Below are 57671 nucleotides of genomic sequence, written 5' to 3' on the forward strand. Positions count from 1 at the left end.
CAGCAGTGGATCGCCGGTTTGCCCAGCTACATCAAGGCTTATTTGCCGATTTCAAGCTGCGAAAGTTGAGTTTCTAACACCTAAACTTGACAGCACTATATGAAATGATTCCCACTGTCGACGTTCCAAAGTTGAGTTACCGTGTCAATAAGAATGGAATGCTTTGATTATTCAAGTCTTTCTTCGGCTGTAGGATCATGTTCGGCAGAACTACATGGCTCACGGTGTTGCGCCTCGCGGAGCCGCCGTGCTTTCGCGGATCAGCAGCGTCGGGGAGAGCTGTGTGGCCTGGGGAATCGGACCTGCGCCGTCGATGAGGCCGATGATCATATCGACCAGCTGCTTGCCGGCCTGCTCGGTCGGCTTGCGGATCGTGGTCAATGATGGCTTATAAAAGCAGGCCGTGCTGATGTCGTCGTAGCCTACGACGGATATATCGTCAGGGACATGCAGGCCGTGCTCATGCAGCGCCCGCATCGCACCCAGCGCGAGCAAATCATTTTCGCAAAAAACAGCCGTCAAGCGATGCCCCGCCTGCAACAGCCGCTTCGCGCCGTCATACCCCGCTTCAATCAGAAAAGAATTGGCGCCGGTCGTCCGGATAAACAGCTGCTCGTGGATCGTGGCTCCGGCCGAAGCCAGCGCAGCCTGAAACTCGTGCGCCGACGCTTGGGAATACCCGATAAAGGCAATGTCCGCATGTCCGAGCGCCATCAGATGACGGACAGCGTCGCTCATCCCCTGCAGCCGGTTGACCGACACGGACGGCACAAGCGGCGAGCTGCTGTCAAAGGCGACAACCGGCTTGCCGGAGCGAAGCAGCTCATCGAGATGCTGCTCGATAAAAAACGCCGACGTATAACCCATAATGATGCCGTCCACTTCTTTTTGCCCGAAAATATCAAGCAGCGACCTTTGCTTGCGCTCGCTCATATTATCGAAGCCGATCAGCAGCGAATAGCCGTTTGCCCAGAGCTGCGCTTCAATCACCTCGGCAAAGGTCGCCCAAAACTCGCTTGTAATATGGGGCACAAGCAGCCCGATCGTCCGGGTTTGAATGCGATTCATCGTCCGGGCCGCCTGGTTCGGGCGAAAGCTCAGCTTGTCGATCGCAGCTTCGATCAGCTCGCGAGTTGCGGGCTTCACCTTGTCCTGTCCGTTGATGACTCTGGACACCGTTGCAATGGACACGCCGGCTTCGCGGGCGACATCGCGAATCGTTGCTTTTGTTCTCATGATCGTTCCTTCTCGCATCGTTGAAATAAGGAAAGCAGCGTCTGCTTGTTGCGGTTAGTATACTTGATTTGCCCGGTCAATTCCAGCTTTGTCCGGCTAATGATCTCAGGGGCTGTCCCCAGCTTCACAGATAAGGTATCATTGGGAAAAAGCCGGGCTTCCCCGCTCAGCTTAAGCCATCAAACAGGAGAGGCGAATAGCGCATGGGGTTCGCAGCTGCCGATGAGGTATTTGTTTACGAGAAGGTGGACGGTGAAAATTCACTTATCGTGCTGCTCAAGCAGCCTGGCAAGGAATTTGCAGCAATATGCTGCGACGCAGGTCGGTCTGGACGCCAGCGGGAAGTCCGAGGGAATTATCGTTCGGACTTCGGACCGCAAGCCTATTCGTAAAATCCGCTTTGAGGATTAGGAGCGCACGTTCAGGGTGTAGGAAAACGGGTCATATTGGCAGGAAGAGGTGAAGCGGCAATGACGCTGCAGCAGCTTAAATATGTACTTGAGGTCGCGGCGCGCGGCTCGATGAACGAGGCGGCCAAGCGGCTGTTTATTTCCCAGCCCAGCCTCTCGAATGCGATCAAGGAGCTGGAGCAGGAAATTCAGGTAACCATTTTCGAGCGCACGAATAAAGGCATTTCCTTGTCCAAGGAGGGCGCCGAGTTTCTCGGCTATGCCCGTCAAGTCATTGAGCAGGCGGAGCTGCTGGAGAGCCGGTATTTAAATGCCAAGCCCGCGCCGCAGCATTTCTCCGTCTCGACCCAGCATTACGCGTTTGCCGTCAATGCGTTCGTGGAGCTGGTCCGGGAGCATGGACAGGATGAATACGAGCTTGCGCTGCGCGAAACGAAAACCCATGAAATTATCCAGGATGTGCGCAGCCAGCGCAGTGAAATCGGGATTTTGTACATCAATGAATTTAATGCCAAGGTGATGAACCGGCTGTTGAAAAACGCCAATTTGGCGTTTACGAGCTTGTTTACGGCCAAGGCGCATGTGTTCGTCAGCATTCATAACCCGCTGGCCTGCCAGGCGATCGTGACACTTGATCAATTGCAGGATTATCCGTACTTGTACTTCGAGCAGGGGGAGTACAACTCGTTTCATTTTTCCGAGGAGATTTTGAGCACGCTGTCCCGCCGTAAAAGCATTTGCGTAAACGACCGGGCGACGCTGTTTAATTTGCTGATCGGCTTAAACGGATATACGATTTCGACCGGGGTGCTGAGCGCCGATCTGAACGGCAACGAGATCATTCCCGTGCCGCTGGCGAGTGAAGAGACCATCCATGTAGGGTGGATCGCCCATCGGCATGCGGCTTTGTCCAAGCTGGGAGCCGCCTATATTGAAGCGCTGCAGCGGAGCATCGCGCCATCGGCTGAGATATAGCTTTTCGTTATAACTAGTCATAGATTATCAGTGTTATGTTATAGCAAATCGGATATGTTATCTTCTTCTTATCAAATGACTGACACAGAGATGAAGGAGAGATCAACATATGCGCAGCGGTAATTTGGGGTATCCCCGCATTGGTCAAGACAGAGAATGGAAGAAGGCGCTGGAGGCTTTCTGGGCAGGCAAGCTGGCGGAGGACGATTTCCACGCGACGCTGAAAACGATTCGCCTGCACAACTTGAAGGTTCAGCAGGAGCGCGGTCTGGACACGATTCCAGTGGGCGATTTCACGTATTACGATCATATATTGGACACCGCAGCGATGTTCGGACTGGTGCCGGAGCGGTTCGCTTATGCAGGCGGCGAGCCTGATCTGGCGGTCTATTACGCGATGGCGCGCGGCAGCAAGGAGGCTACGGCCTGCGAGATGACGAAGTGGTTCAATACAAACTACCATTATATCGTCCCGGAGCTGGGCAGCAGAACGCCGAGCTTGACAAGAAACCGGCTGCTGGACGCTTACCGCGAGGCGAAGTCCGAGCTGGGGATCGAAGGCAGGCCGGTGCTGGTCGGGCCGTATACGTTCCTGAAGCTGTCGAAGGGCTACGCGCCGGAGCAATTGTCCTTCTGGATTGACCAGCTGCTGCCGCTGTACGCACAGGTGCTGCGTGAGCTGGCTGCCGAAGGCGTCGCATGGGTGCAGGTGGACGAGCCGATCCTGGCGACGACCGTGAAGCCAGAGGACGTGGCTCACATCGCCCGGATCTACGATTACTTGACGCAAGAAGCGCCGGGAGTGAAGCTGCAGCTGCAAACGTACTTCGAGGCTGTTGATGCCTACGAAGCGGTTGTCGCGCTGCCGGTACATGGCATCGGCCTTGATTTTGTTCATGACGGCGGGCGGAATCTGGCCTCCCTGCAGAAGCATGGGTTTCCCGCAGACAAGGTGCTGGGCGCAGGACTGATCGACGGCCGAGGCATCTGGAAAGCCGATCTGGCTGAGAAGCTGGACCTTCTCCAGGCCCTTGGAGCGGTTGTTGCGGCAGATCGCATTGTGATCCAGCCGTCCAGCAGTCTGCTGCACGTGCCGGTAAGCGCTGCAAAGGAAAGCAAGCTGGAGCCTGTCCTGCGTGATGCGCTTGCTTTTGCCGAGGAGAAGCTGGCTGAAATCGTGCTGCTGACTCAAGCCGGCCGGCTTGGAACTGAAGCGGTAGCCGGCGAGCTGGCAGCAGCGCAGCAAAGCCGCGAGGCGCTGCAAAGCTCGCCGTCCCGCGCCCGCAGCCAAGTGCGCGAGCGGATCGCCGAGCTGGCGTCTCAGCCGGTGAACCGCTCCAGCTACCTGAAGGTCCGGCGGGAAGCGCAGCAGAAGCGCTGGAACTTGCCGCTGCTGCCGACAACGACCATTGGCAGCTTTCCGCAAACGCCGGAGGTACGAGGCGCACGGTTGAAGTGGCGCAAGGGAGAATGGACAGACGCGCAATATGCGGCGTTTGTTCAGGCGGAAATTAAACGCTGGATTGACGTGCAGAGCGAGCTGGGACTGGATGTATTTGTACACGGTGAATTTGAGCGGACGGATATGGTCGAATTTTTCGGCGAGAAGCTGGACGGGTTCGCCTTTACCGCTAACGGCTGGGTGCAGTCGTACGGATCACGCTGCGTGAAGCCGCCGATCATTTATGGGGATGTGGAGTTTACAGCGCCGATGACGGTAGCCGAGACGGTGTATGCACAGTCGTTGACGGACGCTCCGGTCAAAGGCATGCTGACAGGACCGATCACGATTCTCAACTGGTCCTTCGTGCGGGATGACAAGCCGCGGGAGGAAGTCGCGTACCAGATCGCGCTGGCGCTCCGGGATGAAGTTGAGGCGCTGGAAGCGGCCGGAATCGGGATGATTCAGGTCGATGAGCCTGCGCTGCGCGAAGGGCTTCCGCTGAAGAAGGAGCAGGGGGCGCATTATTTGGACTGGGCTGTGCGGGCCTTCCGCTTGTCCACCTCGACCGTGCAGGACGAGACGCAAATTCATACCCATATGTGCTACTGCGAGTTCCATGATATGATCGGTTCGATTCACGACCTCGATGCGGACGTCATCTCCATTGAAACGTCGCGAAGCCACGGGGAGCTGATTGAAAGCTTCGAGAAGCATACTTATGATAAAGGCATCGGCCTGGGCGTCTATGATATTCACAGCCCGCGTGTGCCTTCGGTTGAGGAAATGAGCGGCATGATCGACCGCGCCTTGCGTGTGCTTGATCCGGAGCAGTTTTGGATCAATCCGGACTGCGGTCTGAAAACACGCAAATACGAGGAAACCGTGGAATCGCTGCGTCATATGGTGCTGGCCACCAAGCAGGCGCGGGAAAGCTACGCGGCGAAAACTGCGCTTTGATGTTAGGTGCGAAGCAGGAATCCGGGCGGGTTAAGTAAAATGTGATACATGTACGGAATTGCTGCAGCTGTGCAGGCAATACAACAGGACCTTGTCGAATGTGACGAGGTCCTGTTTTGAATGTTAGGTACCATGTAACCTGATTTTATATCCAAAATTTAATCTTATGACGATGAATGTGATAGACTTTCCATGAAGGGAAGCGTCCCTTTGCCATGAAGCCGATTAAAGGACGCGCAGCCCAACCCGTCAATTTCGTGCCTGAACTGTCGGACGCGGAGGCTCCGGGTCTGTTATTCTCAAGGTGCAGGAAGGAGTGAAGCCGATGAACCTGCTGGAGCATATGAACAATGCGCTTGCTTATATCGAAGACCATTTAGCTGACGAGGTAGATTTCAAGGAGGCGGCTAGACGGGCGTTATGTTCGGAATACCATTTCAAGCGGATGTTTTCCTCGTTGGCCGGGCTGACGATGTCCGAGTACGTCCGCCGCAGACGGCTGACGCTGGCCGCATTTGACCTGCAAGGCAGTGACAGAAAGGTCATCGACATTGCCGTCAAATACGGATACCGCTCGCCGGACGCCTTCGCAAAAGCTTTCCAGCTGTACCACGGCGTCACGCCTTCCGAAGCCAAAAGTTATGGACCATCGCTGAAGGTATGTCCAAAGATGACCTTCCAGCTGATTGTCAGAGGAGGAGCGGATATGAATTACCGGTTGGAGGAAAAGGGCGCGTTTCGCATCGTCGGCTTGCGCAAACGGGTGCCGATCCAGTTTCACGGCGTAAATCCCGAAATCGAAAAAATGTGGAAAAGCTTAAACGAGCCGATGATCGCAGAGCTGAAACAGCTGTCCAACACGGCCCCGTTTGGCATGATCAGCGGCTCCGTGCATTTTTCCGAAGGGCGGATGGAGGAGCAGGGGGAACTGGACCATATAATCGGCGTGGCGACGACAGAGGAATGTCCTGCGTCCTTCGCGCAGTTGGAGGTTGGCGCAGCATCGTGGGCGGTGTTCGAAGCTGTTGGACCGTTTCCCGGTACGCTGCAGGAAATTTGGGGGCGGATTTATGCGGAGTGGTTCCCGTCCTCGCAATACGAGCAAGCAGAGGGGCCGGAGCTGCTATGGAACGAGCATAAGGATGTGACATCGCCCGTTTTCCGCAGCGAAATCTGGATACCCGTGAAGAAGGCCTGACAAAAACAAGAACAGCTGCGGACCTCGAACGGGTTGGCAGCTTTTTGTACTGCAAGGCAGCGTCGCAGCGGGTCAGTGGAGCGCAACGTGAGATGAGGCGGATAGGGCAAGTGTTCAACCGATAAATCGCGATACACGTCTGTTGTGCGAATTGCTCGGAGATTTGAGTGCTATTTGATCGTTGCGCCGGTTGTTGTATGATGGATAGCAGAACGACTGCCACATTAGGTATTTATCATATGCAACATAGGAGGTTCCATGTCCTGGAGTAAATTGAAGCAACAACTGGATAGCTTTCTCTGTCCAGCGTTATATGGAAGGGTCGAATACCGTGCAACCAGCTACCGTTATTTACCCGATAAAGCAGGGCTTTGTTATATTGCCGTAGATAAAAAGAATATCCTCAATATGAGTGGTCCAGCTAATTTAATCAGATGGTATCAGACGGAGCTGGAAATTAAGAATGATTCGAGTATCCAAATTCCTATCAACTATGAAGAAATTGAAGCCGTCAGAACAGAGACCAAAGGAGCCGTTCCGGAGGATCGTCTACAAGTCATTGCAAGAAGTAGAAAAATTTCAGAACATGCCAAGGAGCTTTTGGCGGCACAGTCATCATTAAGCAAATCAAATTTTACCGTTGTAGCTAATCGGTTTTTATCCATTTCTATAGAGGAAAGCCTGGAGAGCCATGATATTTTATTGAATGTTCTAGCTTTGGTGGACAGGCGGGTTGGGAAAAAACGAATTTTAAACATGACCGAGAAGATGAAGCTAAAGCATCCAATTGTGCAGTATTTTTATGAGCTGCGAGTTAGTACGTTGTAGGGTTAGATGAGTTGTGTGTGTTGGTGTTATTTGGTCGGTGGATGTGGGGTGTGTATCGTCATTATTTTTAGATGTAAGGGGGGAGATCAGCGCGAGGGTGCTGGTCTTTTCTTGTTGGAGATAATTCGCCGAGAAAACGAGAGTGCGATGTGATAAATGCAGGAGGAGTTGCTCAATGGGAGTGTACGAAAAATTTAAGGCAAGAAAATCCTTAGGGGAGACGCTATTTTTAGCTGAACTTACATCAGAACATCTAAAAGCTATAAATGAGCAAAAACGAATACAAAAAATTACAGATATCCTTATGCCAGTTTGAACTGCTCACAAACGACATGAAAGGGAACACCGCACTGGCGGAAAAAGATCTCAATCGGCCATCGTTTGGCGTAGTATGCCGAAATGGTTTCCGTCTCCAAGGAAACATCGGTGCATAGGAACTCATGTAGCGCTTTGGGTTCCCCAAACGCCTGCTCCGGCCAGACAACAGGACGACAGCATTGTCCATTTCATTCAACGCACCTTCATACCGACACGTCCGCACATCCCACCACGGTAGTTTGAAGCTGATGGCCCCACACGACCTTGCCGAGCAGATGCGAATGATGAAAACCGGTGAGCTCCATCGGAGCCTCAGCCTGTGACGAAGGCTTGGTCTTCTGAGCAATGGTATCATCGTGAATGACGGTAAGCGTCAAACTAATCACACCTATTCGTAAGCGAACCCATCCAGCATAATAAATCCATCACGCCCACGAGAGGATGGATGTTACCTTGGAAAATCATTTACAAGCCTTATGGAGCGAACGAATCACGGCCTATCAGGCCAGCGGCCAAACGATGAAATCTTGGTGCGCTGAGCAGAACCTGACCGTTCACCAATTAAAATATTGGCTATACAAAACGCAAAGACAAACAAGGGCCGGCTCCATGCCAACCTTCCGTCCTGTTACCGTGGCTAGCCCATCGCGCGCATAACAGCCTCCCTTCACGTACAGGTTGGCATTGCCCGGATCGAGATTACGCCCGGTTTTGAACCCGAACTGCTCCGCGACGCTTACCTGTTTGAGCAGTTGCCGCAGCTCACCGATGTCAATGAACCAGAGGCCTTAGCCCCGTTCATGCCATGGTCGCGGCAGTTGCCGGATTCCTGCCGTATGAACTAATTTACATTCATCATACACAAACCCCATTCTGACTGCTAGGTGGGGTCTATTTGACGTTCACAGTATAAGCAGGTGTCATCTGGGGTTGGCACGGTTACTGGAAACGGAATAATATGATTTAAGTTGGCGATACAAAGGCGCTCTAAGCGGAGTGCCTTTGTACATGCCTTTTTCTACAGTTTAATGCCCTCTGAGCGTATTTCTTTATTCAATTTTCTTTTGTATAGTGGAGCATATGGTACGAATAAAGTTAATAAATTTGGAAATTTTGTGGAAGGCTCTACCAAGGATTTTTAAATGGGACTGTGTTTTTCTCAATGCTTACTGTTCATTACGGAAGAGGACTTCAATTTTGCTTGCAATATGGAGCTTAAGGAAATGCAGATCAAGGCCAGTGCAGCAAATAAATATCCTCCCCATACGATGTCTCCCGTTCCCGAATGGGTGATAAGTAGACCACCTACAGTTGTACCGATTGTAACCCCAAGATTGGAAAAGGAGACATACAGACTATTCGCAAACTCTGGCGCCTCAGGAATTTCCGTTGTTAACCAGAGCTGGCCGACGATAAGTCCACTTGTGTGTACGGCGCCCCATAATACCACAATTCCGATAATCCAAATGAGCGACGCGTTTGTATATTGAAGGACAAGATAACATACCGCCAATGCAACCGGGTATAACAGAGTGTTTCTGGTCAGGCGTCTGTCCAATAATTTGCCGGCATACCAGTTGCCCGCTACACCACTAAGACCGAATGCGACCAGAAGTAAGCTCACGATTTTTTCGTTTATGCTCAGATGCTGCCCCATATATTCGGCAAAATAGCTATACACGACAAACATCGTAGCGAAAATAAAGCAAGTTGTTGCAATGCTCAGCCATACAGTGGGCTTACGCAATACACTTAACTGCGACTGTTTCAATAATAATGGATTGCTTGCATCGTGAATTATAAATGGAGCAACCAAACCATGAAGACCTGGTGCGAAGCGAACCGTGTAACCAGAGATCAAATAAGGTATTTACCTCTGGTTCACCTTTAAAATACCCGATTTGAACTCCAAAATGAAATGGTTAGTAGAGGGCTGTTATTTTTACTGGCTATCTCGCTTGAACTGGATCCGAAGATGGTGCTGCGTTGGGCGAGGGAATTGGGCCGCATCGATGTGTTCGACCGAGCAATCGTCGCCTATCATCACGGCCTGTCCTGCGAGGCCAAGGACTTGGTTCAAATCACGCAGGAAGCGCTGATGAAGCGCCAGCTCTTTGACAAAACGAATCGGCCAGTCATTCGCTCTGACAATGGTCCACAGTTCATGAGTCACCGGTTTGCAGAGGCCTGTGAACAGTTTCAAATCGTTCACGAACGCATCCCGCCGAAGACGCCGAACAAGAACGCGCATATCGAGTCGTTCCATGCCATTCTGGAATCGGAGTGTTACCAGCGGCACGAGTTTGAGAGCTATCAACAAGCGTATGATCTAACCTGGATGCAAGGATGCGAAAACCGAAGCAAGATCACGCAAATCTATGCCAAGTTTCGAATAAGAGGTGTCTGGTCCGAAAGAAAGGGGTTAAACCGATAGCACTAGAAAAACAATCCTGCATCATTCCTTATGGTATTCTATAATGAGAATAATACTCATCATAGATATCGAGGAAGTGGCTTTATGCAGCACAAATTCAAATTAACCCGCATGCACGAATATATGGAACATTTATCGACGGGGCTGGAGAGGGAACTGTCTCGTTCAAGTTGGGGACAACAACTGATCCTTCCGAATGAACTTGGAAATGGCACGATTCACCGGATGGTTATTCGTCCCGGGATGGAAGTTTTACTGGAGCGTTTAAATCTGCATCAAAATCTGAGATTGAGGATCGACCAGGAGTGCCAGGTTTTGGGTTTGGTTTATCGCTTAAGCGGAGAAAGCTACTGTGAATGGAATAATGCCATTTGTACGAGCTTATCCGGTTCGGAGAGTACGGTGTTTTTTACCCATCAAACCAAAGTCTATTTGGAGACAAGCTCAGCTATCCAGAACAATGCCATTAAGATTCGAATGAGTCCGGGTATACTGGATGCGTATTTTGCCGACGGGGAGGAGAATCGCAAACTGCGGCAGATGCTGCACGCCTATAAAAATACCATTCGCGGCCAAGCCATTTCACCGGCTGTTCAAGCGATTTTGCAGGCGATGTGGACGTGTGAATATGACGGGGCGCTGAAGCGATTGTTTATGGAAAGCAAGGTTTTGGAGCTGATCACTCTCTTTATTCATGAGCTGCCGACCTATGAGCTGCCGAGCAAAGAATTAACGACACTCCATCGCAATGACCTTGAGAAGCTGCATCACGTTCGCAGAGCGATAATCGAGCATTTGGATCATCCTCTTTCCATTCAGGAGCTGGCGAAAATAGCGGGAATGGGCACAACAAAACTAAAAGCAGGCTTCCGGACTTTATTCGATAAAACGATCTTTGAATTTGTCCGCGAACAAAGAATGCAAAAAGCGGCATGGCTGCTGGAGACGAATCGGATGAGGGTATGCGATGCGGCTATGGCGGTTGGATACAGCAACCCGAGCCAATTCGCTGCCGCCTTCAGAAAGCAATATGGCTGCAATCCAAGTCAATATGGGCAGCATCTTGAACGATAAAAACAGAATCCTTTACAAACGAAACGGACATGCATCGTCATCTGGTGTATGTCCGTTTTGCCGTCCTTAATAGGTTGCCGAGCGTCTTTCTGGGGTAGAGGTGAGCTATGAATGTATGTGATAATCATTATCATTCATAGAGAGGAGCACATAAGGATGGGAGTTAGAAAAGGGTTTGTCTTCACAGTTATGGTTTTGGTTCTAGTGGTGTTGACCGGTTGTTCCGAGAATCGGCAGCCATCGCTCAACCAGGAAGAGGTTCGTATATTCAAGCATCCGTTAGGCGAAGTAAGGTTGACCGAAACGCCCAAAAGAATCGTGGCACTGGATTTCAGTTATACGGAAGATCTGCTGGCGCTGGGGATTACGCCGGTCGGCGTAGCGGATATTGGTTCACCGACAGGCTTTAACACCATGGTGAATATACAGCCTGCGTTGGGGTCCGAGGTTGTGGATGTCGGCGGCCGGCAGGAGCCTAATCTCGAAATCATTGCCGAGCTTCAGCCGGATCTCATTTTGACCAATGTGTATTTTGTTCAAAAGAACTATGAGAAGCTAAATGCCATTGCGCCGACCATGGTCTTTGATCCCTATCCGCCGGAAGGGAAGGAGCAGTACGAAGAAATGACGGAAACCTTCCGTGTGATTGCAGATATGGTAGGCAAAGGGGATGAAGCCGAGCAGCAGCTTGAGGACTTGCAAAAGGTGTATGACGAGGCGAAAGGGAAGCTGAAAGCGGCGAATAAAGCGGGAGCGAAGGTTGTATTTGCCCAAATGACACCTGGTCAATCGGGTCCTTCCGTATGGTTGTTCACCGGAAATTCCCAAGGCGCGCGAATCATGAAAGAAATCGGATTACATCACGTCTATCAGCCTGCGATGTTTGAACAACGGGGCGTGACGGTGACAACTGTAGAAGCGTTAATGGATTACCAGGATGCTTCCTTGATTTATTTAAACACGGACAGTACAGGCGGATTGCAGAATCAACTGAAAGCCAATGCGTTATGGAACGAATTGGCTTTCGTCAAACAGCAGCGCGTTTATGCGATGGATCGGCGGATGTGGGCGTATGGCGGACCAATCAGCGCCAAGGGGCTGGTCGGTGAGGTTGTCAAGGCGTTGACCGGGCAATGAAAGCGAATGGGAAGGCGGTCAGTGTGATCGGAGGAAGCGCCCTGCTTCTGGCGCTGCTCTTTTTGCTTCATGTAACGCAGGGGCAAGTAGACATCAGCGTATCTGATGTGATGCGTTCTCTTCTGCATGGGCAAGGGTCGGTCGTTGATCAGGCCATATGGGGGCTGCGTTTACCGCGGGCGGTTGCGGGCATGCTCTGTGGAGCTGCTCTGGCTGCCAGCGGTGTGCTGCTGCAGACGGTGCTGCGCAATCCGCTCGCTTCTGCGGGCACGCTCGGTATTAATGCGGGAGCTTACTTGGCAGTCGTAGCAGGAACGATATGGAGTCCCTTCCTGCTTCATCGGTTTCCATTTGTCTTTGCTCTTGCTGGCGGCGTTCTGGCGGCCGGCATGGCTTATGTGCTGGCCGGGGGTTATCGGGCACCGCCGCTTCGACTGGTGCTGTCCGGTTTAATTGTCACCTTGTTGCTGTCTTCACTGACGAGTATGGTGCAAATTTTGTATTTGGAAGATGCCAGCCACTTGTTCGTCTGGGGTTCGGGTTCCTTGATGCAGAACAACTGGCAAGGCGTTCAGCTCACATGGCACTGGATGGTCATCGGGTTGGCGATTGTTTTTCTTTTCGCCAAATCCCTTGATCTGCTGACGCTTGGAGAGGAGTCAGCGGCTTCGCTGGGACAGCGAATGATGTGGACGAAGGCGGCGATGTCCGGAATCGCCATTGCACTTGCGGCGCTCAGTGTGAGCCTCGCTGGTCCCATCGGGTATATCGGTCTGCTCGCGCCGCATATCATTCGACTGACCGGCATTCGGCAGCACCGTTTGTTGATTCCCGCAAGCGCGATGCTGGGGGCAGGGCTTTTGCTCGTTGCCGATTCGCTGACCTCCATGTTTCAGGCGACTTACGGCACGCTTCCTGTCGGAGCTGTGACGGCATTGCTTGGCGGCGGTTGGTTGGTCGTATTTGTGATGCGCGCGCAAAAGAAGCGTCAAGGAATTGGCGGATTCGCCGGGACGCCCCCGATGTCTGGGGCTTCCAGATTCAGAGCCAACAAAGCGCGAATGTTCACGGCCTATCTCCTGCTGGGCTTGGCTTTGCTCGGCGTCACCCTATATGGATGCTTGCGTTCAGGGCATTCCATGCTGGCCATCGAACAGTTTATCCAGACCTTATCGGGCCATGGGCAACCATCGCTTCATCATCTGGTGTGGCAATTGCGTTTGCCGCGCATGGCTGCCGCCTGGCTTGGCGGCGCGGCGCTGGCGGCAGCCGGCTTATTGATTCAGAGTGCCGTGCGCAATCCGATGGCCGATCCGTCAGTCGTCGGGGTTACATCCGGCGCAGGTGCGGGGGTGCTGGCCCTGTTGGTTATATGGCCTTATGCGCCGGGATGGCTGATGGGGTTATGCGCATTTGCTGGGGCGGTTATCGTCGCCATTGTTATTTTCGCGGCCGCTTGGCGCAGCGGTCTGGAGCCTGGAATGTTGCTTCTGGCGGGGATCAGCATCTCCGCGGTAGGTACGGCCGTCATTCAAATTCTGGTGCTGCGGACGACAAGCTTTACGGCTGCTCTCATCTGGCTTGCGGGCAGTACGTATGCGCGAGGATGGACAGATACGATTCCATTAGTCATCGTTTCGGCTCTTCTTATCCCGATCGCCTGGTGGTTGGGAAAGCGCGTGGAATTATTGTCCTTTACCGACGAGGTTTCGACAGGAGTCGGACAACGCGTCAAGCGGGATCGATTGCTGGCGGCAAGCCTGGGAGTCGCATTGGCGGCGGTAGTTGTCGCCACCGTAGGCACCGTCGGATTTATCGGATTGCTGGCTCCGCATGCGGCAAGACTGCTTACCGGAACGGCTCATCGCAAAATGATGGGGCTCTCCATGCTCATCGGCGCTTTGCTGCTGACAACGGCGGATGTGGCGGGACGTTTGGTTGCTTTGCCGAAAGAAGTCCCTTCAGGATTGATGGTGTCGCTGATTGGAGCGCCGTATTTGCTTTATTTGCTGTATCGAAACGGCCGTAGAGCCGGTTAATTGTGATGAAATGATAATGGAAAATTCAGTTCCAAGCTCCACCAAATCTAATCAATGAACGGCTGCGATGCCGTTTTTTATTTTGTAGAGCAGGATAAATTGAACAGCAGCTCCCCTGGAAAAAGAGCACAAGAAACTCAAGAAGCTTTATGCCGCCAGGCTCCCGCCCCTCCACACCTCCCTTCAAGCAATCCCTACAACGAATATGGTATAATCCGGATAATGCCATAAACCACTCGAAAAGTAGGGAGATCCGATGGAAGAAAACAAAACCAACCCAATCCATTCAACCCATACAGCATCCACAACCAGAACGAGCAGCGAAATTGGCTGGAACTTCGACAACAGCTATGCGCGGCTGCCTGAGCTGATGTATACACGCTTGAACCCGACGCCGGTGCGGGCGCCGGAGCTGGTGATTGTCAATGACGCGCTGGCGGCGGAGCTTGGCTTGAATGCTCAGGCGCTGCACAGCGCAGAGGGGGCGGAGACGCTGGCCGGGAACCGGATTCCCGAAGGTTCGCTGCCGCTGGCGCAGGCGTATGCGGGACATCAGTTCGGGAACTTCAACATGCTGGGAGACGGGCGGGCGCTGCTGCTCGGCGAGCAGCTGACGCCGCGCGGCGAGCGGATGGATATTCAGCTGAAGGGCTCAGGACCGACGCCGTACTCCCGTCGAGGCGACGGGCGTGCGGCGCTGGGGCCGATGCTGCGCGAATATATCATTAGCGAAGCGATGGCCAGCCTTGGCATTCCGACAACCCGCAGCCTGGCGGTGACGGCGACGGGCGAGTCGATTTACCGGGAGACGGAGCTGCCGGGCGCGGTGTTAACCCGCGTAGCGGCAAGCCATTTGCGCGTCGCCACCTTTCAATATGCAGCGGGCTGGGGCACAAAGGAGGATATTCAGGCGCTGGCGGACTACACGCTGGACAGGCATTTTCCGCAAGCGGCGGGGGCTGAAAACCAGGTTGTGTCCTTGCTGCGGGAGGTGATTGCCAGCCAAGCGAGGTTAATTGCCCAATGGCAGCTTGTCGGCTTCATCCATGGCGTGATGAATACAGACAATATGGCGCTGAGCGGCGAGACGATTGACTACGGCCCATGTGCGTTTATGGATGCATATAACCCGGAAACGGTGTTCAGCTCGATTGATACGCAGGGACGTTACGCCTACGGAAACCAGCCGCGCATTGCGGTGTGGAATTTGGCGAGATTGGCCGAGGCGCTGCTGCCGATTTTGCATGATGACGAGGAGCAGGCTGTTGCGCTTGCGGAGGAGGCGCTGGGCGGGTTTATGGAGCAGTACCGCCAGCATTGGCTGGCCGGGATGAGGGCCAAGCTTGGCCTGTTCGGCGAAGAGCCGGAGGACGAAACGCTGATCATGGACCTGCTGGCGCTGATGCAGCAGCATGAGGCGGATTATACGAATACGTTTCTTGCCTTGACGTTTGAACGCTGCGAAGGCTCGGGGTTGTTCGCAAGCGCTGAATATGCAGCGTGGCAAGGACTATGGCAAGCGCGGCTCGGCAGACAGCAGCAGGATGAGGCGGCCTCGCGCGAGCTGATGCGCAGCAGCAATCCCGCACTGATCCCGCGCAACCACCGGGTGGAGGAGGCGCTGGCCGCCGCTGTGGAGCGAGGCGATCTGAGTGTGATGGAACGGCTGCTTGCGGCGCTGGCGAATCCGTTCGCGCATACGCCGGAGCAAGCGGGTTATGCTGAGCCGCCCGGGCCTTCGAGCTGCGGCTACCGCACCTTTTGCGGAACGTGACAGGAATTTGCAAGCGATAGAGATTTATAGATAGCAGAGCGTGTAGGCGAGGAGAAATGATAACAGGGCGTGTAAGCGAGTAGAACGGAGAATCATCAATTTCCTGCGGGAGTCAAGGAGAGGGAGACATGTCTGAATCTGATGATCTGGCGGCGCAAAGGCGCAAGCATCTGAAGCTGATCCAGTTTAATAAAGAGGATCAATCGCTGGTGGAGTCGGACAAGCCGGCGGAAACGTTTGCGGATGTAGGCGGGCTGGACGATGTGAAGAAGAAAATCCGCATGAATTTTATTTTGCCGTTGAAGCAGCCGGAGCTGTTCGCCGCATATGGCAAATCGGCTGGCGGCAGTCTGCTGCTGTTCGGGCCTCCGGGCTGCGGCAAAACGTTTCTGGCGCGGGCCGTCGCGGGGGAAATTGAAGCGAATTTCATTCATATTGAGCTGCAGGCGATTTTGTCGATGTATGTGGGCCAAAGCGAGCATAACCTGCACGATTTCTTCGAGAAGGCGCGTCAGAGCAAGCCTTGCGTCATCTTTATCGACGAACTGGACGCGATGGGCGGCAGCCGGCACCAGATGCGCCAGCACCATGACCGGATGCTGGTCAACCAGCTGCTGCTGGAGCTTGACGGGCTGCAGGCGGAAAATGACGGCGTTTTTGTGATCGGCGCAACGAATACGCCCTGGTACCTGGACTCGGCGCTGCGGCGTCCGGGCCGGTTTAATCATCTCGTATTTGTGCCGCCGCCGGAGGAAGCGGAGCGCCAGACGATTCTGGAGCTCAAGCTGGCCGGCAAGCCTGTGCAGGGGCTGAATATGGCGAAGGTTGCCGCCGAGACGAAGTATTTCTCCGGGGCCGATCTGGAGCAGGTCGTCAGCGATGCGGTGGAAGGCGCCATGGAGCGGATGCTGGAGAGCGGGGAGATCGAGCCGATTACTCAGCAGGACATGAAGGCGGCGGTGAAAGCACGCAAGGCGACCACGCTGGAATGGTTTTCGACGGCCAAAAACTATGCAACCTTCAGCGATGTGAACCAGGATTACCAGATTGTGCTGGATTATATGAAAAAACACGGAATCAAGTAGCGGAAGGAGCCGGAGAACGGATTGGCGGAGCAAAACAAGGTGGAGCGAAACGCCTATGCGGCGGCATACCAGTTGATCGAATGGAAGCGGTATAAGGAGGCTCTGCGGGAAGCGGAAAATGTGCTGCGCGAGCATCCGGAGGAAGCGGATGCGCTGGCCTTGATTGCGCACATTTATATGCTGATGGACGATTTCGAGAAGGCGCTGCATTGGTCTGCAGAGGCGCTGAAGCGCGAGCCGGAGCATGACAACGCCTGGCTGGTGCGTGTCCTGGCCTACCATGATTCAGGCAACAGGAAGGCCTTCATGGAAGCGGCGCATCAAGCGCTGCGTATAAATCCGTACCAGACGGTGTACCATAGTCTGCTGGCAAATTCTTTATGCGCGAAGGGCGAGCATAAGGATGCGAGGGAGCATTTGATGCAGGCGCTGCGCCTGCACCCTGACGACCCGTATTACTTGTCCATGCTCAGCTATATCGAAGCGCAGCTTGGCAAGTTCGAGCAATCCGAGCAGCTGGACCGCCAGGTTCGGCGGCAAACCGTTGAAATGCCTGATGCGCTGCTGTATTTGGCCTGGGCAGCCGCTCATCGCGGCGATTACTCGCTGCAGGAAACGTATATGAGCAGCGCTGTCAGGCAAAATCCCGACAACAAGCAATGTCAGGATGAATATCTCGAAGCCTTGCAAAACAGCCACAAGCTGTTTCGCATCTTTCTGCTGCCGATGAAATTTATTCGCAGAATGAAGGGCTGGCAGCTGCTGCTGTGCTGGTTTCTGGCGTGGATTTTTTTCAAGCCGCTCGTCATTATTTTTATTGTCCTATATATCGTTGCCCACTGGGTGACAAAGGCGATTGTGCATGTCCGCGTGTTTGGCTGGCGGCGGCGCGGTTCGTAGCTGTACGTTTTGCGCGGCGGCAAGCTTCGGCAGTCAGCCCCGGCTTGTGCAGCGCTGGTTGCTCGGATTGGAGGCCTTGCCACATTGGCAAGGTCTTTTTCAGCTGTTTGAAAAGAAACGATTGACAGCTATTCCCCAGCTATAGTATATTTTCTCATGAGATTTAATAGTAATAATTACGTTTAAAAGCGAGGAGGTCGGTTATGGCTCATTTATTGATGATTGAAAGCTGGGTAGGGGCAAGCGGTAATTTGCTGCCGCCGCTGCTCAAATCGCTCGGGCATACCTACACGTTCGTAACCCGCAAGCCGGAGCATTACCAGACAGCGCTGAGCACAGAGCAGCATCCGGTGATGCGGTACGCGAGCACGGTTTTTGTAACAGAAACAAACGATACTTCGGGCTTGATTGCGTTTCTGAAGCCATATCGCTTCGATGGCGTCATTACCGTGTGCGACTATTACATCGAGGTCGTTCGGGAGGTAGCTCAGGCGCTCGGCATTCCGTGCCCGTTTCCGGCTGAGGTGAGGACGGTCCGGCACAAGCATCTGCTGCGCCAGGCGCTGGACCGGGCAGGATTACCGAACCCGGATTACCGGCTCGCGTTTAGCTGGACGGAGGTGGAGGAAGCGGCAGCGGCGATCGGGTATCCGTTTGTGCTGAAGCCGGTCGACCTGGCGTCCAGCGCCTTTGTGAGACTGATCCAAGATCCGGCGCAGCTGCACGAGGCTTACCGGGCGCTGGAGGCGTTCCCGCTTAATTTCCGTGATCAGGAACGGGACCGCACCTACCTGCTGGAAGCGTATATGGAGGGCGAGGAGGTCAGCGTCGAAAGTGTTTCCTGCTACGGTGAAACGACGATGCTGGGCATTACGGACAAGTCGGTCACAGGCGCCCCGTATTTCATCGAAAACGGCCACATGTTTCCAGCGAAGCTCGACGATGACACGGCGGCGGTCGTTACGCAATTTGTCAGATGCGCGCTGGAGGCGGCGGGCTTCGACCACGGGATTGCCCACACCGAAGTCAAGCTGACGCCCGCAGGCCCGCGTATCGTCGAAATCAATCCGCGCACGGCCGGCAATTATATTGTCGAGCTGATCCAGCGCGTGGCAGGCATTGATCTGCTGGAGGCGTTTGTGGAGCTGTCGCTGAGCCGCAAGCCTGTACTGACCGTCCGCGATTGCGGCATAGCGAGCGCTGCCGTCATGTTTCTCGTCCCGCCGCAGGGCGGTACGGTGACCGAACTGCAGGGGGCCGAAGCATTGGAGGCTGAAGAGCATGTTGTCCGCTACAAGCTGGAGGCGTGCGTAGGCAAGCAGCTTGACACTCCGATTGATAACGCCTGCTATCTGGGCCATGTGCTGACGCAGGATGCCGCAGGTACGGAGGCCAGAGCTTATGCGGAAGCGGCGCTCCGGCGAATCGAGCTGCGCGTTGCTTCCGGCGGAAAGGGGCGTTGAAGCGGATGCCGATGACAACTTTTCATACGGTTGAGACGCTCAAGGAAGCGATTCTCGCGGGTCAGCTCGGACCCGACCCGCAGACGCTGCCGGTGACCGGAGCCTCCTATTTGTATCAAACGACGCAATTTCCGTCCTCGACGACGAAATACCATAACCACTACTTGCTGCTGCGGGTAGACGCCTACTTCGGCGCTTGCGCTCATGCGGTAGAGCAGCAGGACGTGGAAGCGCCTGCGCAGTTGTCCGGACTGTCGCTTGCGGCTGCCCTGCAGGACAAGCGGCTGCCTGTGCAAATTGCGGCGATGGACGCCTATCTGGGCGTCGTCTATCCGCACGCTGCGCAATGCGACCGGATCGTGGACATTTCGGCGGGGACGCCTCTGCACAAGGCCAAGCAGCGCGACGCCCTGATTGCCGCTGCAGCGGGCGTTCAGGCCGGGGAGCAGGTGGCGCTGATCGGCGTGGTCAATCCGCTGGTCGAGGCGATCCGGGAACGCGGGGGCACGTGCCTGCCCTGCGATTTGCAGCTGACCGCCACCCAGTGGGGCGATCCGGTTGAACGGGATATGGAACGGGTGCTGGAGCGGGCCGACCGGGTCATTTGCACGGCGATGACGTTAAGCAACGGCACGTTTGACCGAATTGTGCAGCGAGTAAGGGAACGGCGTATTCCGCTGATTGTGTATGCGCAGACCGGCAGTGCGGTCGTTGCGCAATTTATGAACAGGGGCGTGACCGGGCTGATCGCGGAGCCGTTTCCGTTCACGCAATTCAGCGCGTACGCTTCCCAGCTATTCACGTATACGAGGGGCAAGCCCAAGGAGGAGACTTATGAAGGTTAAGACGGGCACGGATAATTTTTTGCATACGAACCCTTCGCTTTACTTGGCATTCAATGGTCAGCATGACCACAGCATGGCGCATTTTATTCATAAAGTGCTGCGTACGTATAACGCGGGACCTAAGGTGCTGGACGTCGGCTGCGGACCGGGGCAAGAGGTCGCTTATTTGCAGCAGGCCGGTTATGAGGCAGTCGGCTTGGACAATTCGGAAGAGATGCTGGACTGGGCGAGAGCGCAGTATCCGGGATTATCGTTTGTATATGGAAATCAGGCGGACTTTGCCCTGCAGCAGCAGTTTGACGCCTTGTATTGCGTAGGCAGCACCTTCCTGTACAATTTCACCAATGAGCAGGTGCTTGCGAGCCTGGCCTGCTTCCGCAACCATCTGACGACCGGCGGGCTGCTGTATCTCGATATGCGCAACGCCGCCTTTTTCCTCACCCGGGAGGGGCAGCGCTGGCTGACGGAGGAGCTGGCGGAGCAGCGGCAGGTTACGGATACGGTCGTCTCGTTGCAAACGCGATTCAGCATTGATTTGGCCAGTCAGATGTTGGAACGGGACTATTGCTGGACGGTGGGGGAGGAGAAGTCGGTCGTGGAGCATCTGCAGCATCGGCTGCTATTTCCGCAGGAGCTGGTGCATTACGTCACGGCCAGCGGGTTCCGGGTGCTGCAGCTGTTTGATCAGCCTGCGCCGCATGTGGCGGACTTTGCCCGTGAGGAGCCGCTTGCGTTCCGTCAGGAAATGCTCGGTACCCGGCTGCAAATCATTGCCGAGGCGATCTGATGGTCATCAAGACCATCAGGTAACCTGCCCGGTTCTTGCACGAAGGTTGACATCATATATCCGCAAATAGGCGGAGCGGAGGTTCAGTCATGAAGAAGCTATTACTTGCCCTTGCGGCAGTGGTTTTTGTTACAGTCGCAGGCTGCGGCAGCCCTGCGCCTGATCCGGGCAGCGAGGCCAATCCGGCCGGGGGAGGAGCAAGCCAGGCGGCGCAGCAGGAGCTGATCGTCGCCGGGCAGGAAATTGCGGCCAGTCTGGACCCGGTCAAGCCGCTTACGTCGAGCTATTTACGCAATATCGGGGCGGCTGAGGCGCTGTTCAAGGTGACAGCCAAGGGAGAAATTGAACCTTCACTGGCGGAAAGCGCCAAGGAGATTGATCCGACAACCTGGGAAATCAGGCTGCGGCCGGACGTCAGCTTCTGGAGCGGCAAAACGGTTGACGCCCAGGCGGTCATCGCTTCGCTGGAGCGTTCGAAATCGCTTGATTTGCAAGCGAAGCCGTTTCTCGACGACCTGAGCTTCACGAAAACGGACGACCGGACGATTCAGGTGAAAACGAGCCGCAGCCATGTACAGGTGCCGTTGAATTTGAGCTACTACCAGACCGTTATTCATAACGCCGAAGCGAAGCATGACGCGATCGGTACGATGGATCTGACCGGGATGTACAAGGTCGTTGAATTTACGCCTAAGCAAAAGATGGTGCTTGCGCGAAACGACAGCTACTGGGGCAAAAAGCCGGTGATTCCGAAGCTCGTCTATGAAGAGATCAGCGACGAGCAAACCCGCGTGCTGTCAGCCTTGAGCGGGCGCAGCCATGTGGTGCTGAATATTCCGCCGACAAGTCTCGCTCAGCTCAAGGACAGCAAGGATACGCGACTGTCCAACACGCCTGCGGCCAATACGCAAACGATTTATTTGAATACAGCCAAGCCGCAGCTGCAGGATGTCCGGGTCCGGCAAGCGCTGTCGTGGGCACTGGACCGGGAGGAGCTGGTGACGCTCGCTGTTGAGGGGCGGAGCCTTCCGGTCACGACGTGGCTGAGCTCGAACCCGGCGTATGCGGAGGCGCGCAGTGCCGTTTACCCGAAGGTTGACCGTGAGCAAGCGGCGAAGCTGCTGGATGAAGCAGGCTGGACGAAGGGTGCTGACGGCCTCCGCCAAAAGGAGGGGAAGCCACTGACGGTACGCCTGATGACATGGGGCGGCGACAAGGCGCTTGGGGAAGCGCTGCAAAGCCAATGGATGAGCATCGGGATTAAGGCGGAGGTTCAGCACGGGGATTACAGCCTGATTCAGACAGCGCGCAAGTCGGGCGACTGGGATGCGCTGATCGAAGCGTGGAATACGTTCGGCGAGGAGCTGACGCTGCTGAAGGGACAATTTGGACCAGGGGGCAGCGGCAATTACGGCGGCTACAAGGACGAGGAGACGAATCAGCTGCTCGCACAATTGGCCGAAGCGCCGGATCAGGCGTCGCGCCATAAGCTGGCGCTCCGGATCAACGAGCGGGTGGCGCAGCAGGCGCCTGTCATCAGCCTGTTCCCGCGCCCGCAGCTGACGGCGGTGAGCAAGCGGCTGCAGGGCTTCGAGGACCATTTCAGGCAGTATGAAAACACGGTTAATGCCGGTCTGTCGCTGGATGCGAAATAGGCGGCGTCCTGATGGCATACCGTGTGCTGCTGCGCAAGCTGGCTGAAGCATTGCTTACGTTAATTGGCGCAACCTTCCTGTTGTTTATGCTGATCCGCCTTGCGCCCGGCGACCCGGTAGAGCTTCTGCTGGGTCGTCCGGGCGAGGCGGCGATGGCTGACACGCAGGCACATGATGCGAGGGCGGCGGAGCTGCGGGCGCAGCTCGGGCTTGACCGGAGCATGGCTGTCCAATATGCGGCCTGGCTGCAGCGCTTGCTGCAGCTGGAGCTGGGTGTCTCGATTCATACAAGCCGAGCGGTCAGTACGGAGCTTGCGCAAAGATTTCCGGCGACGGCGCTGCTGGCCGCTGCGGCGCTGTGCGTCCAGGTAGCGCTCGGGCTGCTGCTTGGCACGATGTCGGCGCTCAAGGCGAGCAAGTTTTATGACCATGTCATCCGGGTCGCCTGTGTAGCTGTCGCCTCGACCCCGGCGTTTGTCATCGGCCTGTTTGCACTTGCGTTTTTTGCCGTGCAGGCCGGCGCTTATGAGATCAGCAGCGAAGCGACCCTGAGCAGGCTTTGGCTGCCCGCGCTTACGCTTGGCCTGATCGGCGCTCCGCAGCTGGTCCGGATCGTCCGGGCCAACCTGTTGGCGGAATTCGGCCAGCTGTATGTGCGTGCGGCGCAGTCTCGAGGGCTGGACCGCAAGCGGGTCGTCCGTCATGCGCTGCTTAATGCGCTGCTGCCGCTGATCACGCTGACCGGGCTTTCCTTGACGTCGCTGATCAGCGGAGCGGTCGTGATCGAAAGTATTTTTTCATGGCCGGGGCTCGGCAAATATGCGCTGGACAGCATTTTAGTAAAGGATTATCCGGTGATCCAGGGTTACGCCCTGGTTATGATCGTATCGGTGATTGGAACTCATCTGGTCGTGGACGTTATTTATGCCTGGGTAGATCCGCGAATTCATCGCAAAGGAGAGGCTTCAGGTGAAACGGCTGCTTAACGCGAAACAAAGCCTTGGTCTGGCTGCGGGTCTCGTCATCCTGAGTGTGCTTGCGCTGCTGATCGTATGCGCGCCCTTCATCAGCCCGTATGACCCGCTGCAGCAAAACGCCTCGAAGCGGCTGGAGAAGCCAAGCCCGGAGCATCCGCTGGGCACAGACCGCTTTGGCCGGGATGTGCTGTCCCGCATGCTGCACGGCGGGCAAAGCACCTTGCTGTCCTCCGTCTGCGCGCTCGCCGCTGCGCTGCTGATCGGGCTGCTGGCTGGTCTGGCTGCCGGTCTGTTTCACGGCTCCTTGCTGGATACGGCGCTGATGCGGCTTATTGACGTGCTGCTGGCCTTTCCTTTCATGGTGCTGGCGATGGTCATCGCCGCTTTATTCGGCACGAGTCTTGCTCATCTGCTTCTGACGGTCGTCGCCGTCTGGTGGGTGTCCTTCGCCCGGCTGACGCGCAGCGTCGTGCTGCAGGCGAAGCAGGATACGTCCTTCGCAGCAGCCAAGGTGCTTGGCGCGTCAAACGGCACGCTGCTTGTCAAGGAATTGCTGCCCAAGGCGATCAGTCCGGTGCTGATTTTGGCCACCTTCGAGCTGGGCAGTCTGATTCTGGCGATCGCGGCGTTGTCCTTCCTTGGCTTGGGCGCGCAGCCGCCGGCCCCGGAATGGGGCAGCATGCTGGCGGACGGACGGGATCATGTGCTGCAGGCGCCGCACATTTTACTCGGACCGGCGCTGTTTATGGTGCTGACGGTGCTGGCGTTTAATCTGATCGGCGAAGGGCTGCGAGACCGGCTGGACCCTTATGAAAAATCTGAGCTGTAAGCAGGGAAAGGAGTCATGATGGCGATCAGCGACACTGACGAAACGATGCTGCAGGTCCGCGGCCTGCAAGTGGACTACAGACTACACGGGCAGTCCGTTCCGGTTGTGCACAATGTGTCCTTTTCACTGCGCAAAGGTGAAGTTGTCGCGGTATTGGGCGAAAGCGGCTCCGGTAAATCGACGATTGCAAAAGCAATCACCGGGCTGCTGCCCCCTTCGGCGCATGTGGGCGGCGGGCTGCTGAGCCTGGGCGGGGAGTGGCAGGCCGACCTTACCGGAGCAGGCATCCGCTGGGACGTCATCCGGGGGAAGGGCATTGCGATGCTGTTCCAGGATGCGCGTCTGGCGCTGAATCCGGTGCTGACGATTCGCGGGCATTTCCGGGAAACGCTGCTGTTCCACCGGCTGGCGGCGGCGGACGAGGTAGATACGGTCAGTATGAAGCTGCTGCAGCGGCTAAACTTTGCGGATGCAGAGCGCGTGCTGGACAGCTATCCGTTTCAGCTGAGCGGCGGCATGTGCCAGCGCATTTGTCTGGCGCTTGCCGTCTGCCTCAAGCCGGCTGTGCTGGTTGCCGATGAGCCGACGTCCGCGCTGGATACGGTCAGTCAGGCTGAGGTGCTGGAGCTGCTGCTGCGGCTGCAGCAGGAGCTGGGCTTGACCGTGCTGCTGATCACGCATGATATCGCCGTAGCCCATGCCGTCAGCAGCCGGGTCATCGTGTTGAACAATGGGGTTATTGTGGAGGAAGGCATGACCAAGGCCGTCTTGACGAGGCCGCAGGCGGCCTACACGCGACGTTTGCTGGCTGCCCGCGCGCAGGTCGTCAAGCGGGCGCGCCAGCGGGAGCCGCTGCCGCTTCCGTCGCTGTTGCCGCAAGAACCTGAACCTGAACCGGAGCCGGTGCTGGAGCTGATCGAGCTGCGCAAAAGCTTCACGCAGCAGAGGGCGGTGCTGCAGAATGTCAACCTGACGCTGAACCGCCAGGAAATCGTCGGCATTCTCGGGCAAAGCGGTTGCGGCAAGTCCACGCTGGCCTGCTGCATCGCAGGCCTGGAGCCGCTGAGCGGAGGGCGTCTGCTGTACCGGGGGACGGAAATCAGCGGTCTGCGGGGCAAAGCGAAGCGCGAGCTGGCCCGGCATATTCAGCTTGTATTCCAGGATGCGCGGGCGAGCTTGCATCCGGGCCGCACTGCTTTGCAGCTTGTGCAGGAGCCCCTGCATTACTTGAGGATCGGCAGCAGGCGGGAGCGGGAAGCGCAGGCCGAGGTATTTTTGCAGGCCGTTGGGCTTGCCGGCGATCTTCAGCGCCGCAGGCCGCCGCAGCTCAGCACGGGCCAATGCCAGCGGATCGCCATTGCCCGCGCACTGGCGCTGCGGCCGGAGGTGCTGATCTGCGATGAAGCGGTATCGGCGCTGGATATGCGCGTGCAGGCACAGATTCTGGCGCTGCTGGAGCGCTTGCAGCGGCAGTTCGGCTTTTCGATCCTGATGATTTCCCATGATGTCCGAGTGCTGCGTTCCTTCTGCCACCGGATTGCGGTGATGCACAGCGGTACGTTTGATGAAGTGAAGCGTACAGACGCTTGGCTGGATGAAAGCGATCAACCGCATACGCAGCTGCTGCTTCGATGCGCAGGCGATAGGGAAGAGGGTTTTTACGAACGGAGGGAGTAAATTCATGATGATCGCCAGTATTTTGGAAACGATCGGCAAGACGCCGCTCATCAAGCTGCCCAACACCAACACAGGGCAGGAAGGGCAAGTGCTGCTGAAATATGAACGAGTTAACCCCGGAGGCAGCATCAAGGACCGCGCAGCGTTACATATGATTAATGAAGCGGAGCGCAGCGGCTTATTGCAGCCCGGCGGTACGATTATTGAATCGTCCAGCGGCAATTTCGGCATTTCCTTGGCGATGATCGGCGCAGCCCGAGGATATCGCGTCATCATTTTGGTGGACCCGAAAACGACAAGCGCCAACCTGGCCCTGCTCAAAGGATTCGGGGCGGAGGTCGTCGTCGTCACCGAGCAGGATGACAGCGGCAGCTACCATAAGACACGCATTGCGCTCGCCAATAAGCTGGCCAGGGAGATCAAGCATGCGTACCGTCCGGACCAATGCTTCAGTCTGCTGAACAGCGAAGCGCATTTCAAAAGCACCGCGCGTGAAATCAGGGATGCTTGCCGGGGCAGCTTGGCGGTGTTTATCACGGCTGTCAGCACGGGCGGGCAGCTGGGCGGTATTTCCAAATACCTCAAAACATTTGCCCCGGAGGTACAAATCATTGGGGTGGACGCGACCGGCTCGGCCATTTTCGGCGGTCATTCGGACGCTTACCGTATCCCTGGCATCGGTCTCGGCTGGACGCCGGTGAATTTGAACATGGACCATGTTGATTATGCGTATAAAGTGACCGATGAGCAGGCGTTTCTGACCGCGCGAGCGCTTGCCCGCCACGAAGGGATTTTGGTCGGTCCGTCCAGCGGGGCTTGCGCGCTCGTCGCCCTCAAGCTGGCACAGGAGCTGTCCCCCGACCAGCGAATTGTATGTATGGTTGCGGACGGTGGAGAACGATACATCCAGACGTTGTTTAATGACGAATGGATGGAGCAGCAAGGCTTTTCGACGTCAGCGAGTATTGAGGCGATCCGTGCGATGGCCCGGCGGCTGCAGCCTTGGAGCGTGCGGCCGGCAGAGCGTGCCAACTATCGGACTGATTTGATCGAAGCTCTGGACGTGCCGGATTCGACGCTGAGTATGAACTTGGAGGTGCTGAACCGGACTGCATACGGTCAAGGAAGCTCCTTGTATATCGACTAAACTGCGGGTCTCGCTGTACGAGGTGTCATGTATGTGCAGTTCCCAGCGCCGTTGACGTACAGGGGACACGAGGACCGCGGACGGAGGGAAGGTTGTTGTGAAGCTTCATCGACAAGCGCTGTCCGTGCCGTTTTTACGTTTGTACGGGTTAGCGCTGCTATTTTTCAGTGCCAATTCGATTCTGAATGTCATCATCCCGATCCGGATTGAAGCGCTTGGGGCGAGCAATAGCCATATCGGGTTTATTATGGGCGCGTATATGCTGACGTGCATGTTTTTCCGGCCCTGGGCGGGGCAGCTCGTTCACAAGCATGGTCCTGTCAAGGTGCTGCGTGTGCTGCTGCTTGTCAACGGCGCGGCTTTAGTGCTGTATACGTTTACCGGAGTGGAAGGTTATCTGGCTGCTCGCGTGATGCAAGGCATCTGCACGGCGTTTTTTTCGATGGCGCTGCAAATGGGCATTATTGACGCGCTGCCGGAGGAGGAGCGCTCCCGCGGCTTGTCACTGTATTCGCTGTTTACGTATATGCCGACGATTGTCGGCCCGCTGCTGGCGATCGGCATCTGGGAATGGGGAGGCATGAGCGGATTTACGGCGGCGCTGCTCGTTATTGCGATTGCGACAGGCCTGGTCGGCTACAGCGTCCCGCTGCACGGCGCGCTGCCGCATGATGCCGCCGCGCCGGAGCCGAACGGGATGCGGGGCGCGCTGCGTCAGCTGGCAGGCCATCGTCCGCTGCTGATTTGCAGCGTGCTGATGCTGGCGGCTTCGGTGCTGTTCGGGTCCGTATCCGCCTTTATCCCGTTGTACGCCCGGCACATTGAGCTTGGGCATGCCGGATTTTATTTGATGATCCAGGCGGCGGTGATCGTCATTGCCCGGTTCACTTTAAGCAAAGTAATACCGTCTGACGGCAGATGGGATGCGCGGTTTGTGGGAGCGGTATGCCTGCTGGGCGCTGCGGGCGCGCTGCTGCTGTCGCTTGCGCAGGCTTGGGGACCCATTGTTTTCTATGCGGCTCCGGTGCTGATCGGCTTGGCGCAAGCGCTGCTGTATCCGACGCTGACCTCGTATTTGACCTTTGTCCTGTCGGGAGCCTCGCGTAATGTGTTGATTGGCTTGTTTATCGCGACAGCCGATCTCGGCATATCGCTGGGCGGGATCGCAATGGGGCCGATCGCGGACCGATTTTCCTACAGCGTGATGTTTGCCGTTGACGCTGGACTGGCTGCGGCCGCAGCCGCAGTTGCGCTGCTGAGCCGTGCGATGCCGGGACGGGCAAAGGCTGCGGCCGCACCGGCCGAGGCGGAGGCTTGATGGGACGGGGGCTTCCGGAGGATCGCCCCAAGAAAGGAAGCTGGTTATGCAAAACGGAGCAAAGGTCCGCATTGTGCGGACAGATGCGGAGCGACGCGCTGAGGTGAAGGCGTTTGTCCTCGGCATGATGAGCAACTTGTACCCGCGCGGCGCTTACTATGAGAACCCGCTTGACCTGGCGAGGTTTGAGCAGGTGTACGTGCTGCCTGATGATGCGGTGTTTTTGCACGCGGAGGACGAAGCCGGGTGTATCGTTGGCACGGCTGCGGTCCGACCGTACGACAGACGGTTCGCCGCCGTTGAGCCTCTGATCGGCAGCGGGCCGGTCTGTGAGCTCGTCAAGATGTACATCCGCCCGGGCAGCCGCAGGCAAGGAATAGGGACCCGGCTGTATGCGGAAGCCGAGCAGTTTGCGCGGTCAGCCGGGTATGATGAAAGCTACCTGCATACGTCGGTATTTTTGCCGGGAGGGTATGCATTCTGGAAATCCCGAGGTTATGTGGAGCGTTACTGGGAGTCGGAGCACATTGTTCATCTGAGCAAACGGTTCGATGGAAAGTGAAGCAAAGTTACACGTCTGACGTTGAGCCGAAAAACTGGCCGGTGTGGAGCCGGTAGTTAGCAGGCAGTGTGGGAGGTAGTCAGCAGGTAGTAGGCGGAAGGCGGTGCGTGGGTAGCAGCTGGCAGTAGGCGATGTAAACGGGCAGCAGCTGGCAGTAGGCGATGCAGGCGGGCAGCAGCTGGCAGTAGGCGATGCAGGCGGGCAGCAGCAGGCAGTATGCGGTGCAGGCGGGTAGCAGCAGGCAGCCGCCGGGGAGCAACAAGGGGAAATGGGGTAGCTTCCCGCTGCTTTAAGAGGTATGCTAAGCTTGTGCGATAACTAAATACCCATTATCAGGAGGAGAACGCCCTTATGCTGCATACCTTACACGAACGTCCCGCACGTGATACGTACACCGATTTTTACGCCTTGTATGTCGAGCAGCTGCCCTCCGGCGATCTGTTTGACTTGCTCAAGCAGCAGGAACGCGACACGCTTGACCTGTACGCATCGCTAAGCGAAGAGCAGGCGGCCTACCGTTATGCGCCGGGGAAATGGAGCTTGAAGGAAATTCTCGGTCATTTGTGTGACACGGAACGCATTATGGCCTACCGGCTGCTGCGCATTTCCCGCGGCGATTCCTCCACGTTATCCGGCTTCGATCAGGACTTGTACGTGCAGGAAGCCGGCTTCGACAGCCTGCCGCTGACGCTGCTGCTGGACGATTACAAGGCCGTGCGCGCCGCAACGCTGACGCTGCTGCGTACGCTGGATGACCAGAAGCTGGCGCGCAGAGGGCTGGCGAACGGCAGCGAGCTGTCGTCGCTTGCGCTGGCCTGCATTATCGCCGGACATGAACGGCATCATATCAGTGTGATTCAGGAGCGTTACCGGCAAGCCTAGCATCAGACGGCAGCAGCAGCGCAAGCAGGCCGAGCAGCGGCAAATAAGCGCACAGCCGGATGACGAAGGCGACGCTCGTCAAGTCCATCAGCCAGCCCATCGTGACGGAGCCTAGTCCGGCGAGGCCAAACGCCAGTCCGAAAAACAGCCCGGAAACGGTGCCGATTTTGCCGGGCAGCAGCTCTTGCGCATAGACGATGATCACGGAGAAGCCGGACATCAAAATCGCGCCGATCAATCCGCACAGGATGATGGACCAAAACGGGCTTGCGTAGGGCAGCAGCAAGGAAAACGGCGCAGTGCCGGCAATCGAAAACCAGATGATCCGCTTGCGACCGAACTTGTCCGCCAGCGGACCGCCGAGCAAGGTGCCGATCATGCCGGCGAACTGCAGCGCAAACAGCGGAATTTGCGCGTCCTCGAATGGACGCTGGAAGCGGTCCATGTAATAGAATGAATAATAGCCGGTCATGCTGGCGATATACACAAATTTGGAAAACAGCAGCACGATCAGCAGGCTGATCGCCAGCGCTACGAAACCGCGGGGATGAACGACCGCGGTTTTTGCCGCGCGCGCCGCACGCGGCGCGATCAGCTGCCGCTTGTACCAGCGGCTGACCGCATATTGCAGCGCGATGCCGAGGACGGCGGCGAAGGCAAACAGCAGCAGGCCGCGCGTGCCGTACGGCAACACCAGAAAGCCGACAGCCAGCGGCGCGAGCGCCTGCCCGGTATTGCCGCCGACCTGGAAGACGGATTGCGCCAGTCCGCTGCCTTTGCCGGAGGCGAGATGCGCGACGCGCGACGACTCCGGATGAAGGACGGAGGAGCCGACGCCAAGCAGCATGGCGGATACGAGCAGCCCGGCAAATTGCGACGACAGGGCCATTCCGATGATGCCGACCAGGGAAAACAGCATCCCCGCAGGCAGCAGCCACGGCAGCGGTCGTTTATCCGTGTAGCTGCCGATAAACGGCTGCAGGATGCAGGCGGTCACATTGAGCATAAAGGCGATCCAGCCAATTTGCGCGAAGCTCAGGTTGAGCGATTGCTGCAGCAGCGGAAAGACGGCCGGAACAGCCGACTGCATCGCGTCATTCAGCAGATGGGCCGTGCTGACGCCAAGCAGCGCGTACAGGGATGAGGCGCGGGCTGCCGCGATGGCCGGATTGATTGCGGTTTTCATGAGGACCATCCTTTGCAGTAGAGTTATTTGGATAGCTTACCGCAGAGCAGCTTGCCGTGTCGTCGCGATTGTTGCTGTTCTTTCGAGCAGGATTTGCTATACTGGATGCGGGTGATGGTCGATGCATATACACATGTCTACCCCGCGGCTGGAGCTGTGGCGGATTGAGCATACATTTGCGAACGAAGCGCATTGTCATGAAGATTGCTACCAGATTACGGTGCCGATCTATGGAGCATGCGATTTCGAGCAGGAAAACCGCTCGTACCGGCTGGGCAGCGGAGAGGCGTTGATTCAGTACCCGAATGAGCGCCATTCGTTCCGCCTCGCTGACGGCGAAGGGGTCGTCATTATTCAATTGAAGCGCAATGTGCATGAGCTATGGGGGCTGGATCGGCCCTGGGAGCCTGCGGCGCGGCAGCAGGTGAACGGTGATGAGCTGCTGAAGCAGCATCGCAGATGGAGCCTGGCGTTATGCTCGGCTGACCGGACGGAGCCGGGGGCGGTCGAAGAGACGGAGGCCGAAATTATCCGGTATGTATCGCGGACGCTGCGCGGCAATCATCGGCACGTCGGCCCGGAACGGCTGCATGCGGCGCTGCCGGAGCTGGAGGATATACACGTGAGCCGGGTGCTTGCATTTATGCAGGACAGCTACACAAAGCCGATTTCGGTCGAGGAGCTGGCCGGCATCGCGGGTATGAGCCGGTTTCACTTTATTCGCTCGTTTAAGGCGCAGACGGGTTATGCTCCGTATCAATACATGCTGGGCCTGCGGATCGAGGAAGCGAAACGGCTGCTGCGCGTAACCCGGCAGACGGTGACGGAAATCAGCCTGGAGGTCGGCTTCTCCAGTCCGAGCCAGCTGTACCGCATGTTTCACAAGACGGCCGGAATGTCCCCGGAGCAATACCGGCAGCAAGCTGCCTTGTTTTAGCCAGACGACGCACCGCAGCGAAAAAGCATCCCGTATTCCGGTTGATCTGGCGTACGGGATGCTTTTTTGGGCAGGATCGCTCGCGTGCATGGCAACGGTCAGGCTGCCGGGACTTCTGTCGTTATTGCTGATGTTACTTCCAAATGCTATTTCTGCTGGATCATCATCTTCCACAGATCAGTCGTATCATAGCCGAGACGCCACGCGGCGACACCGGCCAGCTCATGCTTGGCGGCGATCTCGATGCGGGCCTTCACCGTTGCCTCGTCTTCCAGCCAAAATACGTAGCGATAGCCGCCCTCGCTGTACTCAACCTTGTATTGCTGGAACTCAGGGTCCCACGTTTGAGTCGCCTTTTTGTCACGGACCAGCGCGGGAATATCCTTGAACAGTACGGCGCGGTTGCTCTCCAGACCGCCGCTGCTGTTTACTTTCCACTCGCGTACGTAAAACGGAATGCCCATAATCAGCTTGTCGCGCGGAATGCCGTAGGACAGAAACTCCTTGACGCCTTCCTCGACCCATGGCAGGCCGGCGACCGAACCTGGCTCCGTGCTGCCTTTCCAATGGTGGTCATACGTCATCGTAATGATGTAGTCCACGATTCCGGCCAGCTTCTCATGATCGAAGGCCGTTTTTGCATTCCACTTGACGCTGCCTCGAGGCAGGTCAACGGAGATCAGCAGCTTGCGGGCATGCGCAGCCGTGACAAGCTCCTGCATGAAGGTCGTGAAGTTCGTCCGGTCGCCTGCGGCGAGACTTTCGAAGTCCACATTGATACCGTCTACGCCAAGCGAAGCGGACTTGCTGACGATGGTCTGAATAAATTTGGCGCGCGCTTCGGCGGATGCGAGAAATTTCGTCGTCAGCGCAGCGTCAAATTGATTGTTGACCAGCGGATGCACCGCCATTCCTTGTTGCTTCAGCCAGGCGACCGTGTCTTTGCTGGACGTATCCGTGATGTTGCCCGCCGCGTCCGCCAGGACGAAATAGGTTGGCGAGACGACATCCAGTCCGACCGTTGTATTCGTCTGGCTGCGAATCGTAGCATCGGCCGAGCTGCCGTTCCAGCCCCAGTATTGCAGCTTCCGCAAATTGTCCCAGATGGCCGTGCCATCGTCGTAAAGCCGGATCGAAGCATTGCTGTAGCCCTTCGCAACTTGCAGCGCCGAGCCGATGGAGGTAAAGTCTCCGATACGGTTTTGGTTTTGAAACACTTGGTAATAAGGATAATTATTCCAGATCACCTGCGGCTTGCCGTTCACCGGCGGAGCCTGCTCGTTTTCGATCTTCGTATGGGCGTATTGCTTCGCATAAGCGATCGCATCGTCCAGACTGAGAAATTCGTTAATCCGCGTATCGTTCTGGTAAACGCTGTACGGCTTGACGTTCGAGAACACGACGCTGCCGGTGCTAGTGTTGACGACGGTTGAGTTGCCCCAGCGCAGCGACTCGCCCACGGCATCCTCAAGCAAGGCGAACGTCCAGCTATCTGCAGTATGAGTGCCTTGAAAAACCTGATACACCTTGGGGCTGTCGGACCGTGCTTGCTGCTTGACGGTTGCGCTCATATTATCCCATACCCAGGCATGCGTGTTCAGATCAATGATATGCGAATTGGACCAGTTTTTGGCTTCGGCGATCGCTTCATTTAACGTTCGGAACGTCCAGGAGTCCAGCGTGCCTTCTCCTTGATACACCCGGTATCGCGGATAATTGTTCCATACCCAGCCGCCGTCCTGCAGGTCGCGTACGCTGGCATTGCCCCATTTGGACGCTTCGCGCACCGCCTGCTCCAGCGTGGCGAATTCCCAGGCTGAGCTGCTGTAGCCGTGCTGGTACACTTTGTACCGCGGATAATTATGCCAAACCCAGTTGCGCGAGCCGATTTCCTCCACATGGGAGCTGGTATAGCGGCGGGCGTACGCCTCGGCCGACTTGTAATCGGATGCCTCATAAATCAGCGTCGTATCCTGGTAAACCCGGTACTTCGACGTTTTGTCAGCTGCCGCTGCCGGGCTGGCTGCAGATATAAGCAGCGAGAGGACGGTTAACGACAGCAGGGTGTTGCGCTTCAACATACATCAGCCTCTTTCTGTCCCAAATGTGCAGACTCTATCACTCTACTAAGACGGGAAAGCGGGGCTGAAAGTTGCGTGGTAAATGCTAGAAAGCCGAAAAACCGGCAAACCCGGACTGCGGAACAGTCAGGGCTTGCCGGTTCAGGTGCGTCAGCGGCCGGTTTACACGGCCACGTAAGCGACGATTTCTTCTTCCAGCTCCAGCCGGATTTGATCGCGGAAAATTCGCATGTTGTGCTGGTGGAACAAGTAACGGTCAATCGCTTCCAGCAGATTGGAGAGGACGATGATATGGCTGCGGCCCGCAGAGGTTACCTCGGCGGAAAAGCCGTATTCCTCATCCCACATCAGCTCAACTTCAACCTGGCTCGGATGAATTTGCTTGCGCTCTGCTATATGCAGGCAGACTGCATTGATAATATCTTGCTCGGATAGCTTCATCGTTTAAAATCGGCTCCTAACGGTAGTCGTTGCCGCGCGGCTCCTGGTTGAGCTTTTTGCGGTCGCGGAAGTGAATGTAAATTTTGCGGATCACGACCACCAGCACGACGATCGCAAGCACGTTTACAAGCAAGCCGAGAATGTTGCCGAGTGCGCCCAGGCCGCCGAACAGACCGCCGAACAGCATGCCGGCCAAGCCGCCGATCAGCAGGCCCTTCATCAGGCCGCCGCTGAAAAATCCAGGCTTTTGCGCCGGAGTTGCCGTCGAAGCGGCAGGTGTTTTGGATGCGGCAGGATTCGAGGTGGTAGCCCCGTTACCGTTAGCCGGTGTTTGGTTTGTTGAGTTGCTGCTCGGGCTGTAGCTCTTCTTGGACGAAGAGTATTTTCTCGCGTCAGCTTGCTCAGGCGCGCTGAACGAGAAGGCGATGGTAGCTGCCATTAATACGAGAGAAAGCTTTTTCCACATCTTTTTTCATCCTCCAGATCGAAAATAGGTAGTTATACAATCACTACTACGGCCGGTTCGGAGAATGGTTTCAACTTTTCCGCAAAATTGTTACAATAAATTTGCAGGCAGCTGCGGCGAGTCCAGCAGAAGTAAATAAGGAGGGCGGCATGAGTAAATACCCGGAGGACTATATACGCTTTCTTGTTTATTTTCATGCGGAGCGGGATTATTTCGAATGTCATGAGGTGCTGGAGGAGTATTGGAAGGAGCATCCCGACGATCCGCACAGCGCCGCGTACGTCGTGCTGATTCAGATCGCGGTTGCCTCCTATCATGAACGGCGGGGACGACGGACGGGAGCGGCGAAAATGCTGGCAAGCGCAGTACAGCGGATGAATGAGGCTTCGCTGGACCCGCTGGGGCTGGATCATGAAGCGACACGGCAGAGGCTCGCCGATCGGCTGCGGGAGCTGGTGCCGAACAAACCGTCCGCGGCCTTCGTCGACCTGAACCTGCCGATCGTGGACCAGGTGCTGCTGGCCGCTTGCCGGGAGCGCTGCGGAGAACAGACGGCATGGGGGCGGCCGAGCCCGCCGGACGACGAGTTCCTGCTCAACAAGCATACGCTGCGCGACCGGAGCGGTGTAATCGCGGAACGGCTGCGGCAGAAGGAGCAGCGCGCTGCATGTCGGCTAAGCGAAACGGAGCAATAGCCTGATGGATTGGGCGGCCAAGGAGCAGCCGCATGCCGCTGTGGCTTGCGCGGGGCGCCGGGACGCTGATATCGTGTCGATTTGACATAAAAGGGGTGGGCTAGGATGAATGTTTTTTCAACGATACAGGTACGGAGACAGAAATCGTATGTCTTAAAGAAAAAAAATGTTTCGTTGGCCCGGTTTTCCCTTTACATGCTGACACTAGGAATTGTAGAATGTAAAATCAACGAGATTATAGATGCCGATCCTGCCAAATGGCCTTATTTACTGAATCCGTCGGACAAGGACTTGCTTCAATGGTTGGAGGGAAGATTTATACCCAAAAACCGGGAATTCGTAGATAAAGTGCTGGACACGCTGCCGCAGCAGGATCATCGTCTGGTTAATTTGCTCACTGTGACCTTCGGTCTCTCATTAAATGACGATTACTGGGTGCTTCCGCAGGAAAACGAGCATTTGGTCTGGGAGAATCATAATTTATATGAGAATGAGTTTTCGGACACCTTGGCTCTTGTGGCGTTTACAGGGTACACGACCAAAGTGAAAGGGATCATTTCCTCGCCCGAGTTTACAACGAATGGCATGCTGAAAAAATGCTGGAGAAGAATGGATGGAAGCATCTACTTGTATAAGGGGGGGACGGAGGGGTACGCTAACGCGGGCTTGGAGCCATACTCCGAATTTTATGCTGCGCAGGTGGCTGAGGCCATGGGGTTGGATTATACGAAATACGACCTTGTGAAGTGGAAGGACACGTTATGCTCAACCTGCGAGTTATTTACTTCCGAGGACATTTCGTTTATTCCTGCTTACATGGCGCATCCCGACGTCAACGCGCTGGAACTGCTCAGGATGTACAGCTCGACTGAGCAGTACGCCAAGCTCGTGGATATGATGATTTTCGATGCCGTTATCGCGAATCATGACCGGCATTTCGGTAATTTCGGATTTTTGCGAGATAACGGTTCAGGTGAGCTGATCGGGCTCGCTCCTATTTTTGACAATGGCTTGTCGCTGCTGCATCAGGCGATGAACGATGACTTGAAGGAGGCTGGCCAGATCGACTCGTATTTGTCGTGGAGAGCTTTTACGTTCGCGGGCTTGCCCAATGCAAATCTCGCGGAGCTTCAGGCCTTTATGCAAGCCGCTCACAAAAAAAAGGTGAGAGCGTTGTTTGACTTTGAATTTATCGCCCACCCCGCTTATAATTTGGAGACGGAGCGGCTGCAGTTTTTATCCGACTTCGTCCGGAAGCGTGCGCGGATGCTGATCTCCTAGCGACCGGAGGAATGGTTCAAACGGCGGGCTGGCGGAGTCGTCACTCGTACAAGCAACACGGCAAGGCAGGAAGGCAAACATAATTTGGCATAAGAAGCGGAGGCAACTTAGAAATGAATGAATCATTGAAACGAATTTTGGCTTTTAATGAAACTTTTGTGCAGGACAAGCAATATGAGCCTTTCCTGACCTCCAAATACCCGGACAAAAAATACGTGATCCTGACTTGTATGGATACACGGCTGCTTGAGCTGCTGCCTGCGAGCATGAATATCAAAAACGGGGATGTTAAAATTATTAAATCGGCCGGCGGCATCGTTAACACGCCGTTTGGCGGCATCATGCGCAGCATTATCGTAGCCATCTATGCGCTGGGCGCCAGCGAGGTGTTTGTAATCGGCCACCATGACTGCGGGATGGGCAGCCTGAATGCCGAGGACATGAAGCAGAAATTTATCGAGCGGGGCATCAAGCAGGAGACGGTTGATATTTTGCAATATTCCGGCGTGAATCTGGAGCAATGGCTGCAGGGCTTCAACGATGTCCGGGAAAGCGTGCGCGGCAGTGTGAAGCTGATCCGCAACCATCCGCTAATCCCGGATATTCCGGTGCATGGTCTGGTTATTGACCCGTCTACCGGCAAGCTGGATGTAATCGTCGAAGGGTAGGCCGCTGGACCGCCGCTCAGGAGCGCTTGTCGATCAGGCTCATCCGGGCGTTGTAAATCTGGCCGTTGCTCTTCAGGGTGAACCCTTGGCCGAGGCCGTTAAAGTCAAGCTTCATCCGTTCCTCGAAATAAATGGCGTGCTTTTTCTCCATCCACAGCTCGCAAGCGAGCTCGTCCGCTTCCAGACGGAAGTCGCCCTGCTGCGGATGGGCTTCGATCCAAAGGGAGGGCACGCCGTTTACAGCGCAGCCGCAGCCCTCGTTGTCATAGACGAGCCGCAGCACGCCGGGACGATTGGCATCCATGAGCTGGCTGATCGCGGCTGCTGCTTCTGCTGTACAAGTTAACTGCATCGTGGTCATCACTCCTTGCTGATAGGCAGTTTTCGGAAGCAGAGCTTCCATGCCGACTGTTCCTATTGTGCCGGAAGTTGCTTCGGATGACAAGACCAGGCAGGATCAAATGTAAGGCAAACGCCAGGCAAGCGTAAGGCAGTCGCGCACAAACCAAATGGATAACCGATAACGGAACAGGAAAGGGGCATCCCGCATGAGTACGGAAGTGCATGAAGCCAAATGGGCGGAATTCAAGCAGCTTGTGAAGAAAATGAAAAGCTACGAGGAAGCGATTGGCCTCATTTATTGGGATATGCGGACCGGCGCGCCGAAAAAAGGGCTCGAAGCCCGTTCGGAGGTGGTCGGCGAGCTGTCGGGCGAGCTGTTCCGGCTGTCGGTATCGACGCAGATGCGCGACCTGCTGGACTTCTTCACGCAGCCGGAGCAGCTGGAGCGGCTTGGCCGCATCCACCAGCGGATCGTTCGCGAGTGCAAGAAGGAGTACGACCGCAGCAATAAAATTCCTCCGGACCGCTACCAGCAGTATGTCGTGCTGACCTCGCAAGCGGAGTCTGCCTGGGAGGACGCCAAGCATAACGCGGATTTCGAATCGTTCAGCCCTTATTTGGAGAAAATTGTGGACTTCAACCTGGAGTTTATTGAGCTGTGGGGATACGAGGGCCATAAATATAACACGCTGCTCGACATGTATGAGCCAGGCATGACGGTTGAAAAGCTGGATCAGGTGTTCGGCGCGCTGCGGGAGCAGGTCGTGCCGCTGCTGGCGGAAATCCAGGCTTCCGGCAACGAGCCGAATACGCAGTTTTTGAAGCAAACCTTTGATCTGGAGAAGCAGAAAAAGTTCAGTCTGTTTATTCTGGAGCAAATGGGCTACGACTTCGAGGCCGGCCGTCTGGACGAAACGGTGCATCCGTTCGCCACCGGACTGAATCCGGGCGATGTGCGGATTACGACGCGTTATTTGCACGACGATGTGAACAGCGCGCTGTTCGGCACCATTCATGAAGGCGGACATGCGCTCTATGAGCAAAATATTTCGCCGGAGCTGATCGGCACGCCGCTCTGCACAGGTACATCCATGGGCATTCACGAGTCGCAGTCCCGCTTCTGGGAAAATATGATCGGCCGCAGCCGCGCGTTTTGGAGCCGTTACTACCCGGAGCTGCAGGCCAACTATCCGGGGCAGTTTGACGGCGTCAGCGCCGAAAGCTTCTACACGGCGACCAACGAGGTGAAGCCGTCGTTGATCCGCATCGAAGCTGACGAGCTGACTTATAACTTACATATTATGATTCGTTATGAGATCGAGAAGGCGTTGTTTGACGGGTCGGTGAAGGTCGCGGATCTGCCGCGGGTTTGGAATGAGAAATACCGCGACTATTTGGGCATTGAGCCTGCAAACAACGGAGAAGGCGTCCTGCAGGACGTACACTGGTCCGGAGGCGCGTTTGGCTACTTCCCGTCTTATGCGCTTGGCAATATGTATGCTGCGCAAATTGCGAGGACGCTTGACCGCGAGCTGGGAGGGCTGGAGGAACTGGTTGCGCAAGGCAACCTGGAGCCGGTCAAGACGTGGCTGACTGACAAAATTTACCGTCACGGCAAAAGCTTGTCCCCGGCGGAAATCGTGTTGGATGTGACCGGCGAGGAGTTGAATCCCGGTTACCTGGTTGAGTATTTGCAAGCGAAATACCGCGATATTTACAAGCTGTAGCCGGCGGCGCACTCGCGAAGCACATGGATGCTCCGCTTCTCATCGTATGCAGGATGAGAGGCGGGGCGTTTTTGTTGCAGCCGAAGCTTTCGGAAAGCGGATTTGGGTCGTGAATCGTAGGATTGGTTCTCGTGTTTTGTCGGGGAAGAGGATATAGTAAGCGTAATTTTTCGACTCAACCTGGGGAGGCTGTAAAGATGACGACGAAATATAGCTATAAAGCCCATATTCGGCAGGAAACGGCGTTTGGCATTGTGGAGGGCATGCAGATGCGGGACGGCCAGACGCTTGGCTGGCTGGGCATTCCTTATGCGGAGCCGCCGATTGGCGAGCTGCGCTGGCGCGCTCCCCGGGCTGTAAGAGCCTGGGGCGGCGTGCGGAGCGCGAAGCAATTTGCATCGCCCTCGCTGCAGCTTGCTTACCCCGGCATGGAGCTGCTCGGCAGCGAGGATTGCCTGTACCTGAATGTATGGAGACCGGCGACGGCTGAGACGGGGCTGCCTGTGCTTGTCTTTGCGCATGGAGGAGGGAATACGAACGGCTCCGGCGAACAGTTCAAGGGAGACTGGCTGTGCGGTCAGACGAATAGTATTGTCATTTCGCTCAATTACCGGCTGGGGGCGATGGGCTGGCTGCGCCATCCTGCGCTGCGTACGGGCGACCCGCTGGATGATTCCGGTAACTACGGGCTGCTGGATATGATCCAGGCGCTGCGCTGGGTGCAGGAGACGATTGCCAGCTTCGGCGGCAATCCGGAGAAGGTGACGATCGCGGGCCAGTCGGCGGGCGCACGCAATGTGATGGCGCTGACCATTTGTCCGTTGGCGAAAGGGCTTTATCACCAGGTGCTCGGCTTGAGCGGCGGGTTGACGCTTGCCGCGCCGGAGCTGGGCGAGCGGTATGCGGTTGAGCTTGTGCAGCGGCTGTTCGATGGACAGGCAGCGGCTGGCGGGCAAGCTGGCGATAGGCGCCAGCCGTTAGGAGAAGCAGCGGCGGCCGGGGAGCAGGTGACAGCTGCGTCGTCCGCAGAGACGAGCGGACAAGCAGCGTCTGACGTGTGCGCTGCCAGCGTTGCTTCGCACGCGGAGACAAGCGAGCCAGCAGCCGTTGATGCCGCCGAAGCAGACGGCGAGAAGCCAGCCGCAGAGCCGGACGCGCTGCTCGAGCTAGGCAAGCGGCTTCGCAGCACGCCGGCCGAGCAGTTTACGCCTTTGTGCGGTCCGACGCACATTCGGATGGAACGATTTCCGCATTTATTTACGGACGGAGTTGTACTGCCAAGCGAAGGCTTCGTTGCGCTGAACGAAGCTGGCCGCCGCCGCGTCCCGACGATGCTGGGCTCGGACCTGGATGAGTTTTCGGCCTTCCTGTCCCAGGAGCCGCTGTTCGCCAAACCGCTCTGGCAAGGAACGCTGCTGGACGATGCCGACACGCTCCGGCTGTATACCCAGGCGAAAACATACGGCAGCATGCTGTACGCGGGCTTCAACGCGGACCAGACGGCGGATGTGCTGATGCAGTCGCCGGGGGATGCGCCGGTGTACGCTTTCCGGTTCGCCTGGGGCTCGGCGGGGGACGTCGATCCGGCGTACAGCCAGCTGTTTGGCGCGACCCATGGCGCAGATATGGATTTCTGGACCGGCTACGAGGAGTCGATCGTGGCACAGATGTATCCCGACCGTTATTATTCGGAACGCAACCGGCCCGGCCGCGTTGCATTAAGCGGCTGGATGGCCCGCAGCTTGTGCGGCTTTCTGCACAGCGGCGATCCAAACGCTGCGGCTCCGCAGACGGCAGCTTCGCCTTGGCTGCCCTGGGACCCTCAGCGCGGGGTGACGCAGGTGATGCGGCTTGATGCGGACGCCTGGCAGGCGATTGTCGGCATGTCCGACGACATCTACCGCAAGGCGGACGTTGTCCGGCGCATGCATGCGGAGCTGGGGGCTGCCCGGGCCGCTGCCGAGGTGGAGCCGTTTTTGGCAGGCCGGTTTTTCTGGGAGTAAGCAGGGCGAGGGGATCGGCGCGGCGGCGAATGAACATCAGGTGCAGGGGAAATGGGGGCGGCCAACATGATCGAGGTATTGGTAGCGGAGGATGAAGTATGGATTCGGGATGCGGTTGTCCAGATGATCGAGGAGCTGAACCCGCCCTTTACCGTCGTCGGCGATGTCGGCAACGGCGAGGAAGCGTGGAATTTCATTCAGCACAGCTGGCCCGGCATTGTGGTGACGGATATTATGATGCCGCAGCAAACGGGGCTATGGCTTTGCGAGCAAATTCACCAGCACCAGCTGCCGGTTATTCCGATCATTCTCAGCGGCTATGATAATTTCCAGTATGCGAAGCAGGCGATGCGGTTTGGCGTCTCGGAATATTTGCTCAAGCCGGTGGAGAAGCCCGAGCTGCACGAAGCGCTGCGGCGCACGGTCAAGCGGCTGGAGCAGCAAGCGGAGTATCGCGACCACATCTTTAAAATTCAGCAGGTGATCGACCAGCTTCCCGGCATGTACAAGCAGAAGCAGCTGCAGGAAATTACAGCGCTTGCATCGAGCCTGCTGCGCATCCGGCAGCGGGAGCAGGCGCTGGGCAAAAACCTGCTGTCCCTGCTGTCGATGAAGCTGAACGAGCTGCTGCAGGGCGGTAGTCCCGGACAGCCGCACCGGCCGTTGATCGAATACGAGGAAAGGGCCGTGCAAAAGCATTTCCGCGATTTGGCGGAGGCGTGGATTTTGCTTGATTCCGAAGCGGAGGAGCAGCAAACCCGTGCGGCGATCGTCAAAGTCTGCGATCATATCCAGACTCATTATTATGAAAATTTCACGCTGGCCGGACTGGCCCAGATGGCGCATCTGAGCGTGTCCTACTTCAGTACGCTGTTCAAGCGGGCGACCGGAAAAACGTGTCTGGATTACGTCAATGCGGTCCGGATGGAGAAGGCCAAGGAGCTGCTGCAGGAGGCTGATTTGAAAATTTACGAAATCGCCAATATGGTCGGGTATAACTCGATGCCGTATTTCAACCGGATGTTTAAGGAGCTTGCAGGCATGACCCCCGCCGAATACCGGAAACGATTAGGAGTGTAGCGCATGAAGGTTTTATTCCCCCGCATGTCGATCCGGGCTATTATGGTGCTTGCCTTTTACAGCATCAGCGTCATATCGCTGCTGCTGTTTTTCCTGTTTTCGAATTATTACTATGGGAAGGAAGCGCAGAAGCAATTCGAAAATATTTCGCGGGAAGCGATTTTGCGGCTGAATTACCATCTGGATTTTTACTTCCGGCTGTTCGGGCAATCGGTGCAGGGGCTGGCCGGGAGCGACGTGGTTCAGCATTGGCTGCTGTCGCAGCAGCCGACGTACGAGGAGGTGCAGGCGGTCGAATACGAGCTGCGCCGCTATACGGCGCTTAATTATTCGGAGATCCGCAATATGTTTCTGATCTCGCGCGATCATACGCTGGTGTCGATGTCGCAATCGACGAGCAAGGCGAATTACGGGCAGGAGCCGTGGTACGGCCGTCCTTTGTCGGAGGAGCTGAAGGTGCTGGAGACGCACCAGGCCCGCTATGACGAGGCGAACGGCCAGCCGGTCATTTCGATCATTTTGCCGGTGTACGACAAGACGAACCTGACGCTGATCGGTAATCTGGTGATTGATATTTCGCTGTATGAGGTGGAGCAGGCGTTTCAGGCGACACGGCTGGGGGAGACGGGACAGTTTTTTATTTTGTCGCAGGACCGGAAAACGGTTATTTATTACCCGGAGCATGCTTATAACGGCCAGCCCGAGGCGGAGACGCCGCTTAGCCAGCTGCAGCTGCCGCATACCAGCCCGATTTTGCTGCAAACCTATAACGGCCAGGAATATTTGGTCGCTCACTACGCGTCAAGCTTGACCGGCTGGGAGACCGTGTCGATGGTACCGTTCCGCGAGGTAGCTGCGGGGCTCAGCTCGGCCCGTTCGTCGGTGCTGCTGGCGTTGTCGATTATTGCGCTGCTCATTTTGCTCGTCATTCCATATGTTTCGAACCGGCTCGTCCGCCCGATTCTACGGCTCAAGCGGCTGATGAATGAGGTGGCGCTTGGTCATCTGGACGTCCGCTCCGAGCCTACGGAGGGCCGCGATGAATTTCAGCAGCTGTTCCGCAGCTTCAACAATATGGCGGCCAGGCTGCGCGAGCTGATCCAGTCCAACCTGAATCTGAAGCTGAACGAGGTGCATTTGCAGCTCCAGCAGAAGGATGCGCTAATCAAGGCGCTGCAAAATCAGATTAATCCGCATCTGCTGTACAACTCGCTTGGCATTATTAAGAGCATCGCTTATCTGGAGCAGGTTCCGACGATCGAACGGATGGCGCAAAACTTGTCTGACGTGTACCGGTACACGGCCCGTTTCTCCGATCTGGAGGTGACGCTGGAGGAGGAGCTGTCCATTTTGCGCAAGTATTTGGACATTATCCATATCCGGTTTCCGAAAAACTTTCAGAGCCGCATCTACGTCAATGAACGGTTTCTGAAGGCGCGGATTATCAAGCTGACGCTGCAGCCGATGGTGGAAAATGCCGTCAAATACGCGATTGAAACCCAGTCCGGCGTCGGCACCATCCTTGTCAGCGCCTTCATGGAGGAGCGTGATCTGATTCTGGAAATCGCCGATAACGGCAAAAAAGGCATCGACCAGGAAACGCTGCGGGACATCGAAGGGCAGCTGCAGCGTATTTCGGAGCGGGTGGAGGAAGAATATGTGCAATCCCAGTCGCTGGGGCTGTCGAATGTGCATGCGCGGATCGTACTGAAATACGGGACGGGCTACGGCTTGAACATTTCCTCCTTTGCCGGGAGCGGCACCGTCGTGTCGATTCGGATTCCGCTGCGGCTGGATGGACCGGAAACGTAGGATTCGTAGTGAAATCGCAAAATTGGATAAGGTAATTTCGCGCTATTCTTCTTATAGTTAGGGACGTAGGGACCTAGATACGAAGGGGGATATGAAACGTATGCATACACTTAAAGCTTCCGTAACGTTCGTTCTGTCAGTAGCGCTGCTCGCAGGCTGTGCGCCCAGAAGCGAACCGGCTCCAAGCTCCGGCGCTCCGGCGGCGGGCTCACAGAAGGAAAAGCTGGACCTGAAATTCATGACCAGCAGCTATGAGGGCGGCGGGTGGCCGGAGAAGCATCCGGTGCTGGACGAGCTGAACAAAAAGCTGGACATTAATCTGAAGATGAGCTGGATTCCTGCGGATAACTACAAGGAAAAGCTGGGCGTGCTGGCAGCCTCCAATGATTTTCCGGATGCATTTATGATCGCGGGCGATGACTTCCTCAAGTGGCGGGACAAAGGGATTTTTCTGGACATTGCGCCGGTGCTGGACAAGTATCCGAATCTGAAAAAGCATCTGGGCGAAGACGCGATCAAGGTTGAAAATCCGAAGGGCAAGGTGTACGGCCTGCCGTATTATGTCGCCGATACGCGCGATTCCATGGCGATCCGCAAGGATTGGCTGGATAAGCTGGGGCTGAAGATGCCGACGACCACCGATGAGCTGTACCAGGTTGCGAAAGCGTTTGCGACGCAGGACCCGGACGGCAACGGCGTGCAGGATACGATCGGCCTGTCGATCAGCATGCCGAACTTCACGACCGACGCGTCGATGGACCCGATCAAGATGGCGTTTGGCGTTGCGAACGGGTGGAAGGAAGTGAATGGCGCGCTTGTGCCGTGGCAGGCCCAGTCGGCCGAGCTGAAAAGCTTGCTCGCCTTCCTGCAAAAGGCGTATAAGGAAGGCGTGCTCGATAAGGATTTTGCGCTGAACAAGGTCAAGGACCCTGACTTCAAATTCGAGGGCGGCAAGCTGGGCATCGGACACGTGCTGCCGACGACCGTATACAGCCAGGCGCTGCCTGCGATCAAAAAAATTACGCCGACGGCCGAGGTCGTTCAGCTGTCGCCGCCTAAGGGGCCGACCGGTCTGCAAGGCACGACGACCACGGTGCCGCTCAACAAGGTCGTGATCAACGCGAAGATCGACAAGAAGAAGCAGGAGCGTATTTTGGAGCTGCTTGATTACATGCTGTCCGACGAGGGCTTCCAGCTGATTAAAAATGGCGTCGAGGGCGTTCACTACAAAAAAACCGCCGACGGCAAATACGAGAAGCTTGCTGCGTTTGACACCGACCGTCCGTGGCTGCTGTCCTTCTGGCTGATCCGGCGCTTCGATCCGTTTGTGTCCGTTCGTCTGTGGGACGGCGATGCCGCGATCAAGCAGATGGACCCTTGGTTCAAGGAAAATGCGAAATATCGCACGCCTAACGCAGGCGCCGGCCTGTTCTCGGATACAGCCAATAAATCGGCGCAAACGCTGGATCAGAAGATGATCGAAGCGATGACCGGCATCATTATGGGCAAATCCCCGGTTGATAGCATCGACGATGCGATCGCCCAGTGGAAGAAAAACGGCGGGGATAAAATCACCGAGGAAATCAACGCGGAATTTAAGAAAAAATAACCCGGTTTTCGCGTAATCGGGTCGGTACGCCTTCAAACCTGCGGGGACGCGGGGATGAAGGCGTTTTTGCGCAGAAAGCAAGCACAAGTGGAAGCGGTATCAGGATCGCAAAATCGGTCCTTGTTTCGCAAGATCGGATCATGTCTTGTCCGGGTGCAGCCCCTATACTTGAGTTATGCGGAGCAGGATCTGCAAGAAACGGGGGGAGCGGAATGGAGAAAGAAATGAAAGCGGGTCTGGTCAGCGACGTTTCGCCCAAGGCGGCGCGCGGAGGGCTGCTGTTGGGCAACTTGCGGCGGGGGATTCCGTTGTATGTGATGATTTTTCCGGGATTGATTTATTTTATCGTATTCAAGTATTTGCCGATGCTGGGGGTGCTGCTGGCCTTCAAGGATTATGATCCGTTTATCGGCTTTGCCGAAAGTCCCTGGGTCGGATTAGACCACTTCGCCCGCTTGTTCGGGGACCCGGATTTTTGGCAAATTTTTAATAACTCCTTGCTGCTGAGCGGGCTGAACCTGCTGCTGTTTTTCCCGGCCCCGATTGTGCTTGCGCTGCTGCTGAACGAGGCGCGCACGCGGTGGTTCCGGCAGACAGTGCAGACGATTTTGAACATTCCGCATTTTCTGTCGTGGGTCATCGTAGTCAGCATCACGGTGCTGCTGTTCTCCACGCAGGACGGCGGAATCAACCAGCTGCTCGTTAGTATGGGCTTCGCCCCGCTGGAGCTGCTGACTGATCCGGATTATTTCCGCGTGCTGTACAACCTGCAGAGCGTGTGGAAGGAAGCCGGCTGGGCGGCCATTATTTTCTTCGCTGCGCTGGCGGCGGTTGATCCGACGCTGTACGAAGCGGCGGTGATGGATGGCGCGGGACGGTGGCGGCAGCTGTGGCATATTTCGCTGCCTGCGCTGCGCACGACGATTATCGTCCTGTTTATTTTGCGGGTCGGGTACGTGCTGGACTTGAGCTTCGAGCATATTTTGCTGATGCAAAACCCGGCGAATATGGCGGTCTCGGATATTTTTGATACGTATTTGTACCGCAACGGCATTTTGCAGGGCAATTTCAGTTATCCGACAGCGATTGGCTTGTTCAAATCCGTGATCGGTCTGGCCTTGGTCGTCATGGTAAACCGGCTGGCTAAAAAATTCGGCGAAGAAGGGGTGTATTAGCATGCGCAGCTTTGATGCGAGAGGACGCGACCCGTTATTTCAGGGGCTGGTGTACGGGCTGCTGGCGGCCGCGCTGATTTGTATTTTGTTCCCGTTGCTGTACGTGTTTCTGACTTCCTTTGCCAGCAAGCATGAAATTTTGTCGCGCGGCTTCTTCCTGATCCCGCAGGAGTGGACGATCAATTCGTACGGGTATTTGCTGACGAACCCCGGCTTTATGCTATCGCTATGGAACTCCGTTTACATTACGGTCATCGGTACGCTGATCAATATGGTGCTCACCTCGCTGATGGCATACGGGCTGTCGAAAAGCTGGCTGACCGGGCGCAAGGCGATCAATTTGCTGATCGTATTTTCGATGCTGTTTAGCGGCGGGATGATTCCATTGTACCTGGTCGTCCGTGAGCTGCACCTGCTGAACTCGATGTGGGCGCTGTTTCTGACGACGGCGATTGTGCCGTTTAACCTGATCGTCATGCGGACGTTTTTCGCCGGGGTGCCGGCCGAGGTCGAGGAGTCGGCGCGGATGGACGGCTGCTCGGAATACCGGCTGCTGTGGAGCATTATGATTCCGCTGTCAATTCCGGTTATTGTGACGATTACGCTGTTTTATGCGGTGGAGCATTGGAATACGTATTTCTCGGCGATTTTGTATTTGAACGATCAGGACAAATGGCCGTTGCAGGTGTTTTTGCGGCAAATGCTGAACCAGCCGGACGAGACGATTGCGACGCTGCCCGGCGGTTATGAATACAGCCCCGGCGTGCGGATGGCCGGCGTCGTGCTGACGGCGCTGCCGATGCTTATGGTGTACCCGTTCCTGCAGCGCTTTTTCAACCAGGGCATGCTGGTCGGATCGGTGAAGGGGTGAGCGGCGCATGATGGAGACAATGGAAGCTGTGCGCAGCTGGACGACGCGCCGGGATGAGAAGCAGCGCCGGATGAAGCGGATTGAGCCTTGGCTGCGCGGTCCGCTGCTCGCGGAGGAGCGGGCGGTCGATGCGCTGGAGCTGCTGCTGCGTTCGGGCGATCGGGTGGCGCTGGAGGGCAATAACCAGAAGCAGGCGACGTTTTTGTCGGGGGCGCTGGCCCGGCTTGATCCCGCTAAAGTAAGCGGACTGCATCTGCTGATCAGCAGCATTTCCCGGCCTGAGCATCTGGATGTATTTGAGAAGGGGATTGCTCGCAAGCTGGACTTTTCGTTCGCGGGACCGCAAAGCTTGCGGGTGGCGCAGATGGTCGAGGACGGCTTTATCGATATCGGGGCGATCCATACATATCTGGAGCTGTACGGCCGGATGTTTATTGACCTGATCCCGCATGTGTGTCTGGTGGCTGCGGATAAGGCCGATTTGCAGGGCAATTTGTATACGGGTCCAAATACAGAGGAGACGCCTGCGATTGTCGAAGCGACAGCTTTCTCAAACGGTATTGTGATCGTACAGGTAAACGAGGTGGTCGAGGAGCTGCCGCGCGTCGATATTCCCGGCTCGTGGGTCGATGTCGTCATCCCCACGACGAAGCCGTATCAGTTGGAGGCGCTGTTCACGCGCGATCCGCGGCAAATTACGGAGCTGCAAATTTTGATGGGCATGATGGCCATTCGCGGCGTGTACGAAAAGCACCAGGTGCAGTCGCTGAACCATGGCATCGGCTTCAATACGGCGGCCATTGAGCTGCTGCTGCCGACCTACGGCGAAAAGCTGGGGCTGCGGGGCAAAATTTGCAAGCATTGGGCGCTGAACCCGCATCCGACCTTAATTCCCGCGATTGAAAGCGGCTGGGTGGACAGCGTACACAGCTTCGGCGGCGAGGTCGGGATGGAGCGGTATATCGCGGCCCGGCCGGATATTTTCTTCACAGGCCGCGACGGCAGCATGCGCTCGAACCGCGCCTACTGCCAGATGGCGGGCTTGTATGGCGTGGACCTGTTTATCGGCTCGACGCTTCAAATGGATGAATACGCGAATTCTTCAACGGTGACGCTGGGCCGACTGGCGGGATTCGGCGGCGCGCCCAATATGGGCAGCGACCCGCGCGGACGGCGTCATGCTTCTCCGGCGTGGCTGAGCCTGATGACGAATGGCGCGTCCGATCCGCTGGTGCGCGGCCGCAAGCTGGTCGTGCAAATGGTGGAAACACACCAGAAGGGAGATGCGCCGACCTTCGTGGAATCGCTGGATGCGCTGGAGGTCGGACGGCAGGCCGGCTTGCCGGCTGCGCCTATAATGATCTATGGCGACGATGTAACGCATGTGATTACGGAGGAAGGCATCGCTTATTTGTACAAGGCGCGAGATCAGACGGAGCGTCGTCAGGCGCTGGCGGCAGTGGCGGGGGTTACGCCGCTTGGACGCAGCCATGATTTGACGCTGAACGATCAGCTGCGGCGCGAGGGGCTGGTGGCATTTCCGGAGGATTTGGGCATTCGCCGGACCGAAGCCAAACGCTCCTTGCTGGCGGCGCGCAGCATTGAGGAGCTTGTTGAATGGTCGGATGGGCTGTACAGCCCGCCCGCCAAATTTCGCAGCTGGTAGGCAGGTGATGCGGATGAAATGGGCAGCAGCAGAGGACTGCGGAGCGGCGCTTGCGGCGGCGGCAGTGTCGGCGTTGATCGACGAAGCGGCGCTGACGCCGAAGCCTGGACTGGTGGACCGCGACTCGGCAGGCAGCCATCGCGACATGAGCTTTGCGTTGATGCAGGCGTCGGCGCTTGCGCTGGAGCCTGCGTTCCGCGCAATGGGCGCCGCCGCCTGGACATGGGTGCGGTCGCCTGGCCAGCAGCTGCGTGAGCGGCTCGGCCAGCTGGGCCGTGATGGCGAAGCCGCGATGCTTGCCGCAACCGGCGGGATCAACACGCACCGTGGCGCAATTTGGGCGCTCGGGCTGCTGACCGCAGGCGCCGCGCTGGTGAGCCGTGGATGCGGGTGCAGTGAGCTGGGGGATGCAGCAGGGCGTGAGTGGCGTGGAGCGAGTGAATCAGCGGATGGCGAATGGAGGGGCACGGGTCCAACTCGGGATTCAGAGGCGAGCGGAAGGTTTGGCGAAAATGGAACCGTTTGTGGTTGTACAGGGCAAGCGGAACAAATTGCACAGACGGCCGGCTGGCTGGCGCGTTGCCCGGATCGCTTTGCGCCCGGCAGCGCAGCTGGCTTGTCAAACGGTCAGCGCGCCCGCCGACTGTATGGGTCGCGCGGTGCGCGAGGGGAAGCCGAGGATGGATTTCCGCATGTTGTGGCCGTAGCGCTGCCTGCTTTGCGCCGTGCGCGGCGAAGTGGCTTGATTGAGCGTGACGCAAGGCTGCAGGCGCTACTGGCGCTGATGGCCCAACTGGAGGATACGTGTCTGCTTCATCGCGGCGGACACGAAGCATTGACAGCGGCGAGACAAGGGGCAAGCCGATGTCTGACGTTAGGGGGAGCAGCCACCCGAGAGGGCTGGGCTGCTATCCGCCAGTTGGATCAGGAGCTGCTCAGGCTGCACGCTTCGCCCGGAGGCAGCGCCGATCTGCTGGCTGCTGCGCTGCTGCTGGACCGGCTCGAAGCGTGCAGCACGGTACCTGTAATGGAGATACAGGTGGAGCTGCAGGCAAAAAAAGCACAAACCTGTTGAACCGAGACGAACAGCCAATAGGCTGGCATGAGTCAAACTAGCTGCAAGGTCAAGCCGCCGTCCCGATTGTTCAAAGCATGCGGAGACGAGCAGCTAGTGCCGCCTAACGTAATCATTTCTACAGATAAGCAGCTTGCGTTATTTGGGAGGCTGGGCTAAGAGTGCCATTTCCGCCGATCGGAGAGTGTCCTCGGAGAGAGGACTTTTACAAGGAATTGTCTTTTGAAGGGTGGACATGCAAATACATCATGGTCGTACGAGGGTGTGCAAGCTTGAAGCCAGATTTGGTAGTTGCAGGAGCTCCAGGATCAATATATGGATATGTGGGCGTTAGGAGGACTGGCGGGGGGAATGTCCACTTTTTAAAAGACACGTGTCTGCTGGAGATGGACAATTGTGGACAAGAAGAGTCCGCCGTCTGAAGCTTAGACTCGTGACGGTAGATGAAAGGAGGGCGCGATCCGGCGCTCATACTTTATGGCGACATCCAGCGAGGACTTTATTGAGGTTTGCTGCACGAGCTGAAAGGGCAGCAAGGAAATGGGGAACGGGTAAGTAGTTTAGCGGAAAGGGGGCTTACAAGTGGGAATGCAAACATTCAAATTTCTGTATGAGGCCAAGCAGCACATCAATCGGACCGTTCAGGTGGGTGTGGTCGGCTCCGGCGATTTGGAAATTTTGATCCGCCCTTCCGACAGCGCGCAGGCGGAGGTATGGATACGTACGTCGGCGGGAGGTTATGGCGATACGTGGAAAGCCGTTATGGACCGTTTTTTCCAGACCCATGAGCTTGCTGTTGTGATGGAAATTAACGATTTTGGCGCAACGCCGGGGGTTGTTGGACTGCGGCTGCTGCAAGCGGTGGAGGTGCTGGAAGCATGACGATAAAGCAACTTGGCGAAAGCAGTCTGATTGAGCGAAGTGCGCGGGAGCGAGCAGCTGCGCTGCTGGATGCCGGAACGTTCCGGGAGCTGCTTGGTCCCTTCGACAAGCTGGAGTCTCCGCACCTGGCCGGACTTGGCATCGTGCCGCAAAGTGATGACGGCGTGGTGGCTGCGCGAGGGCTGTTGGGCGGCGAGCCTGCTGTCCTGCTGTCGGTGGAGGGGCGTTTCCAGGGCGGCGGCATCGGCGAGGTAGCTGGCGCGAAAATCGCTGCAGCGTTAGAGCTGGCACTGGCGGATAACCGCAACGGCATACCGACGCGGGCAGTGCTGCTGCTGGAAAGCGGCGGCGTCAGGCTGCAGGAGGGCAACTACGGGCTGCTGGCGATCGCTGACATTCATGCCGCGTTGATTGCGCTTCGTCATGTACAGCCGGTTATTTGCGTCATCGCGGGCATGATCGGCTGCTTCGGCGGGATGTCAATTACAGCCGGTTTGTGCAGCTCGGTGATCATGACCCGGCAAGGTCGCCTGCAGCTCAACGGACCGGAGGTCATCGAGCAGGAAGCAGGCACAGCTGAATGGGATGCCAGCGATCGGCCGTTGATCTGGCAAACGGTTGGCGGCGAGCAGCGTTTTGCAATCGGCATGGCCGACGTGCTGGTGGATGACGACTGTCAGATGATCCGCGACGCGCTGCTGCGCGAATATGCGTCAATCCGTGCGGCTGACAGCAGGCCCCGCTCGGAGCAGGTGGCCGCTTTCCGGGCCAGGCTGGCTGCCATCGACCCGGAGCTGCGGATTACTCCACAGGCGCTGAGGGAGATTTGGGGGCGTGACTATAACGATTCCGCATGGAGGCGAGCCCTGCTGGGACATCAAGCCGCCGCCGGGCAGCTGGATGTGAGAGAGATGGAAGCCTACATCGGGGTTGCTGGACAGTCAGACGATGTGAGCGCGGAGGTTGCGATCACAGGCAATGGGGCTGCTGGGCAGTCAGACGATGTGGCTGTGGAGGATACGACCGCAAGCAAAGGGGCTGATGGACAGTCGAACGTGGATGCAGCGGTTGCAGGTCATGTTTATTTGGAAAAACAGGCAACAGACGAGCCGGAGGCAGCCAGCCGTGGCCGTGTGTGGTTCCAACTGCTTCGAGGACAGGGAGTTCTTGTGTCCAGTGGAATGCGGTCCGTTTTAAGCGCAGACGGCTTCATTGGCGAGGAGCGTGTCCGTTATGTCGCGGTTGTACCTGATGCGCAGAATCGGTTTCCCCGCGCCCGGCAAGGTGAGGTCGGGTTGGAAGAGGGCTGGGCGATAGCCGACGTCGTCAGACAGGCGATTCACGAGGATGCAGAAGGCGCGCGTCGTGCAATTGTCGCTATTATTGATGTGCCGAGCCAAGCGTACGGCTACCGCGAAGAGCTGCTCGGCATTCATCAGGCGCTGGCTGCGGCGGCTGATGCCTACGCCAGCGCGAGGCTGGCCGGGCATCCGGTAATCGGGCTGATCGTAGGCCAGGCGATCTCGGGAGCTTTTCTGGCGCATGGTCTTCAGGCCAATCGGCTGATCGCGCTTCATGATCCGGGCGTAGCGGTGCAGGTGATGTCCAAGGCTTCGGCTGCTCGCGTCACCCGGCGCAGCATTGAACAGCTGGAGGCGGCTGCACGGCTGTTTCCGGCCGCCGCTTACGACATTGAAGCTTTCGCTACGCTCGGCGCGCTGCATCTTCAGCTGACCGGCATAGATGCCGCCGCTCCGTCCATGCAACATGCGGAGGCTGTGCAGCAGCAGCTGGCCGCAGCCATCGCGGAGGTCCGGCAGGCGTCTCCTGATCTGCGGACAAGGTTCATGTCTGCTGAAGCCAAGCGCAGCCGCTCCGCGTCCATTGAGGTGCGCGCCCGGATGGCGGAGCAGTGGGGGTAGCGGGTGGAGCTGCGGGCACATGATTTGCTGCAGCTGATGTCTGCCGAAGCGCTGCTTACGGAGGCCGCAGCGCCGGACTGGGTGTCCGCAGCGCCTGGGCGGGCGTGTTGGGTCGTTGTACGGCGAGCGCCGATCACCGGCGGGCTTGTGCCTGTCGGCGTGCGCGGGCGAGATCGCAGCGAGCGGCTGGCAGCTTCTGTGCCGCTGGAGGCTGTTCAGCGCTGCTTGAAGCCTGAGCAGTTGGTCGCGCCGAACCTTGCTGGCGAACGGCTCGGCAGTCTGCCTGCGGAGCTGCGGCGGTCCCTGGAGCTTCTGATCAGCTACTATGCCGATCTCGGGTTATGCTGGGGGCCGACAGGCAGTGTTGGTTTTGAGCTGGCTAGCGGTACGGCTGTGGCTCGGCCGGACAGCGACCTTGATATGATCATTCGTTCATCGCTGCCGCTGGACCGGCGTCTTGCGCAGGAACTGCAGCGGATGCACGAGACGCTGCCGGTGCGGATTGATGCGCAGGTGGAAGCACCCTGCGGGGCAGTTGCACTGGCTGAACTGGCGGCCAGCGGCGGCACGATGCTGCTGCGGACGCTGGCCGGTCCGCGGCTTGTACGCGATCCTTGGCGGCACAGAGAGGAGGAAGGCTGATGAGCAAACGGCAAACCGTCTGGTTGTTTCCGGGTCAAGGGTCACAGCAGCCAGGCATGCTGCACCGACTGCCCGCGCATCCCGCCGCAGCCGCCGTGTTAACTGAAGCTTCGGAGCTGCTGCATCAGGATGTCCGACTGCTGGATGCGCCTGAAGCGCTTCGTTCCACGGTTGCTGTTCAACTGGGGCTGCTCGTCTGCGCAGTAGCCTCCGCGCATGTGCTTGCTCTGGAGGGCGGGCTGCCGGATTTCGTCGCCGGGCATTCGGTCGGAGCGTTTGGCGCGGCGGTAGCCGCTGGAGTGCTGACCTTTCGCGACGCGCTGGAGCTGGTGCGGTTGCGGGCCGAGCAAATGGAAACGTTGTTTCCATCCGGCTACGGCTTGGCCGTCATTGCCGGACTACGCGAGCCGCAAGTTCGCGAGCTGCTTTTGGCTGCACAGCGCCGGGGAGACGAGGCCTATATAGGGAATTTGAACGCGCTCCGTCAGTTCGTTGTAGCGGGACGTCTGGAGTCGCTGGAGCGGCTGCTGCTGGCGGCACGCGACCAAGGCGCGCGCAAAGCCGAGCTGCTGCCGGTAGCTGTGCCGTCGCACTGCGCGTTGCTGGAGCCTGTTTCCCGCCGCCTGGGTGAACGGATGGTGGATATCGCTTACGGTGAGCCGCAGCTTGGTTACATATCGGGCCGCAGCGCCAGACAACTGCGGACTGGCCGCCTTATTTTGCAGGATTTGGCTCTCGGGCCATCGCAGCCCGTCTGCTGGCACTCGGCGACCGCGCTGCTCGGCGAGCTGGGCGTTCGCCTTTGGCTGGAGCTGCCGCCCGGCCGCGTGCTAACCGGGCTGCTCCAGCAGGAGCAGCCGGAGGCAGGGAAATTTGCGGCGCTTGGCGAAACAGGATTAGACTGGGCGATTGCGAGGATGAGGGCGGGGGCGACTACAGAGCTCTGATGCAGACAGCTATTGGTGGGGAGCCTAACAAAGCGCGCAGTCGCTTATTGCTATTATAAATAGGGTGTTCCGAAGTCATCCTGATGACTTGTGGGACAGCCTGTTTTTTGTTGGCTTTGAGTAGGTTGGCATGAATATCCGATCATACAGCACCAAACTGCTTGTCCTATAAAACGAACTGTAGTATCGACAACTTGTTAAGTTTGGAGTTGAATGTACCATCGCTTTAATTTTTATGCTTTTTTTACATTAAATTAATTCATTCGACATTTTAACCTACAGATCGATGTAAGATTATGTGATATATTGGAATTTGGCCGTAAAAGCAGCAACAAAGTGAGGGATGAACATGTTTAGATTGGCTGGTATTAAAATGGGTCTGGCCCTAGCAATAACCGGTTTGCTTGTACTTCCAACCGGGGCCCACGCCGCTTACAAGCCCGTGGCTCAGTCTGTAAATGGAAGCTTTGAACTCGACTCAAATCATGACGGAAAGCCTGATTTTTGGGAAACGAGCTGGAGAAATGGCAGCAGTAGCGGATTTTACGCGAATAGAGTCTCCGGTGTGAATCCTATGGATGGGAGCTATGTATACCGATTATCTAACGGAACTGGAGATGTGCAGTCCTATCAGTATGCTATATCCAATCCGATACCAATCCGAACAGGGGGTAGCTACCAGGTTACAGCTGAAATGAGGTATACGGTCCAAGCAGGAGGAATCGCTGGATGGGAGATCATTCAGTTTGACAAGCTTGGAAATGAGCTTCTTGTTACTCCTTGGCACTATCAAAACGGGGGTTGGAGCTGGCATAGTCAGAACATCGAGTTTATGGCCCAGCCTCGAGCCGCTTCTTTCGCAATCCGTTTGGTTGTTGGCGGCGAAGAGGGCGCACATCTTGATGTGGACCAGATAGAGGTGAAGGAGCAAGACATAAACGGAGGGTTTGAATCGGTAACCAGCGATGAACGTTCGCCTGAGTTCTGGACCACGAATTGGCGCAATGGGATCAGCACGGGAGCTTATGCAGAAGTGGGGATGTACGAGCCTGTCGCAGGAAACAAGCATCTACGTCTCTTTAGCGGAAACGGCGATTCAAATTCAAGACAATTTGTCGTATCGCAGCGTATACCTGTAATTGGAGGTCAGCTTTACGCACTCGAAGCCATGATGCGATATACATTAAACGAAAGCAGCCAAGCCGAGATGAGTTTGCTAGAACTGGATGCTAACTATCAAGTTATTCATGAGACTCATCATGGGTATAACCAGGGAGATTGGAAATGGCATGACCAAGTAGAGATGTATCTGCTAAAACCTGAGACGGCATTTGTTGCAATCAGATTCGGAGTTGGAGGAGAAGAAGCGGCTTATTTGGATGTTGATGAGGTGGCTTTTAAACTTTTTGATCGCCAGAGTGGCAGTTTTATGTATGATCGTAATAATCGTTTGAGATATATGTGGGATCCTGCTGGACGATTATTTACATTTGACTACGATCATAATGGAAACATGCGTTCAAGACGAGCAATTCTCAATTTTAATTAATTGCATAAAACAGGTATTCCTGTATTGTAACGATACAGCCAGCTATGATCTCAGAAAATAAACAGTTCTCAGTAGAAATCAAGGAAATCCGGGTTTCAGCAGCCATGATTGACCACAATGTGACTAACTCCCACTTTGTGGTTTTTTCTAGTATTACCATAGTTTAAGAACGGTTGTTCCAAAGGAAACTATCTCGAGCTACAAATGGAGGCACAAAATTGAGCAGTCCGGCAGAAAGCTTGCTCCACAGCATGGAACAGGTATCTAACGAAGTTTTGCGTCTGGCCAGAATCAAAGAGCTCCAGCATCATGAACATCTCTTGCAGCAATACTTGACATTGATGTCGAGATATAAAACTTTGCTGACAGGGCATGACGTCATTGCTAAACAATTAATGAGAGAAGTGTATTATACGACGCAAATGGTACTGATAGAATCCAATTACATTCGCGACTCAATCGTTCAAAACCAATACCTCGTTTATTTTAAGCAGTTGCGAGACGGATACGTTGATTTACTGACGGACGGGGACGATAAGCCGAATGAAAGCGTGACGCTGCTTCAAAATCTAAGAAGACTGATCCTGAACGATCTGGCAGAAAGGTCCGAAGTCAGCAGCAGCCATTTTGAACAATTAATCAAACTGCTGACGGAAATACAGG

General features: G+C 56.5%; 51 protein-coding genes and 1 pseudogene (1 of these 52 running past the window's edge). 44 read left to right on the plus strand and 8 right to left on the minus strand.

Features of this window, described 5'->3' with window-relative positions:
- Window positions 1-219 precede the first annotated feature (219 nt).
- The gene (locus tag AC6ROY_RS19000) at window positions 220-1236 is read right to left on the minus strand and encodes a LacI family DNA-binding transcriptional regulator (RefSeq protein ID WP_500102175.1); all 1017 of its coding nucleotides are present in this window, start codon (window positions 1234-1236) and stop codon (window positions 220-222) included.
- 203 nt (window positions 1237-1439) lie between these two features.
- On the opposite strand from AC6ROY_RS19000, the gene AC6ROY_RS19005 reads away from it, so the two are divergent.
- From AC6ROY_RS19005 to AC6ROY_RS19030, 6 genes are all read left to right on the plus strand, one after another.
- On the plus strand, window positions 1440-1628 hold the full coding sequence (locus AC6ROY_RS19005; RefSeq protein WP_500102176.1) for a hypothetical protein: 189 nt from the start codon (window positions 1440-1442) through the stop codon (window positions 1626-1628).
- A 78-nt stretch (window positions 1629-1706) separates the two neighbouring features.
- On the plus strand, window positions 1707-2621 hold the full coding sequence (locus AC6ROY_RS19010; protein ID WP_500102177.1) for a LysR family transcriptional regulator: 915 nt from the start codon (window positions 1707-1709) through the stop codon (window positions 2619-2621).
- Window positions 2622-2730: 109 nt separating this feature from the next.
- On the plus strand, window positions 2731-5022 hold the full coding sequence (gene metE / locus AC6ROY_RS19015) for a 5-methyltetrahydropteroyltriglutamate--homocysteine S-methyltransferase (protein ID WP_500102178.1): 2292 nt from the start codon (window positions 2731-2733) through the stop codon (window positions 5020-5022).
- Window positions 5023-5347: 325 nt separating this feature from the next.
- Window positions 5348-6220 (plus strand): AraC family transcriptional regulator, encoded by an 873-nt coding sequence (locus AC6ROY_RS19020; RefSeq protein WP_500102270.1) that lies wholly within the window; start codon window positions 5348-5350, stop codon window positions 6218-6220.
- A 258-nt stretch (window positions 6221-6478) separates the two neighbouring features.
- On the plus strand, window positions 6479-7048 hold the full coding sequence (locus AC6ROY_RS19025) for an SF0329 family protein (RefSeq protein WP_500102179.1): 570 nt from the start codon (window positions 6479-6481) through the stop codon (window positions 7046-7048).
- A gap of 175 nt (window positions 7049-7223) precedes the next feature.
- Entirely contained in the window at window positions 7224-7364 is a 141-nt protein-coding gene (locus AC6ROY_RS19030) for a hypothetical protein (protein WP_500102180.1), read from the plus strand.
- A 34-nt stretch (window positions 7365-7398) separates the two neighbouring features.
- Here the strand turns inward: AC6ROY_RS19030 and AC6ROY_RS19035 are convergent.
- A pseudogene (locus AC6ROY_RS19035) lies at window positions 7399-7731 on the minus strand (IS701 family transposase); the annotation flags it as partial.
- An 88-nt stretch (window positions 7732-7819) separates the two neighbouring features.
- On the opposite strand from AC6ROY_RS19035, the gene tnpA reads away from it, so the two are divergent.
- Complete coding sequence (tnpA, locus tag AC6ROY_RS19040) at window positions 7820-8023, plus strand: IS66 family insertion sequence element accessory protein TnpA (protein ID WP_500102181.1); 204 nt, start codon at window positions 7820-7822, stop codon at window positions 8021-8023.
- Window positions 8024-8525: 502 nt separating this feature from the next.
- Here the strand turns inward: tnpA and AC6ROY_RS19045 are convergent.
- The gene (locus AC6ROY_RS19045) at window positions 8526-9227 is read right to left on the minus strand and encodes an MFS transporter (RefSeq protein WP_500102182.1); all 702 of its coding nucleotides are present in this window, start codon (window positions 9225-9227) and stop codon (window positions 8526-8528) included.
- A 114-nt stretch (window positions 9228-9341) separates the two neighbouring features.
- On the opposite strand from AC6ROY_RS19045, the gene AC6ROY_RS19050 reads away from it, so the two are divergent.
- From AC6ROY_RS19050 to AC6ROY_RS19135, 18 genes are all read left to right on the plus strand, one after another.
- Window positions 9342-9800 (plus strand): DDE-type integrase/transposase/recombinase, encoded by a 459-nt coding sequence (locus tag AC6ROY_RS19050; RefSeq protein ID WP_500102183.1) that lies wholly within the window; start codon window positions 9342-9344, stop codon window positions 9798-9800.
- A gap of 84 nt (window positions 9801-9884) precedes the next feature.
- Window positions 9885-10874, plus strand: a complete 990-nt coding sequence (locus AC6ROY_RS19055; RefSeq protein ID WP_500102184.1) for a helix-turn-helix transcriptional regulator — start codon at window positions 9885-9887, stop codon at window positions 10872-10874.
- A gap of 156 nt (window positions 10875-11030) precedes the next feature.
- The gene (locus AC6ROY_RS19060; protein ID WP_500102185.1) at window positions 11031-12011 is read left to right on the plus strand and encodes an ABC transporter substrate-binding protein; all 981 of its coding nucleotides are present in this window, start codon (window positions 11031-11033) and stop codon (window positions 12009-12011) included.
- Window positions 12008-14050, plus strand: a complete 2043-nt coding sequence (locus tag AC6ROY_RS19065; protein ID WP_500102186.1) for an iron ABC transporter permease — start codon at window positions 12008-12010, stop codon at window positions 14048-14050. Before AC6ROY_RS19060 ends, AC6ROY_RS19065 begins: the two co-directional genes overlap by 4 nt.
- A gap of 256 nt (window positions 14051-14306) precedes the next feature.
- Window positions 14307-15824: a protein adenylyltransferase SelO gene (locus AC6ROY_RS19070; RefSeq protein ID WP_500102187.1), complete on the plus strand. Its 1518-nt coding sequence runs from the start codon at window positions 14307-14309 to the stop codon at window positions 15822-15824.
- A 128-nt stretch (window positions 15825-15952) separates the two neighbouring features.
- Window positions 15953-16909 carry an ATP-binding protein gene (locus AC6ROY_RS19075; protein ID WP_500102188.1) on the plus strand — a complete coding sequence of 319 codons (957 nt, stop codon included), beginning with the start codon at window positions 15953-15955 and terminating at the stop codon, window positions 16907-16909.
- A gap of 21 nt (window positions 16910-16930) precedes the next feature.
- A complete protein-coding gene (locus AC6ROY_RS19080; protein ID WP_500102189.1) occupies window positions 16931-17809 on the plus strand; it encodes a tetratricopeptide repeat protein in 879 nt (292 codons plus the stop codon).
- A gap of 203 nt (window positions 17810-18012) precedes the next feature.
- Window positions 18013-19272, plus strand: a complete 1260-nt coding sequence (locus AC6ROY_RS19085; protein ID WP_500102190.1) for an ATP-grasp domain-containing protein — start codon at window positions 18013-18015, stop codon at window positions 19270-19272.
- A gap of 5 nt (window positions 19273-19277) precedes the next feature.
- Window positions 19278-20117, plus strand: a complete 840-nt coding sequence (locus AC6ROY_RS19090; RefSeq protein ID WP_500102191.1) for a Rossmann-like domain-containing protein — start codon at window positions 19278-19280, stop codon at window positions 20115-20117.
- Window positions 20107-20904, plus strand: coding sequence for a class I SAM-dependent methyltransferase (locus AC6ROY_RS19095; protein WP_500102192.1), 798 nt, complete (start codon window positions 20107-20109; stop codon window positions 20902-20904). Before AC6ROY_RS19090 ends, AC6ROY_RS19095 begins: the two co-directional genes overlap by 11 nt.
- An 89-nt stretch (window positions 20905-20993) precedes the next feature.
- Complete coding sequence (locus tag AC6ROY_RS19100) at window positions 20994-22559, plus strand: ABC transporter substrate-binding protein (RefSeq protein ID WP_500102193.1); 1566 nt, start codon at window positions 20994-20996, stop codon at window positions 22557-22559.
- Window positions 22560-22570: 11 nt separating this feature from the next.
- A complete protein-coding gene (locus AC6ROY_RS19105) occupies window positions 22571-23545 on the plus strand; it encodes an ABC transporter permease (RefSeq protein WP_500102194.1) in 975 nt (324 codons plus the stop codon).
- Complete coding sequence (locus AC6ROY_RS19110) at window positions 23529-24365, plus strand: ABC transporter permease (RefSeq protein WP_500102195.1); 837 nt, start codon at window positions 23529-23531, stop codon at window positions 24363-24365. Before AC6ROY_RS19105 ends, AC6ROY_RS19110 begins: the two co-directional genes overlap by 17 nt.
- Before the next feature lie 15 nt (window positions 24366-24380).
- Entirely contained in the window at window positions 24381-26042 is a 1662-nt protein-coding gene (locus tag AC6ROY_RS19115; RefSeq protein ID WP_500102196.1) for an ABC transporter ATP-binding protein, read from the plus strand.
- Between the two features lie 4 nt (window positions 26043-26046).
- Window positions 26047-27189, plus strand: a complete 1143-nt coding sequence (locus tag AC6ROY_RS19120) for a PLP-dependent cysteine synthase family protein (protein WP_500102197.1) — start codon at window positions 26047-26049, stop codon at window positions 27187-27189.
- A gap of 97 nt (window positions 27190-27286) precedes the next feature.
- The gene (gene cntE / locus AC6ROY_RS19125; protein WP_500102198.1) at window positions 27287-28507 is read left to right on the plus strand and encodes a staphylopine family metallophore export MFS transporter CntE; all 1221 of its coding nucleotides are present in this window, start codon (window positions 27287-27289) and stop codon (window positions 28505-28507) included.
- Window positions 28508-28553: 46 nt separating this feature from the next.
- Window positions 28554-29069: a GNAT family N-acetyltransferase gene (locus AC6ROY_RS19130; RefSeq protein WP_500102199.1), complete on the plus strand. Its 516-nt coding sequence runs from the start codon at window positions 28554-28556 to the stop codon at window positions 29067-29069.
- Window positions 29070-29420: 351 nt separating this feature from the next.
- The gene (locus AC6ROY_RS19135) at window positions 29421-29951 is read left to right on the plus strand and encodes a DinB family protein (protein WP_500102200.1); all 531 of its coding nucleotides are present in this window, start codon (window positions 29421-29423) and stop codon (window positions 29949-29951) included.
- Here AC6ROY_RS19135 and AC6ROY_RS19140 read toward each other — a convergent pair.
- On the minus strand, window positions 29917-31137 hold the full coding sequence (locus AC6ROY_RS19140) for an MFS transporter (protein ID WP_500102201.1): 1221 nt from the start codon (window positions 31135-31137) through the stop codon (window positions 29917-29919). The genes AC6ROY_RS19135 and AC6ROY_RS19140 overlap by 35 nt on opposite strands.
- A 121-nt stretch (window positions 31138-31258) precedes the next feature.
- On the opposite strand from AC6ROY_RS19140, the gene AC6ROY_RS19145 reads away from it, so the two are divergent.
- On the plus strand, window positions 31259-32074 hold the full coding sequence (locus tag AC6ROY_RS19145; RefSeq protein WP_500102202.1) for a helix-turn-helix domain-containing protein: 816 nt from the start codon (window positions 31259-31261) through the stop codon (window positions 32072-32074).
- A gap of 146 nt (window positions 32075-32220) precedes the next feature.
- Here the strand turns inward: AC6ROY_RS19145 and AC6ROY_RS19150 are convergent, their stop codons facing one another.
- The 3 genes from AC6ROY_RS19150 to AC6ROY_RS19160 form a co-directional block, all read right to left on the minus strand.
- Complete coding sequence (locus AC6ROY_RS19150; protein ID WP_500102203.1) at window positions 32221-34155, minus strand: glycosyl hydrolase family 18 protein; 1935 nt, start codon at window positions 34153-34155, stop codon at window positions 32221-32223.
- A gap of 162 nt (window positions 34156-34317) precedes the next feature.
- Complete coding sequence (locus tag AC6ROY_RS19155; protein WP_500102204.1) at window positions 34318-34596, minus strand: YxcD family protein; 279 nt, start codon at window positions 34594-34596, stop codon at window positions 34318-34320.
- A 16-nt stretch (window positions 34597-34612) separates the two neighbouring features.
- On the minus strand, window positions 34613-35062 hold the full coding sequence (locus AC6ROY_RS19160; RefSeq protein WP_500102205.1) for a hypothetical protein: 450 nt from the start codon (window positions 35060-35062) through the stop codon (window positions 34613-34615).
- A 149-nt stretch (window positions 35063-35211) separates the two neighbouring features.
- On the opposite strand from AC6ROY_RS19160, the gene AC6ROY_RS19165 reads away from it, so the two are divergent.
- The 3 genes from AC6ROY_RS19165 (at window position 35212) to AC6ROY_RS19175 (ending at window position 37706) form a co-directional block, all read left to right on the plus strand.
- Window positions 35212-35757 (plus strand): DUF309 domain-containing protein, encoded by a 546-nt coding sequence (locus AC6ROY_RS19165; RefSeq protein ID WP_500102206.1) that lies wholly within the window; start codon window positions 35212-35214, stop codon window positions 35755-35757.
- Between the two features lie 105 nt (window positions 35758-35862).
- Entirely contained in the window at window positions 35863-37038 is a 1176-nt protein-coding gene (locus AC6ROY_RS19170; RefSeq protein ID WP_500102207.1) for a HipA family kinase, read from the plus strand.
- 113 nt (window positions 37039-37151) lie between these two features.
- Window positions 37152-37706 (plus strand): beta-class carbonic anhydrase, encoded by a 555-nt coding sequence (locus tag AC6ROY_RS19175; RefSeq protein WP_500102208.1) that lies wholly within the window; start codon window positions 37152-37154, stop codon window positions 37704-37706.
- Between the two features lie 16 nt (window positions 37707-37722).
- On the opposite strand, the gene AC6ROY_RS19180 is transcribed toward AC6ROY_RS19175, so the two are convergent.
- On the minus strand, window positions 37723-38058 hold the full coding sequence (locus AC6ROY_RS19180; protein WP_500102209.1) for an iron-sulfur cluster biosynthesis family protein: 336 nt from the start codon (window positions 38056-38058) through the stop codon (window positions 37723-37725).
- A 196-nt stretch (window positions 38059-38254) separates the two neighbouring features.
- Here AC6ROY_RS19180 and AC6ROY_RS19185 point away from each other — a divergent pair, with 196 nt between their 5' ends.
- From AC6ROY_RS19185 to AC6ROY_RS19255, 15 genes are all read left to right on the plus strand, one after another.
- Window positions 38255-39775 carry a carboxypeptidase M32 gene (locus AC6ROY_RS19185; protein ID WP_500102210.1) on the plus strand — a complete coding sequence of 507 codons (1521 nt, stop codon included), beginning with the start codon at window positions 38255-38257 and terminating at the stop codon, window positions 39773-39775.
- A gap of 197 nt (window positions 39776-39972) precedes the next feature.
- Window positions 39973-41778, plus strand: coding sequence for a carboxylesterase family protein (locus AC6ROY_RS19190; RefSeq protein ID WP_500102211.1), 1806 nt, complete (start codon window positions 39973-39975; stop codon window positions 41776-41778).
- 66 nt (window positions 41779-41844) lie between these two features.
- A complete protein-coding gene (locus AC6ROY_RS19195; protein WP_500102212.1) occupies window positions 41845-42858 on the plus strand; it encodes a response regulator transcription factor in 1014 nt (337 codons plus the stop codon).
- Between the two features lie 3 nt (window positions 42859-42861).
- Window positions 42862-44670 (plus strand): cache domain-containing sensor histidine kinase, encoded by a 1809-nt coding sequence (locus AC6ROY_RS19200; RefSeq protein WP_500102213.1) that lies wholly within the window; start codon window positions 42862-42864, stop codon window positions 44668-44670.
- A gap of 100 nt (window positions 44671-44770) precedes the next feature.
- On the plus strand, window positions 44771-46279 hold the full coding sequence (locus tag AC6ROY_RS19205; protein ID WP_500102214.1) for an extracellular solute-binding protein: 1509 nt from the start codon (window positions 44771-44773) through the stop codon (window positions 46277-46279).
- 212 nt (window positions 46280-46491) lie between these two features.
- The gene (locus AC6ROY_RS19210) at window positions 46492-47454 is read left to right on the plus strand and encodes an ABC transporter permease (RefSeq protein WP_500102215.1); all 963 of its coding nucleotides are present in this window, start codon (window positions 46492-46494) and stop codon (window positions 47452-47454) included.
- A 1-nt stretch (window position 47455) separates the two neighbouring features.
- On the plus strand, window positions 47456-48325 hold the full coding sequence (locus AC6ROY_RS19215; protein ID WP_500102216.1) for a carbohydrate ABC transporter permease: 870 nt from the start codon (window positions 47456-47458) through the stop codon (window positions 48323-48325).
- Window positions 48326-48332: 7 nt separating this feature from the next.
- The gene (mdcA, locus tag AC6ROY_RS19220; RefSeq protein ID WP_500102217.1) at window positions 48333-49991 is read left to right on the plus strand and encodes a malonate decarboxylase subunit alpha; all 1659 of its coding nucleotides are present in this window, start codon (window positions 48333-48335) and stop codon (window positions 49989-49991) included.
- Window positions 49992-50004: 13 nt separating this feature from the next.
- Window positions 50005-51066 carry a triphosphoribosyl-dephospho-CoA synthase gene (locus tag AC6ROY_RS19225; RefSeq protein ID WP_500102218.1) on the plus strand — a complete coding sequence of 354 codons (1062 nt, stop codon included), beginning with the start codon at window positions 50005-50007 and terminating at the stop codon, window positions 51064-51066.
- 588 nt (window positions 51067-51654) lie between these two features.
- Entirely contained in the window at window positions 51655-51948 is a 294-nt protein-coding gene (locus tag AC6ROY_RS19230; protein ID WP_500102219.1) for a malonate decarboxylase subunit delta, read from the plus strand.
- Window positions 51945-53870, plus strand: a complete 1926-nt coding sequence (locus AC6ROY_RS19235; RefSeq protein ID WP_500102220.1) for a biotin-independent malonate decarboxylase subunit beta — start codon at window positions 51945-51947, stop codon at window positions 53868-53870. Before AC6ROY_RS19230 ends, AC6ROY_RS19235 begins: the two co-directional genes overlap by 4 nt.
- Window positions 53871-53873: 3 nt before the next feature.
- Window positions 53874-54512 (plus strand): malonate decarboxylase holo-ACP synthase, encoded by a 639-nt coding sequence (locus tag AC6ROY_RS19240; protein ID WP_500102221.1) that lies wholly within the window; start codon window positions 53874-53876, stop codon window positions 54510-54512.
- The gene (locus AC6ROY_RS19245; RefSeq protein WP_500102222.1) at window positions 54512-55459 is read left to right on the plus strand and encodes an acyltransferase domain-containing protein; all 948 of its coding nucleotides are present in this window, start codon (window positions 54512-54514) and stop codon (window positions 55457-55459) included. The genes AC6ROY_RS19240 and AC6ROY_RS19245 overlap by 1 nt, the downstream gene beginning before the upstream one ends.
- A 349-nt stretch (window positions 55460-55808) precedes the next feature.
- A complete protein-coding gene (locus AC6ROY_RS19250) occupies window positions 55809-57008 on the plus strand; it encodes an RHS repeat domain-containing protein (RefSeq protein WP_500102223.1) in 1200 nt (399 codons plus the stop codon).
- A 218-nt stretch (window positions 57009-57226) separates the two neighbouring features.
- Window positions 57227-57671: the 5' portion of a hypothetical protein gene (locus tag AC6ROY_RS19255; protein WP_500102224.1), read on the plus strand. 212 nt of this gene lie beyond the right edge of the window; only the first 445 of its 657 coding nucleotides appear in the window; the start codon lies at window positions 57227-57229; its stop codon lies off the right edge, out of view.

The organism is Paenibacillus sp. sg306046, from assembly GCF_059821225.1.

Bases quoted from the DNA above. Each gene is read 5' to 3' on its own strand.
- AC6ROY_RS19230 (WP_500102219.1), top strand. From the start codon at position 51,655: ATGCAAACATTCAAATTTCTGTATGAGGCCAAGCAGCACATCAATCGG.
- AC6ROY_RS19065 (WP_500102186.1), top strand. From the start codon at position 12,008: ATGAAAGCGAATGGGAAGGCGGTCAGTGTGATCGGAGGAAGCGCCCTG.
- AC6ROY_RS19105 (WP_500102194.1), top strand. From the start codon at position 22,571: ATGGCATACCGTGTGCTGCTGCGCAAGCTGGCTGAAGCATTGCTTACG.
- AC6ROY_RS19090 (WP_500102191.1), top strand. From the start codon at position 19,278: ATGCCGATGACAACTTTTCATACGGTTGAGACGCTCAAGGAAGCGATT.
- AC6ROY_RS19025 (WP_500102179.1), top strand. From the start codon at position 6,479: ATGTCCTGGAGTAAATTGAAGCAACAACTGGATAGCTTTCTCTGTCCA.
- AC6ROY_RS19030 (WP_500102180.1), top strand. From the start codon at position 7,224: ATGGGAGTGTACGAAAAATTTAAGGCAAGAAAATCCTTAGGGGAGACG.
- AC6ROY_RS19000 (WP_500102175.1), bottom strand. From the start codon at position 1,236: ATGAGAACAAAAGCAACGATTCGCGATGTCGCCCGCGAAGCCGGCGTG.
- AC6ROY_RS19185 (WP_500102210.1), top strand. From the start codon at position 38,255: ATGAGTACGGAAGTGCATGAAGCCAAATGGGCGGAATTCAAGCAGCTT.
- AC6ROY_RS19190 (WP_500102211.1), top strand. From the start codon at position 39,973: ATGACGACGAAATATAGCTATAAAGCCCATATTCGGCAGGAAACGGCG.
- AC6ROY_RS19060 (WP_500102185.1), top strand. From the start codon at position 11,031: ATGGGAGTTAGAAAAGGGTTTGTCTTCACAGTTATGGTTTTGGTTCTA.
- AC6ROY_RS19245 (WP_500102222.1), top strand. From the start codon at position 54,512: ATGAGCAAACGGCAAACCGTCTGGTTGTTTCCGGGTCAAGGGTCACAG.
- AC6ROY_RS19205 (WP_500102214.1), top strand. From the start codon at position 44,771: ATGCATACACTTAAAGCTTCCGTAACGTTCGTTCTGTCAGTAGCGCTG.
- AC6ROY_RS19020 (WP_500102270.1), top strand. From the start codon at position 5,348: ATGAACCTGCTGGAGCATATGAACAATGCGCTTGCTTATATCGAAGAC.
- AC6ROY_RS19210 (WP_500102215.1), top strand. From the start codon at position 46,492: ATGGAGAAAGAAATGAAAGCGGGTCTGGTCAGCGACGTTTCGCCCAAG.
- AC6ROY_RS19010 (WP_500102177.1), top strand. From the start codon at position 1,707: ATGACGCTGCAGCAGCTTAAATATGTACTTGAGGTCGCGGCGCGCGGC.
- AC6ROY_RS19170 (WP_500102207.1), top strand. From the start codon at position 35,863: ATGAATGTTTTTTCAACGATACAGGTACGGAGACAGAAATCGTATGTC.
- AC6ROY_RS19235 (WP_500102220.1), top strand. From the start codon at position 51,945: ATGACGATAAAGCAACTTGGCGAAAGCAGTCTGATTGAGCGAAGTGCG.
- AC6ROY_RS19180 (WP_500102209.1), bottom strand. From the start codon at position 38,058: ATGCAGTTAACTTGTACAGCAGAAGCAGCAGCCGCGATCAGCCAGCTC.
- AC6ROY_RS19115 (WP_500102196.1), top strand. From the start codon at position 24,381: ATGATGGCGATCAGCGACACTGACGAAACGATGCTGCAGGTCCGCGGC.
- AC6ROY_RS19085 (WP_500102190.1), top strand. From the start codon at position 18,013: ATGGCTCATTTATTGATGATTGAAAGCTGGGTAGGGGCAAGCGGTAAT.
- AC6ROY_RS19150 (WP_500102203.1), bottom strand. From the start codon at position 34,155: ATGTTGAAGCGCAACACCCTGCTGTCGTTAACCGTCCTCTCGCTGCTT.
- AC6ROY_RS19140 (WP_500102201.1), bottom strand. From the start codon at position 31,137: ATGAAAACCGCAATCAATCCGGCCATCGCGGCAGCCCGCGCCTCATCC.
- AC6ROY_RS19075 (WP_500102188.1), top strand. From the start codon at position 15,953: ATGTCTGAATCTGATGATCTGGCGGCGCAAAGGCGCAAGCATCTGAAG.
- AC6ROY_RS19100 (WP_500102193.1), top strand. From the start codon at position 20,994: ATGAAGAAGCTATTACTTGCCCTTGCGGCAGTGGTTTTTGTTACAGTC.
- AC6ROY_RS19195 (WP_500102212.1), top strand. From the start codon at position 41,845: ATGATCGAGGTATTGGTAGCGGAGGATGAAGTATGGATTCGGGATGCG.
- AC6ROY_RS19155 (WP_500102204.1), bottom strand. From the start codon at position 34,596: ATGAAGCTATCCGAGCAAGATATTATCAATGCAGTCTGCCTGCATATA.
- AC6ROY_RS19055 (WP_500102184.1), top strand. From the start codon at position 9,885: ATGCAGCACAAATTCAAATTAACCCGCATGCACGAATATATGGAACAT.
- AC6ROY_RS19070 (WP_500102187.1), top strand. From the start codon at position 14,307: ATGGAAGAAAACAAAACCAACCCAATCCATTCAACCCATACAGCATCC.
- AC6ROY_RS19215 (WP_500102216.1), top strand. From the start codon at position 47,456: ATGCGCAGCTTTGATGCGAGAGGACGCGACCCGTTATTTCAGGGGCTG.
- AC6ROY_RS19120 (WP_500102197.1), top strand. From the start codon at position 26,047: ATGATGATCGCCAGTATTTTGGAAACGATCGGCAAGACGCCGCTCATC.
- AC6ROY_RS19135 (WP_500102200.1), top strand. From the start codon at position 29,421: ATGCTGCATACCTTACACGAACGTCCCGCACGTGATACGTACACCGAT.
- AC6ROY_RS19160 (WP_500102205.1), bottom strand. From the start codon at position 35,062: ATGTGGAAAAAGCTTTCTCTCGTATTAATGGCAGCTACCATCGCCTTC.
- metE (WP_500102178.1), top strand. From the start codon at position 2,731: ATGCGCAGCGGTAATTTGGGGTATCCCCGCATTGGTCAAGACAGAGAA.
- AC6ROY_RS19145 (WP_500102202.1), top strand. From the start codon at position 31,259: ATGCATATACACATGTCTACCCCGCGGCTGGAGCTGTGGCGGATTGAG.
- AC6ROY_RS19130 (WP_500102199.1), top strand. From the start codon at position 28,554: ATGCAAAACGGAGCAAAGGTCCGCATTGTGCGGACAGATGCGGAGCGA.
- mdcA (WP_500102217.1), top strand. From the start codon at position 48,333: ATGATGGAGACAATGGAAGCTGTGCGCAGCTGGACGACGCGCCGGGAT.
- AC6ROY_RS19005 (WP_500102176.1), top strand. From the start codon at position 1,440: ATGGGGTTCGCAGCTGCCGATGAGGTATTTGTTTACGAGAAGGTGGAC.
- AC6ROY_RS19250 (WP_500102223.1), top strand. From the start codon at position 55,809: ATGTTTAGATTGGCTGGTATTAAAATGGGTCTGGCCCTAGCAATAACC.
- AC6ROY_RS19200 (WP_500102213.1), top strand. From the start codon at position 42,862: ATGAAGGTTTTATTCCCCCGCATGTCGATCCGGGCTATTATGGTGCTT.
- AC6ROY_RS19225 (WP_500102218.1), top strand. From the start codon at position 50,005: ATGAAATGGGCAGCAGCAGAGGACTGCGGAGCGGCGCTTGCGGCGGCG.
- AC6ROY_RS19095 (WP_500102192.1), top strand. From the start codon at position 20,107: ATGAAGGTTAAGACGGGCACGGATAATTTTTTGCATACGAACCCTTCG.
- AC6ROY_RS19175 (WP_500102208.1), top strand. From the start codon at position 37,152: ATGAATGAATCATTGAAACGAATTTTGGCTTTTAATGAAACTTTTGTG.
- AC6ROY_RS19050 (WP_500102183.1), top strand. From the start codon at position 9,342: ATGGTGCTGCGTTGGGCGAGGGAATTGGGCCGCATCGATGTGTTCGAC.
- AC6ROY_RS19165 (WP_500102206.1), top strand. From the start codon at position 35,212: ATGAGTAAATACCCGGAGGACTATATACGCTTTCTTGTTTATTTTCAT.